Here is a 56,896-nt window from a genome sequence, read left to right as displayed (position 1 = left end):
CAAGATGCCGCCTTTTCCGCGATCATCAGAGTGGGGGAGTTGGTGTTGCCGCTGGTGATTTCGGGCATGACGCTGGCGTCCACGACGCGCAGACCTGCCACCCCTTTGACCCGCAGATGGGGGTCAAGGACGGCGGTGTCGTCATCAACGCGGCCCATTTTGACTGTGCCAACAGGGTGGAAAATCGTGCTGGCGATATCGCCGGCCAGTTTGGCAAGGTCGGCGTCGCTTTGGTATTGCGGGCCGGGTTTGTATTCCTGCGGCGCGTATTTTTCCATGGCGGGCTGGGCCATGATGTCGCGCACCTGGCGCAGGCTGTCCGCGGCGACTTTGCGGTCGTCGGCGGTGGACAGGTAATTCGGGGATATCAGCGGCGCATCGCGGAAGTTGTTCGACCGGATCTGCACTTGGCCCCGGCTGGTGGGGTTCAGGTTGCAGACGCTGACGGTGATCGCGGGGAAGTCATGCAGCGGATCGCCAAACGCCTCGAGGCTGAGGGGTTGGACGTGGTATTCAAGGTTGGCATGGGTGCGGCTGGGGTCGGACCGGGTGAAGGCGCCAAGCTGGCTGGGTGACATGCTCATGGGGCCAGAGCGTTTGAGCAAATATTCCGCGCCGATTTTGGCTTTGCCAAACAGGTTTGCAGCGAGTTTGTTCAAGGTCTTGGTGCCCGCGACCTTATAGACGGCGCGGATTTGCAGGTGGTCTTGCAGGTTCAGGCCAACGGGGGCGTCCTTGGCGACGTCGATGCCATGGGCCCGCAGGGTCGCGGCGGGGCCGATGCCGGACAGCTGCAGGATCTGGGGGGAGTTGATGGCCCCCGCGCTGAGGATCACCTCTTTGTTCGCGGCCGCTGTCACGGTCTGGCCATCGCGGTTTACGCGCGCGCCTGTGCAGCGCAGCGCGCCGTCGTCGCCCCGCGCAAGGGTCAGTTTTTCGACCTGCGCCTGCGTCCAGATCGTTAGGTTGGGGCGCGATTTGGCAGGGCGCAGAAAGGCTTTAGACGTGTTCCAGCGCCAGCCAGAGCGTTGGTTGACGTCGAAATAACCCACGCCCGCGTTATCGCCGCTGTTGAAATCGTCGGTTTTGGGGATGCCGTTTTGGACGGCGGCATCGGCAAAGCTGTCCAGAACATCCCAGCGCAGGCGTTGCTTTTCAATCCGCCATTCGCCGCCTGACCCATGTAGGTCGGAAAAGCGGCTGTTGTCGCCGGTGGCCGGGTCTGCGCCGCCGTCGAGTTTATAGTGATCCTCGTGCGCCATGAAATCGCGCAGGGATTGGTCCCAGTTCCACGCGTCGTCGCCCGTCAATTTGGCCCAATTGTCATAGTCGCGGGCCTGACCGCGCATATAGATCATACCGTTGATGGACGAACATCCGCCCAGCGTTTTGCCGCGCGGATAGCGTAGGGCGCGGCCGTTCAGGCCTGCATCCGGCTCTGTCTGATACATCCAGTCGGTGCGTGGATTGCCGATGCAATACAGATAGCCAACGGGGATGTGGATCCAGTGATAGGTGTCGGGTTTGCCCGCTTCCAGCAGCAGAACACGGTTCTTGGGGTCGGCGGACAGGCGGTTGGCCATCAGGCACCCGGCCGTGCCGCCGCCGATGACGATATAATCAAATGTCGTAGTCGGGGTGGTCATGAGGCAGGCTCCGATGCTTTTGAGAAGCGTATGAAGGCTGAGGGCAGAAATCCAATGACATTTGACGCGCAGTGATATTAGGGTTTGTAATATGGATAGACTTGCAAACATCACGACGCTGCGGGCTTTTGTCACCGTGGCGCATCTGGGCAGCGTGTCGCGCGCGGCAGAGGCGCTGCATCTGACGCAGCCTGCGATCAGCCATCAGATCAAGCGGCTGGCCGAGGATACGGGCGTGACACTGTTCCGCCGCACCCCGCGCGGGCTAGAGATTACGGCAGAGGGTGCGGCGATTGTCACCAAGGCCGAGGCCGTCTTGGGCGCCATGGCAGATTTCCAGCGCAGCGCGCGGCAGCAGGGCGGGCGGATCAGCGGGCGGCTGCGGATCGGCACGGTTGTCGACCCGGAGTTTATTCGTCTGGGCCGTCTGCTGGGCCAGCTGCGCACCAGCTATCCCGGTATCGCGACAGAGCTGGCGCATGGCGTCAGTGGCGATGTGATCGCACGGTTGCGGCGCGGCCAGATTGATGCGGGCTATCATTTGACGGTGTCAGAAGCCGGTGCCGAGGCAGGGCAAGAGGCGCTGCATACCGTGCGGCTGGCGGATGTGACGTACCGCATCATCGCGCCTGCGGGCTGGGATGCTTTGGTCGAAACGGACGACTGGGGCGTCTTGGCCGCGCTGCCTTGGATCGGCACGCCAGAGGCGTCGGTGCATTCGCGGCTGCTGGCGGGGATATTGGCGCAGGCGGGCTGCACGCAGAACGTCGTCGCGATGGTGGACCAAGAGGCGTCGATGCTGGAAATGGTGCGCGCGGGCGTAGGGCTCAGCCTGTGCCGCGAGTCGATTGCCTTGCACCAGCGGCAGACCGCGGGATTGGCGATGTGTTCGGGCATCAGCGTGCCTGCGTCGCTGAGCTTTTCAACGCTGGCACGGCGGGCGGATGATCCGCTGATCGCCGTGCTGTTCGATCTGCTAGGATCGCATTGGCGTTAACCTTTGGCGCTAGGCGACCAGCGCGACAAGACCATCTGGCGGCAGGCTGATCGTGACCTCTTCGCCGATATGCGGTGGCGGGGTGGCGGCGCGGTTGAAGGTGTCCAGCGTCAGGTCATGCCCGCCCAGATCGGCGGTGATGCGGATGATCGCGCCAAGGAATTGCACTTCGGTAATGCGGCCCATCAGCGTGACGTCGCCCGGGTTGCCCGCGCCAAGGGTTGCGGATTCGGGGCGCAGGGCAAGGGTGATGGCCGCGCCGCTTGCGGCCTCGACCGGGCGGTTTAGGACCACGGTGCTGTCGCCAAGGCGCACGGTGCCCGTTGCGGGGTCGGTAACGGTGGCGTCAAACGTGTTCAGCGTGCCGACAAAGCTGGCGACAAAGCGCGTGGCAGGGCGGTTATAGACCTGATGCGGCGTGCCGATCTGGTCGGCGCGACCGCCAGACATGACGACAACGCGGTCGGACATCGACAGCGCCTCTTCTTGGTCGTGGGTGACGAAGATGGTTGTAATACCAAGGCGTTGCTGGATGCTACGGATTTCGCGGCGCAGGCTGGCACGGATTTTGGCGTCAAGGGCAGACAGCGGCTCGTCCAGCAGCAGCACCTTGGGTCGCACGGCCAATGCGCGGGCCAAGGCGACGCGCTGTTGTTGTCCGCCGGACAGCTGAAACGGATAGCGGTTGCCCAGATCGGCAAGGCCGATCAGCGAGAGCATCTCGGTCACGCGCTCGGCGGTCTCTGCCTTGGATACGCCAGCGACCTTAAGGCCAAAGGCGACGTTCTGCGCGACGGTCAGGTTGGGGAACAGGGCGTAGGCCTGAAACACCATGCCGATGTTGCGCTGGTTGGATTTGAGCGATGTGACGTCCTGCCCGTCGATGTGGATGCTGCCAGCAGAGGGCACTTCGAACCCGCCGACCATGCGCAGCACGGTGGTTTTGCCGCAGCCGGATGGCCCGAGCAAGGATACGAATTCACCCTTTTCAATCGCAAGGTTGAAGTCTTTGACGACGTGGTTTGCGCCATAGGATTTGTCGAGGTGGGCTAGGTCCAGAAAGGCCATCAGTTACGCTCTTTTATGTTTGGACAGTCGGCTGACCATCTGGATCAGGCCCATGCAGGCCCATGTGATCGCGAAGGCAATCACGGCCAGTGCGGCAGGCTCGTAGGCTTTGTTCGCGCCAAGGATTTGCATGTAGGGGCCAAAGGCGGGCCGGTCGAGCAACGCCGCCATGGTGAATTCGCCGATCACGATGGCAAGGGTCAGGAAGGCACCAGACAGCACCGCGCCCAGCACGTTTGGCAGGATCAGCGTGGCCATGATGCGCAGCCAGCCTGCGCCAAGGGACTGCGCGGCCTCGGTCAATGTCGCCACGTCGATGGTACGCAGGCCCGTGTCAACGGCGCGGTACATATAGGGCAGGGCCAGGGTCGCGTAGCCGAACATCAGCAGGATGTTGGTGCCCATCACGGACCCGGTCATCGGCAGCCAGCCAGAGGTGTTATAAAGGCGGATATAGCCAAACACGACGACGATGGCGGGGATGACAAGGGGCAGCAGGGTGACGAATTCGACCACCGGGCGCAGCTTTGGCATTTTCAACTGCACCCAATAGGCGGTCGGCACGACCAGCAGCACGCCAAAGATGATCGTGAACAGCGCCATGACCAGCGAATAGGTGAAGGTCGCCTGAAACTGTGGATCGGCAAGGACCACGCGGTAGGCGTCGAGAGAGTAGACACCCCGGCGCATGGAGAGGGAAAACTCGGCCATGCCGATCATCGGCATGATGAAATAGAGGCACCCCAGAAGGATGGTGCCGTAGGCGGCGATGCGGGTCATTTCAGCCACCTTTCAGCGCGCAGGCGCAGGACGATATAGATCGTGTTGGCAGCCCCGGTGATGATGATCATGCCGAAGGCCAGCGCATAGCCAAGGTTGGGGTTGCCCAAAACGTCGCCCCTGATCTGCGCATAAAGCAGGATCGGCGCGATGTTCAGGGACGGCCCCGTCAGCGCGATGGCGGTGGCGACAGCACCAAAGGCATTGGCGAACAGCAGCGCCATGGTGCCAAGGATCGACGGAAACAGGATCGGCAGGGCGACCATGCGCCAGTATTGCAGACGGGTCGCGCCGAGGATGTCTGCGGCCTCCCTCCATTCTTTTTTCAGCCCCTCAAGCGCGGGGGTGATGATCAGGATCATCAGGGGGATCTGAAAGAACAGATAGGTGATGATCAGGCCCCATGTGGACAGCAGGTTCCAGCCATACATCCGCAGATTGATGCCGAATTCCGTGCGTAAATACATGGTGATCAGGCCCGCAGGGCCGATGGTCGCGATAAAGGCAAAGGCCAGCGGCACGCCGGCAAAGTTGGAGGCCACGCCGGAAAAGGTCATCAGCGGGCTTTTGACGCGGTTACTGATCCCGCCCAGCGTCATGGCGGCGGCCATGGCAAAGCCGATCAGGCAGCCCAGAAGGGCGGACAGAAAGCTGACTTTGATCGACACCCAATAGGCCGACAGGATCGTCGGCGTGTTCAGGTCGAGGATGTTTTGAAAGGTAAAGCCGCCTTGCGGCGTGCGGAAGGCGCCGATCACGATGAACAGCGTGGGGGCGATCAGGAACAGCCCGGTAAAGGCGATGAATGGGACCAATCCCACCCAGCGCTGCGCTTGCGCGACGATTGCCGATTGCTGCGCCATGAAACCCCGTGAGTTGGACGTGCGTCGAAACGAAAAGCGTTCCCCGGGTGGTCCGGGGAACGCGCTGTCTTGTCAAGATGTTACTGGACGTTTGCGCCGACAATGCTGTCCCATTCGGCAACAACAGCAGCAGAGTTCGCATTCACCTGATCAAGGGTCGGGAACACGGCAGCCTCGTAGCTGGCAGCTGGCGGCAGGGCGTCCAGCAGGTCCTGCGGGATCGATCCTGCTTTGGCCAGATCGTTAAAGCGGATCGGGTGGCAGTAGCCCGCCAGCCAGCCCAGCTGACCTTCGTCGGAATACAGGTATTCCATCCAAAGCTTGGCGGCGTTCGGCTGCGGCGCGTGGGCGCTGATCGCCTGCACGTAGACACCAGCAAGGACGGCGTCAGAAGGCACGACGACCTCGACCGGGGGGTTGCCCTGCAGGGTGTCGCGGGATGCCAGTGCGTTGTAATCCCACTCGATCACGATGGGCGTCGTGCCCTGTGCCAGTGTGCCAGCCTTGCCGATGACCGGGACGAAGTTGCCGACTTTGTTCATTTCGGCAAAGTATTCCATGCCAGCTTTTGCTGCGGCTTCGCCCGGCTCTGCGCCCTGCGCCATGCCAGCGGCCATAACGGCAAGGATCGCTTGGTTGGATGCGCGTGGATCACCGGCCAGCGCGACAGCGCCAGCGTATTCAGGCTTAAGCAGGTCCGCGAAGGATGTCGGCACGTTGTCGACCAGATCGGTGTTCACGAGGAACGACATGACGCCGTAGTAATCGCCATACCAGTTGCCGTCAGCGTCTTTTGCGCCGTCTGGGATGCTGTCCCAAGTGGCGACTTTGTAAGGCTGAACCAGACCTTCTTCGGTGGCGGCGGGGCCAAAGGACAGGCCGACGTCGATCACGTCAGGCGCCTGCGGGCCGGTGTTGCCGACGTTGGCGCGAATCGCTTCAATCTCGTCTGCGGAACCGGCGTCTGGGTTCAGCTCGTTCACTTCGATATCGGGGTATTTCGCCTTGAAGCCGGCAATCACGTCGCCGTAGCCACACCAGCTGTGGGGCAGGGCGATGGTGGTCAGACGGCCTTCGGCATTGGCGGCGGCGATCAGCTCGTCCGATTGGGCGTGGGCCAGCGGCGCGATCAGCATCGACAGGGTGCTGACGGTCGCCATCAGGGCAGTTTTCGAGATCATGGGATACTCCGATCATGATTGCGGGTGTCGTACCGGCTGCGGTTAGACCCGCCCGATGACATTCATGTGACAGAGGTTAACGGCGGATTTTTTGAAAGCAAGACGTTTGGAATGGCGCCTTGATTTCGCGGCGCTGGGGGCTTTTCGTTTCTGTTTGCGTGCGTAGGATGGCAGCGAACAGCCAAAGGATCAGGCAATGCAAAGCCGCTATCGCACGACCCTTGGGGGGCAGGTTTGGCGCTATGATACGCTGGCGCAGGTGATGGCGCGGGCGACGCCTGACCGGGCGGGGGACCGGCTGGCCGGTGTCGCGGCGACCAGCGCGCAAGACCGGGCCGCCGCGCAGGCGGTGCTGGCGGATGTGCCGTTGCAGCGGTTTCTGGATGAGGCGCTGATTCCCTACGAGGATGACGATGTCACTCGGCTGATCATTGATACACATGACGCGGTGGCCTTTGCGCCTGTGGCGCATCTGACGGTGGGCGATTTTCGTGACTGGCTGCTGTCGGATCTGGCGACGCCTGCGGTGTTGGCGGCCCTGCGCCCTGGTCTGACGCCAGAGATGGCAGCGGCGGTCTGCAAGATCATGCGCAATCAGGACCTGATCCTTGTCGCGCAAAAGTGCCGCGTGACGACGGCGTTTCGGGGTACCATCGGCCTGCCCGGGCGGCTGTCGACGCGGGTGCAGCCGAACCATCCGGTGGACGATGTGAACGGGATCGCGGCGTCGATTCTGGACGGATTGATGTATGCGGGCGGGGATGCGGTGATCGGGATCAACCCGGCGACGGACAATGTGGCACAGGCGGGGCGGTTGCTGCATCTGATGGCCGATATCATTGACGGCTACGCCATTCCGACCCAGTCCTGCGTGCTGACGCATGTGACCAATACGCTGGACTGCATCACCGCAGGCGCGCCGGTCGATTTGGTGTTTCAAAGCGTTGGCGGCACGCAGGGCACCAATGATGCCTTTGGTTTTACGCTGGATCATTTAACGCAGGCGCAGGATGCGGCCCGTGGGCTGGGGCGCGGGACGGTCGGAACGAACGTGATGTATTTCGAAACGGGGCAGGGATCGTCCCTGTCTGCAGGCGCGAATCACGGCCTTGATCAACAAACCTGCGAGGCGCGCGCCTATGCCGTGGCGCGGCATTATGATCCGCTGTTGGTGAACACTGTCGTCGGCTTTATCGGGCCGGAATACCTGTATGACGGGCGGGAAATCGCGCGGGCGGGGCTAGAGGACCATTTTTGCGGCAAGCTGCTGGGCCTGCCGATGGGCTGCGACATTTGCTATACCAACCACGCCGAAGCGGATCAGAACGATGTCGACAGTCTGATGACCTTGCTGGGCGTCGCGGGCGTCAGTTTTATCATGGGCGTGCCGGGGTCCGATGATATTATGCTTAATTATCAGTCAACATCGTTCCATGATGCCCTTTATTTGCGCCGCGCCTTGGGGCTGAAACCTGCGCCAGAGTTCGACGCCTGGCTGGCGCGCATGGGAATCATGGACAGCGCGGACGGGTTCCGGCTGGGCGATGGCATGCCGGATGGTTTTGCCAAGCGGCTTGCGGGGGCGGCGCATGGTTGATCGGGTCACAGATAATCCGTGGCGCAGCCTGCGCCGCTTTACCGATGCGCGAATCGGGATGGGGCGGGCGGGCGTCAGCCTGCCGACGGCAGAACTTCTGGCGTTCCAGATTGCCCATGCACAGGCCCGCGATGCGGTGCATCAGCCGCTGGATGTGGCGCGCTTGGTGGCGGATTTGGGCGCGATCGACGGGGTTTTGCCAGCGCTGACGGTTCAGTCGCAGGCAGTGGACCGCGCCGATTATCTGCGCCACCCGGACAAGGGGCGGCGGTTGGCGGCAGGGGCCGCATTGCCAAATGATGCGCCGGAATTGGCGATCGTTATTGCCGACGGGCTGTCGTCGCGGGCGGTGCAGGATCACGCGGCAGCGATGGTCGCGGCCTTGATGGCGCAGATGCCGGGGGTGCGGATGTCCGCCCCGGTCATTGCGGTGCAGGGGCGGGTGGCGATTGGTGATGACATTGCGGCCGCAATGGATGCGGCTGCGGTGCTGGTGCTGATCGGGGAGCGGCCTGGGCTGTCCTCGCCGGATTCGCTGGGGCTTTATTTTACGCAAAACCCCGGCCCGGGGCTAAGCGATGCGCGGCGCAACTGTATTTCTAACGTGCGCCCTGCGGGGCTATTGCCGGACCACGCCGCAGCGCGGTTTGCCTATCTGTATGCTCAGGCCCAAGTGCTCGGCACATCGGGGGTCGCGCTGAAGGATAACTCTGCCCCGCTATTGGCGGATGCTGCGGCGACCAGTTTCCTGTCGCCGCCGCGGACGGAATAAGCGCGCAAAGTCGACGCGCTTTTGCTGCCTTAGGCAGGCAGTTTGCGCCATGCATTCAGGCCGCCACCGATAAAGCGGGCGTTGGTGTAGCCCATATCGCGCAGGCTGGCTGCCGACAGCGCGCCGCGATTATTGGCGTTGCAATAGCACAGGATGACACGGTCCAGATCGGGCAGGGCCTCTTCGACGTTCATCTCTAGCTTGCCGCGGCTGATGTTCAGCGATCCGGGGATATGGTCTTTGGCGTGCTCGTCCGGGTCACGGATATCAAGAGCGATCGCGCCGTCTGCGATTAACGCGGCGACGTCTGCCGGGGCGACTTCATCGACCTTGGCACGGGCGGCATCGGCAAGGGATTGGAATTTTTCGGTATAGGCCATGGGGAATCCTGACTGATATATTCAGGATTTAATATATATCAGCCTGCGGCAAGGCGCACTTGTTATTATAACAGCGCGCTTCGTCACGGTGTCGCAGGGGCATGGGCCCCCGCGACAGGCATTTTTAGGCGGCCAAGTCTTCTGGTGTGATCGCCAGTAGGTCATCTGCACCTTCGCGCACATGGGCCAGCAGGCCTGATACCTCTGGCAGCAGGCGGCGGATGTAGAAGGTGGCCAGACGCGCGCGGGCCGCGTCGCCGTGGATCGCAGCGGCAAGGTGGGCATGGCCGCCCAGCACGCGGGCGAAGGCCGCCAGATACGGGACAGCCCCTGCAAAGCGCTGGTTCAGGTCGGTCTGCGCCACCAGCCAATCGGTGGTTTCGCGCAGGTCTTCGGCGGCCTGCCAGACAGCTTCGGCCAGTTCCTTGTGGCTGCTGCGGGCGGCTTCTGATCCGGCTTGGATTTCCTCGATCAGCAGCCGTGCCGCTTCACCGCCGTCCATCAGTTTGCGTGCGACAAGGTCCATCGCTTGGATGCCGTTGGTGCCTTCATAAATCGCGGTGACGCGCACGTCGCGCAGGAATTGGGCCGCGCCGGTTTCTTCGACAAAGCCCATGCCGCCGTGGACCTGCACGCCGGTCGATGCGACCTTGATGCCTGTATCGGTGCCAAAGGCTTTGGCAATCGGTGTCAGGAACGCGGCCCGGGCACGCCATGTGTCGTCGCCGGTGGCGGTGGTCATGTCGATGGCGCAGGCGCACATCATGGCGATGGCGCGGGCGGCAAAGATGTCGGACTTCATCTCGGCCAGCATGCGGCGCACGTCGGCATGTTCGATGATGCTGCCAGAGCCGCCGGCTTTGCCTTGCTTGCGGTCTTGGGCGTAGTAAAGCGCGTGCTGATATGCACCTTCAGCGACGCCGATCCCTTGGGTGCCGACACCAAGGCGGGCGTTGTTCATCATGGTGAACATCGCCGCCATGCCGCCGTTTTCCGGCCCTACCATCCAGCCGGTGGCACCGTCGTATTCCATCACAGCCGTCGGGCTGCCGTGCAGGCCAAGCTTATGCTCCAAGCTGACGACGCGCAGGCTGTTTTGTGTGCCGGGGTTGCCATCCGCATCGGGGATGAACTTTGGCACCAGAAACAGGCTGATGCCCTTGGTGCCCGGCACGCCGTCCGGCAAGCGGGCAAGAACAAGGTGGCAGACGTTTTCGGTGAAATCGTTATCGGCCCAAGAGATATAAATCTTCTGGCCGGAGATCGCATAAGTCCCATCGCCGTTATCCACGGCCTTGGACCGCAGCGCGCCAACGTCCGAACCTGCCTGCGGTTCGGTTAGGTTCATGGTGCCGCACCATTCGCCAGAAATCAGCTTGGGGATATACAGATCGCGCAGGTCCTGAGAGGCGTGATGTTCCAGCGCTTCGATCTGGCCTTGGGTCATCAGCGGGTTCAGTTGCAGCGACAAGCAGGCCGCGGACATCATGTCGTTCACAGCGGTGGTGAGCGCCATCGGCAGGCCCATGCCGCCGTTGTCCGGGTCAGCGGACATGCCAATCCAGCCGCCGTCGGCAATGGCCTTGTAGCCGTCCGCAAACCCCGGCGATGTGCGCACGACGCCGTTTTCCAGACGGGCGGGGTGCAAATCGCCCGCGCGGTTCAGCGGGGCAAGCACCGCTTCGCACATCTTGGCGGCCTCGGTTAGGATAGCGTCGGTCATATCCGGTGTCGCTTCGCTGAACTTATCAGTCGCGGTGACAGCGGCGAAATCGGTGACGTGGTCCAGCAAAAAGCGGAAATCGGAAACGGGGGCGCGGTAGGGCATGGGTCGGCTCCTCCTGAGGCGTGCTTGGCAAGGTCGTGGCGCGGCGGTATGCAGGCGCGATCCTGACCAAGGTAGCCGCACCATGCAATCACGCAATGACAACGCCACGTCAGAAACTGCCGTCTTCCTTGCGGATGATGCGGGGCTGACAAATGCGGCAAAGGTCTTATCCGATGGCGGTTTGGTCGCGTTTCCGACGGAAACCGTCTACGGGCTTGGGGCTGATGCGCGACGCTCTGACGCGGTGGCTGGGATTTATGCGGCCAAGGGACGGCCCAGTTTCAATCCGTTGATCGTACATGTGGCCGATTTGGCCGCGGCAGAGGCATTGGTGACGTTTACCCCGCAGGCTTACCGTTTGGCGCAGGCATTCTGGCCCGGCGCGCTGACGCTGGTGTTGCCGCTCCGGCCGGATGCGGGAATTTCGACACTGGTGACGGCAGGGCTGACGACGCTTGCGGTGCGGGTGCCGGATCATCCGGTGGCGCAGGGCCTGCTGCGGGCCTTTGGTGGACCGGTGGCGGCCCCTAGCGCGAACCCCTCTGGCCGGATCAGCCCGACGACGGCGGCGCATGTGATGGCGGGGCTCGCGGGGCGGATCGGCGGCGTTGTCGATGGCGGTGCCTGCGGTGTCGGCGTTGAATCGACGATTGTTGATGTGACAGGCGATCCGGTCTTGCTGCGCGCCGGCGGCGTCGCGGCAGAGGCGTTAGAGGCCGCTTTGGGCCAGCCTTTGAGCCGCCCAAGCGGCACTGCCGCGATCACCGCGCCGGGGATGTTGGCCAGCCATTATGCGCCGCAGGGCACGGTGCGACTGGATGCGACCCATGCGCGGCCCGGCGAAGTCATGCTGGGGTTCGGCCCCGTCGCGGGCGATTTGACCCTATCGGCGGCGGGCGATCTGGTTGAGGCGGCAACAAACCTATTTGACCGCCTGCACCAGCTGGATGCCATGGGGGCGCAGGCGATTGCAGTTGCGCCTGTGCCAGAGCATGGTCTTGGGGCGGCGATTAATGACCGCTTGCGGCGGGCCGCGGCACCGCGCAGCTGAACCGATGACCGCTTTGCGGCGTTGATGATCAAAGGGGACACATATGGCCGGACATCATCATCACGTCGACCCAAATGCGGGGGACCGCCGCATCGCCGCGGCGGTTGGCGTGAACCTTGCGCTGACCGTGGCGCAGATCATCGGCGGCATCCTGTCAGGCAGCCTCGCGCTGATTGCGGATGCGATCCACAACTTGTCGGACGCCTTGGCGCTGGTGATCGCATTTGGTGCCCGCAAGATTGCGCGCCGCCCTGCGGACGCCAACATGACGTTTGGCTATGCGCGGGCAGAGGTGGTGGCCGCCCTGATCAACTACACCACGCTGATCGTGATCGGACTTTGGCTGGTTTACGAAGGCATCGCCCGCCTGATCACGCCCGAAGGGGTGAACGGATGGCTGGTGATCTGGATTGCAGGCTTTGCCCTGATCATCGACTTGGTGACTGCCGCGCTGACCTATGCGATGAGCAAAGACAGTATGAACATCCGCGCCGCGTTTCTGCACAACGTCAGCGATGCGCTGGGGTCTGTCGGTGTTATTGTCGCTGGTGTGCTGATCCTGACCTTCGGCTGGACGTGGGTCGACCCTGTCGTGACGCTGGGCATTGCGGGCTACATCCTGTGGCAATCCTTTTCCGAAATCGGCCCCGTTATTCGTCTGTTGATGCTGGGCAGCCCGCCAGCGGCAAATGCTGACGCGATCATTGCAGATATGCGCGCGGTGGACGGCGTTGCCGACGTTCACCATGTCCACCTGTGGATGATCGACGAACACCGCAGCGCGGTGAACGCGCATATCGTGGTGGACCTTGGCGCGTGGGGCCGGGCGGATGCGATTAAAAGCGTGGTGCGCCAGTCTTTGACCGTTCATGGCATCGCGCACACGACGCTGGAAATCGAATGTAGCCGCCACGCTTGCCAAGGGGCGGGGCTGATCGGCGATGCCCCTGCCATCGTCCATGATTACGATCACACGCATGGGTTTTAGATCCCCCTTCTTCTGGTTGAAAATACCTTGGGGGTTTGGGGGCAAAGCCCCCAATGGATCGGCTCGGCGTAGCCGAGACGAAACATAACGGCAGGACACGAAAAAGGGGGCCGCAAATCTGCGACCCCCTCCATCTTGAGTAGCCAAACTTAGACGAGCGACATCAACTTCTTAGCCGCTTCTTCGGACGACGCAGGGTTCTGGCCCGTGACCAGCTTACCGTCGGTGACGACGAAAGAGCCCCAGTCGGCGCCTTTTTCGTAGTTGCCGCCGTTGGCTTTCAGCATGTCCTCGACCAGAAACGGTACGACGTCGGTCAGGCCGACGGCGTCTTCCTCGGTGTTCGTAAATCCGGTGACGGTCTTACCTGTGACCAGCGGCTTGCCGTCGATCATGGTGTTTTTAAAGATCGCAGGTGCGTGGCAGACGGCGGCAAGGGGCGTGCCTGCGGTGGTGACGGTTTCGATCAGCTTGATGCTGTCGGCGTCATTTGCCAGATCCCACAGCGGCCCGTGGCCACCGGGGTAAAACACGGCGTCATAGCCGGCGGCGTCGATGGTCGACAGCACATCGGTGTTGGCCAGCGCTTTTTGTGCATCGGCGTCGTCCTTGAATCGGTCAGTCGCAGGGGTCTGCGCGTCTTTGGTGTCGGACGATGGGTCAAGCGGTGGCTGACCGCCCTTGGGGGACGCGATGGTGATATCTGCGCCTGCGTCTTTGAAGACGTAGTAGGGTGCGGCGAATTCTTCGAGCCAGAAGCCAGTTTTCTTGCCAGTATCGCCCAGTTTGTCGTGCGATGTCAGAACCATAAGAATTTTCATGGGGTGTCCTTTCAAAATGCCACGCCCCGCGGCCGGTAAGGCGCAGGGCGTCTATGGGGACTAAACCATTTAAGTGTCTTGTGGTTCCATACTAGGGGACGTGTCGCCACGTCACCCCGCAGATTAGCGCTCTAGCTGGCTGCGGTACTCTTCCGCTTCTTGCCGGGCATCGCGCAAACCGTCCATGGCGGCGCGCAGCTCTGCCTCTGTTTGGGACAGCTGATTGGTGATCTCAGCCTCGCGTTGTTGCAGATAGGTGATGGCCTGGTCGCGGGTTTCTTCGGCCTCGTGCAGGGCCTGCGCCATGCGGTCAAGCTCTCCGATCTCGGCCTTGGTGACGCGCGTGGCGCGGTTGACCAACCAACTGGCAAACCAGCCAAGGACGAAAGCGACAAAAAGGATGATCGCCGTGGCGACGATGAATTCGGTGCGGTTCACGGGGCGGTCCTGACTGTCATTCGTTCGTCTCATTCGCTGTTTCAGAGGTGGCTTCAGACTCGGCGGCGACGTCGTCCAGCGTTGTCGTCTCTTCTTCGGTTTTGGTCAAAGAGAATGCGATGCGGCGGTTTGCTTCGCGCCCGTCGGCGGTGTCGTTATCGGCAATAGGATCGGCTTCACCATAGCCGATGGCGGTGAAGGTCGCGATGGGGATGCGGCGGACGCGCAGGGCGGTCAGCACGGCATCGGCGCGGGTTTGGGACAGCTCTTGGTTCATCTCTTCGCCGCCTTGGCTGTCGGTATAGCCCGCGATTTGCAGGCGAATATCGGGGCAGCGCTGCAAGATTTCGGCGATGTCATCGACGATGGGCTGCGAATCCGATGTCAGCGTGGCAGAGCCGGGATCAAAGCCGATTTTGCGTCCCTCGGTTACGTTTTCGATATTCGCGATGCATTCGTCTGGCGTCGGCAGGCCCGCGGACGGATCAAGTTCCTTGACGTAGGTGATGTCCAAATCCGCCTCTGCGGTTTGGCCCAGTTTGCTGATCAGCAGGTTGGTTACGATCGCAGGCGCGTTGGCGTTGCCGGTGTTACCTTTGACGGTCACAAGGTCAGGCGTCACAGAGACGCTGCCGTTTTTCAACTGGGCCAGCACTTCGATCCCGGCAAGGACACGCATGGACCAGTCCTGCGGCAGATCGCCCGTAACGCGGGTGCCCATGGTGACATTGGTCGCGCCAAATTTGGCCGCTGCGTAGTTTTCGGCGGTCATGTTGGACAGATCGTCCGTCATCCGGCCGCGCAGTTGCACAGCGCCTTCGGGGCTGCGCAGGGCGGTGAATGTGGGTGGTCCGTCGGCTGTCGCCTCTGGTGGGCGGGGCAGGTCGGTGGACAGGGCGTAAACGTCCGGCAGGGCATTTTCTAGCACGCCCGTGATGCGGTCAAAGGTGTCCTGATCGGTGGTCTCTAGGCCGACGAGCGTGATGTCGGTGTCAGCCAGCGTGACGGTGCCGCCGCCGATGTCCGTCACGGCCTTGATCGCCAGCGCGGCGGCACGGCCCCACGTGCGCGATGGCACGCCAAGCGCCTGCACGCAGGTAGATCGCCCGGTATAGCCAGCGGCGATGGCGGCTTCCATGATCTGCTGTTCGGTGGCGGGGCTGTCGGCAGCGCAGGCGGCAAAGCGTGCGCCGTCATCGTCCTGCGTAAAGCGGATGGTATAGGGAGAGATCACCGGGCGCGGCGCAGTGATGCGCACTTGGCGGCGGACGCCTTGCGGCACATTGCGGGCCAGCGCGGTTTCAAAGTCGGCTTTTTGCGTTGCGCTGTCGGCGATGGCGGTGATCGCGATGCGGCCATCCGACACCGAAATCTTGGACCGCGGCAGCAGGTCCAGCGCGCGCAAGGCATAGGTCATAGCGTCGCGCCATGAGTCCGGCACGGGGTAGTCCGCGGTTTCCAGCAGGTCGGTCACGGTCAGGCCGCGTGCGATCTGGGTGATGCGGGCGTCCAGCGCCTCGCGGTCGGTGGCTGTCGGGATCAGGCCGATGATTGATACACCGCTATCGCCGCGCAAAATTTCGACGGCAAAATCGGGGGCGGCGATGCCTGCGGTATCAACGACGGACATGTTGTCGATCACGCGGCTGGCGTCCACGACCCGCCCTGCGGTGGAGATGGCGCGAAAGCGGGCGGCCTCTGTCGGGGCTTCGCCTTCGATGATGACTTGCAGACCGTCGCCCAGCACGCTGGCCCAAGGCATCTGCGCGTCAACAAGGTCCTCTTGGACGGACATGACCGACACATCCTCTACGATGGCGACGGTCGCGCGGGCGGCAAGGGTGCAGGCGATGGCGGCGATGACAAAGACGCCGATGCGCAAAAACAGGTGTGACAGACGCATGGGTCGTGGAATCCTTGGACTTGGTCTGGACGTGATCTGAAAGTGGTCTAAGCGCAGGGGCGGCTGGACGCAATCACACCAGCAGCGCGACGGCGAAAAACGGCAAAGGCAAAAGGCCCGCGTTACGGTTGGACCGGAACAGCATCAGCAAGCTTGCCGTGTCATTCGGGCGGAACCGCGTCAGTTGCCATGTCAGGTGCCATGCCAGCGCCCAAGGGCCCAGCAAAGCGATCAGCAGGGACGGCAGGCTGCGGTCGATCGTGGCACCAATCACGGCGAGGCCTAGTAAAAACAGGGTGCCAACAAGGAAACCGCGCAGCCACATCGGGCTGTTGTCGCCGAATAGGCGGGCGGTGGATTTCACGCCGATCAGGGCGTCGTCCTCTGTGTCTTGGTGGGCGTAGATGGTGTCATAGAACAGCGTCCAGCTGATGCCAGCGACGTAAAGCGCGACAGCGGGCCAGCCCAGCGATCCGGTATGCGCCGTCCACAGCAGCAGCGCGCCCCAGTTGAACGCAAGGCCAAGGAACACCTGTGGCCACCACGTAAAGCGCTTGGCAAAGGGATAGATCGCAACAGGGATCAGCGCCGCGATACCTAGGGCGATGGCGGCCAGCGGCATGGTCAGCAGAATCGCGAATGCGACAGCGCATTGCGCGACCATCCATGCCAGCGCCTGTTTGACCGTGACCGCGCCAGACGGAATGGGCCGCGAGCGTGTGCGCGCAACAGAGCCGTCGATGTGGCGGTCGGTGATGTCGTTCCACGTGCAGCCCGCGCCGCGCATCAAGGCCGCCCCAATGGCAGAGCCTGCGATCAGCCAGACGTCGAAGGCGGTAAAGCTGTTCGTCGCCAGCGCCGCCAGCGCAATCGCCCACCAACAGGGCAGCAGCAGCAGCCATGTGCCGATGGGGCGATCAAGGCGCGACAGGCGCAAATAAGGTCGCCACGATTGCGGCGCACGGGTGTCGACCCAGTTTCCGGCGCTATCGGCGACACGGCCTGCGGCATTGGTGGTCGCTGCCTCTGGTGTCCGGGTGGTCTGGTGCATATGTTCTGCTCATGGCATCAAAAATTCGCCTTTTTGTAGAGCACCCCTTGGGGGAAGGGCAAACGGTTCCTCTGGATAAGGACCGTGCGCTGTATCTTTTTGCCGTGATGCGGCTGTCCGTGGGTGATGTGCTGACGTTGATTAACGGGCGTGACGGTGCGTGGGATGCACAGGTCGTCGAAGGGTCCAAGCGGGGCGGCGTCCTGCTGGTGCAGGCACAAACCGCGCCGCAGATTGCGCCGCCGGACCTGTGGCTGATCTTTGCCCCGATCAAAAAGGTGCGCACCGATTTCATCGTCGAAAAGGCGGTGGAACTGGGCGTGGCGCGTATTTTGCCCGTTGTGACAGATTTCACGAATGAAAAGGCGCGTCAGGACAAGTTGCAGGCCCATGCGGTCGAGGCGGCAGAGCAATGCGGCGGCACCTATGTGCCCGACGTGGCCGAGGTCACGAAATTGTCAGCTGTGCTGGATGGTTGGGGCGATCGGCGGATTTTGTTCTGCGACGAAGGCTTGGTTGGCACGGCCGCGAATCTGGCCAGCCTGACGCCCGGACCTTGGGCCGTGCTGATCGGACCAGAGGGCGGCTTTTCGGACAGTGAGCGCGCGCGGCTGCATGCGATGCCGCAGGCGCAGGCGATCAGTCTGGGGCCGCGGATTTTGCGCGCCGATACGGCGGCGGTCGCTGCATTGACGCTGTGGCAGACGACGCTGGGGGACTGGCAGTGAGGCTGCTGCAAAGCCGATCATTGGGCGAAAAATCAGAAGGCCGCAGACGCGGGCGGCACTGTGAAACAGAAGGGCAAGCGCATGGCTGAGTTTTTGAGGCCGCAGGCGCGGGCGACCCTGTGGCGCTGGCGAGAGGTCTTATTTGCAGGGGCTTTGGCAGCATTGGGCCTGTGGTGGGCGCTGGGCAGCTTTGGTCTGGTCAAGTGGATCGGCATCGTTCTGGTTCTGCTGGCGGTCGCGATCGCAGCGGCTGGCGTGCAGCGCGCGCGGTTCCGCCAAGATGGGCAGGGGCCGGGAATTGTCATGCTGGACGAGCGGCGTTTGGTCTACATGGGGCCGCTGACGGGCGGCGCGATGGATGTCGCGGATCTGACCCGGTTAGAGCTGGAACCCGCCGCCATGCCGCGCCCGCATTGGGTGCTGACGGGCGTGGGCGGGCAGGCGCTGGCTATTCCAGTGAACGCGGAAGGGGCTGAGACGTTGTTCGATGTCTTCGCCGCTTTGCCGGGGATTCGCAGCGGTTCGGTCCTAGATGTGCTGGAACGCACACCCGGTGCGCGGGTGACCGTGTGGGAAAAGGAACGAACGCTCTTGCATTGACGCAAGGGGTGGGTCACGCCAGATACTCTGTGAAACCCGCGCGATGAAAAGGCTGCCCTTATGTCCATTCCCCAAACCGGTGGCGGCCCCATCGAAAGCCATGATCAACTGGCAGAGATGCTGTCCAAGGGCTGTAAGCCCAAGGATCAATGGCGTATCGGCACAGAACACGAGAAATTCGGCTATATCAAAGCGACCAACATGCCGCTGCCCTATGAGGGCGACGTCGGCATCAAGGCGATGCTGGAAGGGCTGGAGCAGCGATTCGGCTGGGACCGCGTTGAAGAAGGCGGCAAGATCATTGGCCTGACCAAGGACGGTGCGAATGTGTCGCTAGAGCCGGGCGGTCAGCTAGAGCTGTCAGGTGCGCCGCTTGAGACGATCCACCAGACCTGCGATGAAGTGAACCACCATCTGGCGCAGGTCAAAGAGATCGCGGACGAGATGGGCGCAGGCTTTATCGGTCTGGGCGCAGCGCCTGAATGGACGCACGAGCAGATGCCGCTGATGCCCAAGGGGCGTTACAAACTGATGGACGCCTATATGGGCACCGTTGGCACGCATGGCACGCAGATGATGCGGCGGACCTGCACGGTTCAGGTGAACCTGGATTTCAGCTCTGAAGTCGACATGGTGCAAAAGCTGCGGGTGGCGATTGCCCTGCAGCCTGTCGCGACCGCGCTATTCGCGAATTCGCCTTTCTTTGAGGGCAAGCCGAACGGCCACAAGTCTTGGCGTTCGCGCGTCTGGCGGGGGCTTGACGACTCGCGCACCGGCATGCTGCCTTGGGTGTTCGAGGATGGCATGGGGTTCGAGCGTTGGGTGGACTGGGTCCTCGATGTGCCGATGTATTTTGTCTACCGCGACGGTAAGTATATCGACGCGCTGGGCCAGTCGTTCCGCGATTTCCTGAAGGGCGAGCTGCCTGCACTGCCGGGCGAGAAGCCATTGCTGAGCGATTGGGCTGACCATCTGACAACGGTCTTCCCCGAGGCGCGGATCAAGCAATTCATCGAGATGCGCGGTGCTGACGGTGGCCCATGGCGGCGTCTGTGTGCGCTGCCGGCGTTCTGGGTTGGTCTGACTTATGACCAAGGCGCGCTGGATGCGGCATGGGACCTGTGCAAGGACTGGACCGCAGAGCAGCGTCAGGCGCTGCTGGTGGCGTCGAGCGTGGACGGGTTGCAGGCCAAGGTGGACGGCATCGATATGCACCAGTTGGCGAAGGCCTGTGTGGATATCGCCCATGGCGGATTGAAGGCGCGGGCCAAGCCCGGTGCAGGCGGTTTGGTTGCGGATGAGACGCATTTCCTGAATGCGCTGCAGGAAAGCGTCGAGACGGGCCAGGTGCCTGCGGACGAGCTGCTGGCCAAGTACCACGGTGAGTGGGGCGGTGATCTGAGCAAAATCTATCCGGAATATTCTTATTGAGAGGTTGGCTGGGGGCTCTGCCCCCGGCTACGCCTCCCCCGAGGTATTTTAGACCAGAAGAAGAGGAGGCGTGCCAGTTTGGGCGCGCCTTTATTTTGCCGCAATTGCGGTGAAGGTGGCAGAATGATTGCAGCGTTTTTGTTTAAGCGGATTGCGCCGGTCGCGTTGATTGCGGGACCTTTGGCGCTGGGGCTGCCGGTCAAGGCGGGCGGCGCTTTTGTGCTGGGCGCGTTGGCGGGGCTGGCTGTGGTGCTGCCCTTTGCGCTGGCGCTGCGGCTTGTGAACCTACGCATGGTGCTGGGCTGGCCGCTGTGGCTGCTGGGGGCAGCGCTGCGCCTGCTTTGGCGCGGGCGCAGGATTATTTAGCTTTTCGCGCCGATCTTAGGCTCGGTCCCTTTGCGCAGGCGGGCGATATTGGCCCAGTGGCGCAGGTAGATCAGGATCGCGAGCACGGTGGCGAGTGCGAACAGGTCGCCGCGGCCGATCAGCACCAGCACGATGGGCGTCCAGCCTGAGGCGAGCAAGGCCGCGAGGGACGAGATTTTGCCGAATTTGGCGGTCAGTCCCCAGATGGCGCAGGCGATCAGGCCTGCCAGTGGCTCGAGCGCCAGCATGATGCCAAGGAAGGTTGCCACACCTTTGCCGCCGCGAAAGCCAAGCCAGACAGGGAAGCAGTGGCCGATCAGGGCGGCCAGCGCGGCCAGTTGCACGGCGTCATAGGAGGAGGCAAAGGCGCTGGCGAGCAGCACAGCGATGGCCCCTTTCAGCGCGTCACCCAGCAGGGTCAGGGCAGCGGCGCGTTTGTTGCCGGTGCGCAGCACATTCGTGGCCCCGATATTGCCAGAGCCGATTGTGCGCAGATCGCCGAGGCCCATGACGCGGGCGAGGATGACGCCCGTCGGGATAGAGCCGAGCAGGTAACCGATAGCGCCCCAAAGCAGCAGCATGGCGACGGGTGAGGAAATATCAGGCATCAAAGCCTCCTTGAACGTGGGTGCCAGCGACACAGGTGCCCCCGACCCATGTACCGATCACGCGCCCTTGCAGGCGGGCGCCGTCGAACGGGGTATTCTTGGATTTTGACAGAAGTGTGGCGCGGTCGAGCACGAAAGGTGCATCGGGGTCGAAGAGCACCAGATCGGCGGGGGTACCCGGCGTCAGGCGGCCTGCGGGCAGGTTCAGCAGGTGCGCCGGGTTCAGCGTGAGGGCGCGAAACAGGCGCGGCAGGGTGATCTGGCCCGCGTGCACCAAACGCAGCGCGGCGGGGAGCAATGTTTGCAGCCCAACAGCGCCAGCGGCGGCGTGTTCAAACGGTAGGCGTTTGGATTCCTCGTCCTGCGGCGTGTGCATAGAGCACACGATGTCGATCAGCCCCTCGGCTAGCGCGTTGATGACGGCTTGGCGGTCATCCTCTGACCGCAGCGGCGGGGTCAGTTTAAAGAAGGTGCGGTAGTCGGCGACATCCATGTCGTTCAGCGTCAGGTGGTGGATGCTGATGCCAGCGGTGATTTTCAGGCCGTTCCGCTTGGCCCGTTCTAGCGCGGGCAGGGCGCGGGCGGTGGTGATCTGGTCGGCATGATAGCGCGCGCCGGTCATTTCCAGCAGGGCGATATCCCGGTCAAGACCCATGCGTTCCGCCATGGGCGACACGGCAGGCAACCCGCGCAGCGATGCGAATTTGCCGCTGGTGACGCAGGCCCCGGCAGACAGGCCCGGGTCCTGGGGGTGGCCGATGACCAATGCGCCAAGGCTGCGGGCATAGGTCAGGGCGCGGGAGAGGACTTTGGTATCCGTGACGACGTGATCGCCATCGGTAAAGGCGACAGCGCCTGCGTCGAGCAGGAAACCGATCTCGGTCATCTCTCGGCCTTCGCGGCCCTTTGTCAGGGTCGCCATGGGCAGAACGTTGACGCAGGCCTCGACCTCGGCCCGGCGGCGGACGAACTCCAGCGCCTCTGGCGTGTCGATGGGGGGAGCGGTGTCGGGGCGGGTGACGATGGTGGTAACGCCGCCAGCGGCTGCGGCGCGGCCTGCAGAGCGGAAGGATTCCTTGTGCCGCTCGCCCGGTTCAGAGACTTTGACGCCGATGTCGATAATGCCAGGGGCGAGGCACGCGCCGTCGCAATCAATCACAGTGGCCCCCGCTGGGGCACCGGCGTTCAGGGCCGTGATCAGGCCGTCCTGCACGGTCAAGGTACCGACATCGTCGGTCAGTGCGACCGGGTCGATCAGGCGGGCGTTTATAAAATGTAGGGTTGTCATGCGGTCCTGCGTCTTGCGGCGGTCGGGCAAGGTGTAGGGAGCGCGGGCAGCAGGGTCAATCTTTGCCGCATGTTTCGGGGAATGTGGTTAGCTGGCCACCCAGATCATCAGGGCGACAAGCGCAAAGAGGACCAGCAGCGCGATGGTAGCAACGCGGCCTGACATCGCGGCGTTGCTGGGCGGCGCTTTGCTGCCGGTCACGGTACCAGTCGCGGCGTCTGATGTCAGCGGTGCGGCGGGTGCGGTCAGGCGGGCGGGCGCGCCCGTCGTGGTGACGTGTGTGACCTGCGGTGCAAGGGTTAGGGTCACGTCGCGGCCCGCGCTGGCGCGGGACATGATCAGGACGGCGATGCCATGCAAATCGCGCAGGGCCGGATCGACAGCAGCCTCTGGCGGGATGTCATAGCCTTGGTTCAGGTAGTCGAGCAGGGTCAGCCCCGACAGATCGCGGGTGTCAACGACGTCGATATAGGTCGGGTCAAGCGTATCGGTGCCGAAGAGCGCCAAGAGCGCCTCTGGCGTGCGATCAGAGAGGCCTTCGGGCAGGGGGTCCGTGACTTTGAAGACGCGGATCAGGCCGTGGTCGTTCGCGGGGATGGTCAAGGTCATGCGGCAAGCTCCGTTTAGCGTGTAAGAGGGCAACCGCGCAGGGGCGGGACTGGTTCCCGGATCAGGCGGCGGCTTCTGCGCGGGCGGCGCGCAGGTTGCGGGCCAGCAGGTCCATCGCGGCCATGCGGACAGCGACGCCCATTTCCACCTGCGTTTGAATGACAGAGCGGTTGATGTCGTCGGCGATGGTTCCGTCGATTTCAACGCCGCGGTTCATCGGGCCGGGGTGCATGACGATGGCGTCGGGCTTGGCGCGGGCCAGTTTGGCTGCGTCAAGGCCGTAGCGGTGGAAATATTCCCGCTCTGACGGGATAAACCCGCCGTCCATGCGTTCCTTTTGCAGGCGGAGCATCATCACGACGTCGACGTCCTGCAGACCCTTTTCCATATCATCGAACACCTCGACCCCGAATTCACCGATGCCGGCTGGCATCAGGGTCGGCGGGGCGATCAGGCGGACGCGGTTTTCCATTTTGCCGAGTAGCATGATGTTGGACCGGGCGACGCGGGAATGGGCGATGTCGCCGCAGATCGCGATGGACAGGCGGTGCAGGCGCCCTTTGGCGCGGCGGATGGTGAGGCCGTCAAGCAGGGCCTGCGTGGGGTGTTCGTGGCGGCCGTCGCCCGCATTCAGCACCGCGCCATTCACCTTTTGCGCCAGCAGATCGACCGCGCCAGAGGACGGATGCCGCACAACCAGCAGGTCGGGGTGCATGGCGTTCAGGGTCAGGGCCGTGTCGATCAGGGTTTCGCCCTTTTTGACGCTGCTGGACTGCATCGCCATGTTCATTACATCCGCGCCCAGCTTTTTGCCAGCAAGTTCAAAGCTGGCTTGGGTGCGGGTGGAGTTTTCAAAGAACATGTTGATCTGGGTCATGCCTGCCAGCACGTCGCGGTGGGTTTTGCCGGCGCGGTTGTCGGTGGCGTATGTGTCGGCCAGATCGATCAGGGTTGTGATCTCGTCCGGGGCCAGATGTTCGATGCCCAGCAGGTGGCGTGCGCGGAATGACATGATGGCTCTCCTTCTTGATGGCGGTGGTTATAGGCGGGCGCGGGATGGGGGGCCAGCCCCCCCGGCTGCGCCGTCCCCCCGAGATATTTTTGACCAGAAGAAGGGGACTGCGTTCCGCCTTTGGCTGGGGTAGAGTGAGGCCTATGGAATCAAGTGAGACATATTGGGCCGAGGTTGCCTTGCTCGACTGGCAAGTGGCCTTGGGCGCGGATGAGGCGATTGGCGATGTGCCCGTCGATCGCTATGCGCTGGAAGCCGTGGCGGCGAAGGCTGCGCCAGTGAAGCTTGCCCCCGGTACGCGGCCACCGCCGCCGCCGATCCCGGTGCCCGAAAAATTCGATGCCGTGGCGCTGGCGCGCGAGGCGGCTGAGGCAGCGGCAGATTTGGCGGCGCTGGCGGCGGCGCATGAGGGATTCGAGCTGTGCGCGCTGAAGCGCGGTGCGCGCAACTTTGTCGGGGCCGAGGGGCACATGGCCGCGCGGGTCATGGTGATTGGCGATGCGCCGGGCCGGGCCGAGGATCAGGCGGGACGTCCCTTTGTTGGGCCGCAGGGCGCGTTGCTGGACCGGATGCTGGGGGCGATTGGGCTGGACCGGACGTCCGAGGCCGCGGCGCAGGCGGCTTATGTCATGCATGTGATGCCTTGGCGCACGGCGGGGGCGGGCATGCCGCTGGCGGATGATCTGGCGATGATGCTGCCGTTTGTGCAGCGGCATATCGCGCTGGTGCAGCCGGATGTTGTCGTCTGTATGGGCAATGCGGCCTGTCAGGCCTTGCTGGGACGCGCCGGCATTACGCGGATGCGCGGGCAGTGGGCCGAGGTAATGGGCCGCCCCGCGCTGCCGATGTTTTCGCCAGACATGCTGCTGGGCCAGCCGGCGGCCAAGCGCGAGGCTTGGGCCGACCTGCTGGCGCTGAAGGCGCGGCTGCGGGGCTAAGGTTTAGTTGGCGGGCGCAGGTTCTGCCGGGGCGGTGTCAATATTGACGGGCGCGTCGCCGTTGACGGGTGCCTCTTCCGCGGTCGCGGGCTCTGGCGCGGGGGCCGGTGTTAGCAGGGCGCCGTCGGCCCAATCGCCTGTGGTTTCAGTGCCTGTAGCATAACGCATGGTGCCGGGGCCTTCGCGGCGGCCGCGCACAAATGCGCCCTCGTAGACGTCGCCGTTGGCGTAGGTCGCGACGCCCTTGCCGCTGATTTCGCCGTCTTGCCATTCGCCAGCATAGACGAAGCCATCGGGCAGGGTGATCGTGCCGGTGCCGTGGCGCTGGCCGTTCAGGAATTCACCCTCGTACACCGTGCCGTCAGCATAAGTCGCCGTGCCCATGCCGTTGCGCTGCCCGTCCGCCCAGCTACCCGCGTAGGTATAGCCGTCGGGGTAGGTCATGGTGCCGGTGCCTTCGTTCTTGGCATTCACAAAGTCGCCGTCATACACAAGGCCGTTGGCATAGGTCGCAACTCCGCGCCCGTCGATGACGCCATTGGTCCATGCCCCGTCATAGGTCGAGCCGTCGGCGTAGGTGATTTTGCCCGTGCCATTTGCCAGATCGGCGGTGAAGGCACCGACGTAAACCGCGCCGTCGGGATAGGTGACTTCGCCCATGCCGTCGATCTGGCCGTCTTTCCAGTCGCCGCTGTAGCGATAGCCGTCCGTGCCGGTAAAGGTGCCCGTGCCATTGCGGCGGTCATCGGTAAAGCTGCCGTCATAGATATCGCCGTTGGCATAAGTGACTTTGCCGGTGCCGTCGCGTTTGCCGGCAGCAAGGTCGCCTTCGTAAATGTCGCCATTGGGCTGGATCAGTTTGCCCGTGCCTTGGATTTGGCCATCGACCCAGGTGCCCTCGTAGATCAGGCCGTCTTTCATGGTCAGGGTACCGGTCCCGTCACGCTCTCCTGCTTTCAGCGCGCCTTCATAGATGGCGCCGTCGGGATAGGTGACGCGGCCGACGCCTTCTTTGACGCCATTGATCCAGGGGCCAGTGTATTCATAGCCGTCGGGGCTGCGCATGGTGCCGGTGCCGTGGTGCATCGCGTTGCGGAATTCGCCTTCGTACACGACGCCATTGGCATAGCGGGCGATGCCGCGGCCGGTGATGTTCCCCTCGAGCCAGTCGCCCTCGAATGTGCCGCCGTCAGCAAAGGTAATCTTGCCGGTGCCATCGGGTTTGCCTGCGGCAAATGTGCCCTCGTAGATTGAGCCATTGGGGAAGGTCGCAGATCCGGTGCCGCTGATTTCGCCCGCCACCCAGTTGCCGGTATAGCTGTAGCCATTGGGCAGGGTGTAGGTGCCCGTGCCATGCTGTTTGCCGTTCAGGAATGCGCCTTCATATACGCCGCCGTCGTCGTATTGCTTGGTTTCCACGGTCTGTGCCGTAGCTGCCCCCGCAAGGGTCATTGCCAAGAGTGCTGCCGTTGCAAAACGCGTCATGGGGAGTCCTGTGATTGCCTCAGAACCGGAGGGTAAAGAAACCCTGGGCCGCAGGCAACGGGGCAAGCGGGGCGGCGGCGGGTTTCCCTTGGGCGGATATCTGCTATTTGCAGTCCAAACCCGGAGATATCGCCCATGACTGACACCTATCGCATCACCTTGGCGCAGCTGAACCCAACCGTTGGGGACTTGGCAGGCAATGCCGCAAAGGCGCTGGACGCGTGGCGGCAGGGGCGTGATGCGGGGGCGCAGATGGTTGCGCTGCCAGAGATGTTCATCACGGGGTATCAGACGCAGGATTTGGTCCGGCGCAACGCCTTCATTCTGGATGCCGTCGCGGCGATTGAAAAACTGGCAGCGGCTTGCGCTGACGGTCCCATCTTGATGATTGGCGGACCGGCGGTCGAGGGCGTGAAGCTGCACAACTGCTATTACATGCTGCAAGGCGGCAAGATCGCAGGGCGTGCGGATAAGTTTTTCCTGCCCAACTATAATGTCTTTGACGAGGTGCGCCTGTTCAGCCGGGGCGCGATCCACGGTCCCTTTGCCACGCAAGGCCCGCGCATTGGCACGCCAATTTGCGAGGATGCCTGGTATCCTGACGTAGCAGAGGCGCAGGTCGAAAGCGGGGCAGAGGTGCTGCTTGTCCCCAACGGGAGTCCCTATTTCCGCGACAAGTTCAACATTCGCCTGAACAATATGGTTGCCCGCGTGATCGAAAATGACGTGCCGCTGATCTATGTGAATATGGTCGGCGGGCAAGACGATCAGATGTTCGATGGTGGATCGTTCGTGCTGAACCGGGGCGGCAAGCTGGCGTTGCAGATGCCAATCATGGAAGAGGCGATTGCCCACGTCGATCTGATCCGCGAGGGCGGTGCTTGGGTCGCGGCCGAGGGCGCGAAGGCGCATCACCCAGACAGCCATGAGCAGGACTATCGCGCGATGGTGGAAACCCTGCGCGATTATTGCGGCAAGACCGGTTTCAAAAAGGTGCTGCTGGGTCTGTCTGGCGGGATCGACAGTGCGATTGTCGCCGTGATTGCGGCTGACGCGCTGGGGCCGGACAATGTGCGCGGCGTGATGCTGCCCAGCAAATACACCTCTCAGGCTTCTTTGGATGATGCGCAGGGGGTCGTGGATGCGCTGGGCTGTGCCTTTGACACGGTGCCGATTTCCGGGCCTGTTGACGCGGTGGGCACGGCGTTGGCCCCGCTGTTTGACGGGCTCGCGCCCGATCTGACCGAAGAGAATATCCAAAGCCGGATGCGCGGGCTGCTGCTGATGGCGCAGTCGAACAAGTTTGGCGAGATGCTGCTAACCACTGGCAATAAGTCAGAGGTCGCAGTGGGTTATGCCACAATTTACGGTGATATGGCGGGCGGCTATAACCCGATCAAGGATCTGTATAAAACACGGGTGTTCGACATTTGCCGCTGGCGCAATGCCAACCACCGTCCGTGGATGAAGGCCCCTGCGGGGGAAATGATCCCTGTCAGCATTATCGACAAGCCGCCCAGTGCAGAGCTGCGGCCCGATCAGCGCGATGACGACAGCCTGCCGCCCTATGACATCCTTGACGGCATCCTGACGATGCTGGTCGATGACGAATCCAGCGTCGCGGATTGCGTCGCTGCGGGCTACGACAGGGCCACGGTCAAGAAGGTCGAGCATCTGGTTTATATCAGCGAATACAAACGCTTTCAGTCGGCCCCCGGCACGCGGTTGTCGCGCCGGGCGTTCTGGCTGGATCGCCGCTATCCCATCGTAAACCGCTGGCGCGACAACGGATAACGGACGACGACCTGATCGTTCACGCGGTATCGAACCCCGGTACGGCGCTGTGCGGGGTGGGCTGCCAAAAGCGCGGGTTTCGCCTTGGTTTCGAATGCTTCGGACAAAGAGCAGGCATGGCGCGTGGCGCGGCAACCCGCGGGCCGGTGATGTTTTGCGCGCGGGCTGTGGTCTGCTGGCGTGCAGCGACAAGCCTTTCTGCCAACGCCTTGCGATTGTTGCCGAAATCAAGGTCCGGTTTGGGCGGATAGCCGCCTGCACCCCGTTTGGCCACGGAACGATTGGCCACTGCCGCGCATTTCATTCCCAGAACGCCGTCTTGTTAAGTAGTATCGATCATCGGTGCAGCGGGACGGCCTAAAGGAAGACTCGCATGAAACTGACAACACTCACAATCGCCTCTGCCATCGCTTTGACCGCAGCTGTTCCTGCCTTTGCGCAGACCACCTCTGCCAAGGCTGGCGCAGAACTGACGGTGCGGACCGATCCGACCATCGCAGCACCAATCACGGGCGTGCTGGCCTTGAACGAAGAGGTCACAATCGAAGGCTGCCTGGAAGACGTCAGCTGGTGCAAGGTCACTGCTGCGGACGCAGAAGGCTGGGCATCGGGCCAGTACCTGTATGTTGAAGACAACGCCAACGCCGTGCCGCTGGTCGACATGGCCGGCAACCCAGAAGAGCTGGTGATCATCACGCAGACCGAAGAAGGTGTGTCGCAAGGCGACCAGAACGGCGCAGCCGTCGCGACCGCCACGGTCGGTGCATTGACCGCCTTCGCACTGGGCGGCCCCGTGGGTGCCATCGTGGCCAGCGGTATCGCTGGGACAGCCGTCGGCGCAGCAGCGGTTGAACCCACACCAGATACGCTGACCTATGTTGCGGCGAACCCGGTTGATACGGTCTATCTGGACGGCGAAGTCGTTGTGGGCGCGATCGTCCCCGCAGAGATCACGACCTTTGAGGTGCCACAGCCAGAGTACCGTTACCTGAACGTGAACAACCTGCCAGTTCTGGTCGACGCTGAAACCGGCACAATCGTTCAGATCATTCGCTAAAACGATCTGATATTGCACTAAATTTGGGCCCCGCATTATGATGCGGGGCCCTTTTTGATGGGGAAGGCGTTGGCGCTTGGACATTGTCTGGCGCAGGGCTAGATCGAACTTGTCACAGATCAGGAAGCCCAAGATGAACGCGACGAATGATGATACCCCGCTGGCCGGGCGATGGTTTGCCATGGCGGCATTGCTGGTTGCGGGTTTCATGAACCTGATCGACGTGACCATCGTCAACGTAGCGATCCCGTCGCTGCAGGACGCCTTTGGCGCGACGGACAGCCAGATCGAATGGGTCGTGGCGATTTATATCCTGACCTTTGCGCTGTTGCTGCTGCCGATGGGGCGACTGGGCGACCGGGTCGGGCGGCGGCGGATGTTCATCGCGGGTGTGTGCGTGTTCACCTTCGGCTCTGCGCTATGCGGGCTGGCCCCGTCGATTTATACGCTGGTCGCGGCGCGGGTGGTGCAGGGGATTGGCGGCGCGATGATGACGCCGCAGACGCTGGCGATTGTGCCCTCGCTCTTTGCGCCCAAGGAACGCGGGCTGGCCTTTGCGCTGTTCGGGCTGTCGGCAGGCCTTGCCAGCGTGACAGGGCCGGTGCTGGGCGGGTTCTTGATTGGTGCGGATATTCAAGGACTTGACTGGCGGCCGATCTTTTTGGTGAACGTTCCGGTCGGCATCATCGCCGTGATCGGCGCGCTAAAGTTTGTACCTAATCTGCCCGGCAATAAGGGGCTAGAGGTCGACTTTGTCGGGATCGGCCTTGCGGCCATTACCACGCTACTGGTGATGTTCCCCCTGATTGAGGGGCGTCAGGTCGGCTGGCCGCTGTGGATTTTCGCGATGATGGCGTCCGCGCTGCCGATGCTGTGGGTCTTTGTCTGGTGGCAACGCCGCCGGGCTGCAATGGGGCAGGCGCAACTGCTGCCGGTGGCCTTGTTCCGCAACCGCAATTTCATGGTCGGCACTGGGATCGTCATGTTACTGTTTGCGGGCATTCCGGGGTTTTTCCTTGTGCTTGCGATCCTGCTGCAAGTCGGAAACGGCTTCACACCGTTGCAATCTGGTCTGACAACAATCCCGTTTTCGATTGGTGTGCTGACAGCATCAATCGCGGCGGGGCGATTGGGCAACCGCTTTTTGCGGCCCCGGATCAGCATGGGAGGCGCGTTGCTGGCCAGCTGCATGATTTTGCTGCCCTTTGTGACCCCACAAGAGGCCGGAGAGATCAGCCGCAACGCATTCATGATCCCCTTGTTCATGGGCGGGCTGGGGCTTGGCACGGCAATATCGCCGCTGTTCAACACGGTGCTGGGGCAGGTGACGGACGCGGATACCGGCTCTGCCTCTGGTGCGCTGCAGTCGTTTCAGCAGCTCGGCGGTGCCTTGGGAATTGCGGTTATGGGGCAGCTGTTCTTTGCCCATGTCACCAGCGGTTTGCAGGCAGGAGAGGGGAAGGTCGCGGTCTATTCGGACGCGTTGCAACTGGCGCTGCTGTTTTCAACGGTGTCCTTCGTCGCTTTGGCGCTTTTGGTGTGGCGTTTGCCAGCCCCGGGGGCGTCAAAACTGGACAAACCGCAGGCGGCATGACACAGCAGGGGCAAAGATAAAGGACGTCGCCCCATGACTACGATCACCCGTTTCGCCCCGTCGCCCACCGGCTGGATGCACATCGGCAACCTGCGCGCTGCGATGTTTAACTACGCTATCGCGCGCCAGAACGGCGGCACGTTCATTCTACGGATCGACGATACCGATCAGGAACGGTCCAAGCCGGAATACGAACAGGGCATCCGCGATGTGCTGACGTGGCTAGGGATCACATGGGACGACGTGCAAAAACAGTCTGATCGCCTTGCCCGCTATGACGAGGCGCGTCAGCAATTGCTGGATGCGGGGCGTTTGTACGAATGCTTTGAAACGCCTGTCGAACTGGACCTGAAGCGCAAGAAGCAGCTGAACATGGGCAAGCCGCCGGTCTATGACCGCGCTGCGCTGTCGCTGACTGACGCGCAAAAGCAAGCCTACCGCGACGAGGGGCGCAAGTCCCACTGGCGCTTCAAGCTGGATCTGGAACGGGTCGAATGGGACGACGGGATCATGGGGCCGATCAGCATTGATTGCACGTCGGTCAGCGATCCCGTGCTGATCAAGGAAACCGGCCAGATCCTGTATACCTTCGCGTCCCCCGTCGATGACGTGGACATGAAGATCACGGATATCGTGCGCGGGTCCGACCACGTCACCAACACAGCGACGCAAATTCAGATCATGAAGGCGCTGGGCGGCACCGTGCCGCGCTTTGCCCACCATTCCCTGCTGACCGGCCCGCAGGGCGAGGCGCTGTCGAAGCGTCTTGGCACGCTGGCGCTGCGCGATCTGCGCGCGCAGGGCATCGCGGCAGAGGCGGTTTTGTCGCTGATGGCGCGGCTTGGATCGTCCCAGCCTGTCGTGCTGGTCAATGGCATTGATCAAGTGATCGAAGGCTTCGATATCGGCACCTTTGGGTCTGCCCCAACGAAGTTCGACTTTGAAGACCTGTGGCCGCTGACTGCGCGCCACTATGCGACGCTTGAGGCTGATGCGGTAAAGGACACGCTGGACGCCGCTGGCGTGCCTGCTGATCTGCAGCCCGCGTTCTGGGCTGTGGTGAAGGAAAACATCGCCAAGCTGGATGATGTGGCCCCGTGGTGGGCGCTGTTCCGCGATGGCGGGCAGGCTGTGGTCGCGGATGAAGACCGCGACATGGTCGCGCAGGCCTTCGATCTGCTGGGCGAGCCGCCCTATACGGATGCGACTTGGGGCGAGTGGACCAATGCGGTGAAAGAGGCCACGGGCCGCAAGGGCAAGGGGCTGTTCATGCCGCTGCGTCTGGCTGTCACCGGGCAGGCTCGCGGGCCAGAGATGGCGCAAGTGATGCCGCTGTTGCAGAAGAAGCCGTCGCTGTAAGAAGCTGACCTTTGATGAAAAAAAGGCGCAGGTGGTGATCCACCTGCGCCTTTTTTGTTGTTTGCTGGGCCTCGGTTAGTCGCGCGATCGCAGGACTTGCGCCGGGGCGGCTTGCAGCGGGCGGATCGCAAAGGCGAGGCCCGCGAGCAGCGACACCAGCACGCCGCCGCCAATGATCCACAGCGCGTTGGCCCAGATGATCTGATAGTCGCCTTCCATGATAAAGGTCTGCACCGCCCAGCCCCCAAGGATGCCAGCGGCCAAGGCAACCGCGCCTGCGGCAAAGCCCAGCAGCGCCGCGCGCAGGGCAAAGCTGGTGATGATCATACCGCGGGTCGCGCCAAGGGTTTTCAGTACAGCCGCCTCGAATGTGCGGGCACGCTCGCCTGCGGCGGCGGCCCCGATCAGGACAAGGAATCCGGTCACAAGGGTCGCCAGCGCGCCGTAACGGGTGGCGGCGGTGACGCCTTCGATCAAGGTGGCGACGCGGTCGATGGCATCGCGGATACGGATGGCGGTGATGTTGGGGTAGGCCGTGGCAAGATCGCGCAGGATCTGCGCCTCTGATTCCGGGGTGGCGTAGACGGTGGAAATCCAGCTGTGCGGTGCGCCCGCAAGGGCTGCGCTGTTGAAGGTCAGCACAAAGCCAAGGCCCGCGCTGTCCCAGTTCACTTCGCGAAAACTGGTGATCGTGCCGGTGATATCGCGGCCCAGCACGTTGACGGTCAGGGTGTCGCCAAGGCTCAAGCCAATCTCGGCGGCCTCTTCGGCGGCAAAGCTGATTTGCGGCGCGTCAGAGTAGCCTTCGGGCCACCATTCGCCTGCGCTGATGGTGCTCCCCTCTGGCAGGGCATCGGCATAGGTGATGCCGCGATCGCCGCGCACGACCCAATGGCCGCCAGCGACTTTTTCAGCGTCTTCATCGTTAATGCGCGTGATGATGCCGCGCAGCATGGGGGCAGTGTCGACGCGTGTGACGGCAGGGTTATCCGCAAGGATTTGGCGGTAGCCATCGATCTGGTCAGGCTGGATGTCGACGAAGAAGTAGCTTGGCGCGCGCTCTGGCAGTTCTGCCGTGAAGGCGCGGCGCAGGTTGCCGTCGATCTGGCCGATGGCCGCCAGCACAGCAAGGCCAAGGCCCAGCGACAGCACGACAGAGGTCGATTCGCCGCCCCGTGCGCCAATGCTGGCCAGCGCAAGGCGCAGGGCCGGCCTGCCGCGTGCAGCGCGGCGAGAGATACGGGCGATCCAGCGGATCAGCGCCGCAGCGAGCACAAGGATCAGCAGGGCCCCAGCGATGCCGCCAGCGGTCCAAAGCGTGAGCCACGCGGTACCAGAGAACCAGATCGCAAGGCCGAGCAGGAGCGCGATCAGCGCGGCGGTGATGGCCAGATAGGGCCAGCGGGGCAGGGCCGTGCCCCCGGCAAAGGCATCGCGGAACAAGGTCGCAGCGCGGATCTGCTCCGTCCTGGCAAGGGGCCAGAGGGTGAAAATCGCGGCGGCAAGGATGCCGTATATCGCCGCCTCAATCAGCGGTGCGGGGGCGAAGCCGAAGTCGGCGGGGATGGGCAATTGCGCCTCGATCACCGGGGCAAGCAGAACGGGAATGCCGCCGCCAAGGATCAGGCCGATGGCGACGCCAAGCAGGGTCAGAACGCCGATTTGCAGGGCGTAAGTCGTAAAGATGGTGCCGCGTGTGGCACCGAGCGTTTTCAGGATCGCGATGGTGCCGGTTTTGTTGCCCAGGTAGGCGCGCACAGCAGCGCTGACGCCAACGCCGCCGACCGCAAGGCCCGACAGGCCCACAAGGATCAGGAAGGCGCCAATGCGCTCTACGAAACGGGCGGTGCCGCCTGCGCCTTCTCGGCTATCGCGCCAGCGCATGCCAGTGTCGCGGAACTGGCTGTCGGCGCGGTCCTCTAGCGCTTGCAGGTCGGTGCCAGCGGGCAGCAGCATGCGGTAATCGGTGTCGAAGAGGGTGCCTTCGGAGAGCAAGCCCGCGTTCGCCAGATCCTTGGTCAGCACGATGCTGCGCGGTCCGAGCGAAAAGCCGCCAGCGCCGTTGTCAGGATAGCTGGCCAGCACGGCGGACATGACGAAATCCTGTGTGCCCATGCGGAATGTGTCGCCGGGGGTCAGGCCAAGGCGGTCAGCGAGGACGCGTTCCATCACGCCGCCCGGTAGGGTGCCGTTCCCCGCCAGCGCGTCCGGCAGGGGCATGGGCGGATCAAGCGTGACGTTGCCGACAAGGGGATAGGCACCGTCAACGGCGCGCACCTGCGTCAGGGCGCGGTCATCGCCCACGGTGATCATAGAGCGGAAATCGACGGTTTCGGACAGGGTGGTTGAGACCTCGCGCATAAAGGCGAGCTCTGGCTCTGCAGCAAAGCGGTAGGTTAGCGTGGCCTGTGCGTCGCCGCCCAGCAAGGCGCTGCCTTGTTCGGCAAGGCCGGCCTCTATCCCCGAACGGACGGTGCCAACGGCAGCAATGGCCGCGACGCCAAGGGCGAGGCAGGCGAGGAAGACGCGAAATCCGCGCAGGCCGCCGCGCAGTTCCCGGCGGGCGAAGGTCGCAGCAAGGCGCAGGCTCATGCGGCGTCCAACCGGCCGTCACGCAGGCCAATCACGCGCGAGCAGCGCGCCGCAAGGTCGCGGGCATGGGTGACCATGATCAGCGTCGCGCCGTGGCGATCGCGCAGGCCAAACAGCAGGTCGATGATCGCTGCGCCGTTGGTTTCATCAAGGTTTCCCGTCGGCTCGTCTGCCAGCAGGATGTGTGGGCGGGGGGCAGAGGCGCGTGCAAGGGCGACACGTTGCTGTTCGCCGCCCGACATCTGGTTGGGGTAGTGATCGACGCGGGCACCAAGGCCAACGGCCTCTAATTCCGCGCGGGCACGATCAAACGCATCGGGCGCGCCTGCCAGTTCCAGCGGGGTCGCGACATTTTCCAGTGCGGTCATTGTCGGGATCAGGTGGAAAGATTGGAACACCACCCCCATATGTGAACGGCGAAAGCGGGCCAGCTGGTCTTCGTTCATCGCGGTCAGGTCTTTGCCCATGGCGGTGATCGTGCCCGCGCTGGCCTGTTCCAGCCCGCCCATCAGCATCAGGAGAGACGATTTGCCAGACCCGCTTGGCCCGACCAGCCCCAAGGTTTCACCGCTTGCCACGTCGAGCGATATATCGTGCAGGATGTCGACCTTTCCCGCATTGCCGTCGAGGGACAGCGCCACGTTGCGCAGTGACAGGACGGAATCGGGCATGGGCAAGACCTTTGGTTTGTTCACCTTTGCATATGGTGCCGCACGGGCAGTTCGCAACGGGTTAACCGTCAGCCTTTTTGCAACTGCGGCATTTGCCGCACCCGTCACGGTCGCAGCCTTAGGCGACAGCCTGACGGCGGGCTATGGGTTGACGCAGGGCGAAGGCTTCGTGCCCCAGATGCAAGCTTGGTTGGACGAACAGGGCGCAGAGGTCACGCTGCTGAACGCTGGCGTGTCGGGTGATACAACGGCAGGCGGGCTAAGCCGCGTCGATTGGACGCTGACGCCGGACGTGGACGGCGTGCTGGTGGCGCTGGGGGGCAACGATTATTTGCGCGGGTTGGACCCGGCGGTGTCGCGGGGCAATCTGGATCAGATTTTGACCAAGCTAGACGCGGCGGATGTGCCTGCGATACTGGTGGGCCTGCAGGCTGGGACGAACTACGGCGTGGATTATGCGCTTGAATTCAACGGCATGTACGATGCGCTTGCGCAAAGCTACGACCTGCCGCTGTATCCTGATTGGTTCACAGGGCTGCGCAGCGTTGATTTGCAGGCGTACCTGCAGGATGATGGCATTCACCCCAACGCAGCCGGGGTGAAGCTGATTGTCGCGGATATGGGACCAGCGGTTCTGGATTTCGTGAACAGGCTGACCGCGGATTAGGCCAGCGACAGGTTCACGGCGCTTTCGCGGCCGTCACGACCGGCTTCGATATCAAAGGTGACTTTTTGATTGTCGGCGAGGCCGGTCAGGCCCGAACGCTCGACGGCTGAGATATGGACGAAGATGTCCTTGGACCCGCCGTCGGGTGCGATGAATCCGAAGCCTTTGGTGGTGTTGAACCATTTTACGGTGCCAGTTGCCATGGCATGTCTCCCTTACTTACCGCTCGCGGGATGCAGCGGATCGGCTCGTCAGTGCTAGATCGATGCACAGGGCCGATGGGGACCGTCGTCGATAGAGTTAACGTAGCAACGCCATTATCTGCGTCACGTTTGCAAAATCAACGAAATTTTTGGGAAGGTTTTGTGACGCATATCGCTGCGTCTGGCGGGGGTAAGGATGCGCGGTTCCGCGCACCCAAGTCTTGCAGAAGCGGCTTAAGCCAGCGACAGGTTCACAGCGGATTCACGACCGTCACGGCCGGATTCGATGTCGAAAGTCACTTTCTGGTTGTCGGCCAGGCCGGTCAGGCCGGAACGCTCAACAGCGGAGATGTGAACGAAAACGTCCTTGGAGCCGCCATCGGGAGCGATAAAGCCGAAGCCTTTAGTTGCGTTGAACCATTTCACGGTGCCAGTAGCCATCGTGTTATTCCTTTTAGTCATGCCACCCACGAGATTGCGGTAGCCCGGCGTAGTCAGTGCAATGTCGAGCGCTGTAGCCTAGAAAGGAACACAGTGGGTCGAGATGGATAACGTCTGCAACGGTTGGATACGCGAAGCCCGCGTCAAATGCAAGGCCGACGTGTTGCGCGGTATCAATGGGTGCGGGAATCTGCCTGCGGGTGAATAAGCGTGAGTACAACTGAAAGTGTCATGCTGGCGCAGACCATGATGGAGTAAATTATGCATGTTTCAACAATCGAAATGCCCGGCACCAGCGTAGAGCACAAAGCCGAAAACAAACCGATGATGCCGCTAAGTAAGCCGATCGCCATGACACGTGCCTTTCGATTGATCCGTCAGCTTTAAACGCAAATTTAGACGCGAATGTGGCGATATCTATCAAAAGTTGCAAAACAAAACGTTAATGTGATATTTTATTGCGCCGCAGTGCAGCGCTGTGGGCGCTGCACTGCAACATAATCGTATCTTATCGCACAAATTTCTTGTGCTTTAGGCGCTTAGGTTCCAGCGCGTCCGCACCAAGGCGACGCTTTTTGTCTTCTTCGTAGTCTTCGAAGTTGCCTTGGAACCATTCGACGTGGGCATCACCCTCGAATGCCAGGATATGCGTGCAAATCCGGTCAAGGAAAAAGCGGTCGTGGCTGATGACCACAGCGCAGCCGGCGAAAGAGGTCAGAGCATCCTCGAGCGCACGCAGGGTTTCCACGTCCAGATCGTTCGTCGGTTCGTCAAGCAGCAGAACGTTGCCGCCGGATTTCAACAGCTTAGCCATGTGGACGCGGTTGCGTTCACCGCCAGAGAGCAGGCCGACTTTTTTCTGCTGGTCGCCACCTTTGAAATTGAAGGCCGAGCAATAAGCGCGGCTGTTCATAGAGGCGTCGCCAAGTTCGATGATCTCTGCGCCGCCTGTGATCTCTTCCCAGACAGTGGCATCGGGGGACAGGGCGTCGCGGGACTGGTCGACGTAGGACAGTTTGACCGTGTCGCCGTATTCAACGGTGCCTTCGTCGGGCTGCGCTTGACCCGTAAGCATAGAGAAGAGCGTGGATTTACCCGCGCCGTTCGGGCCGATCACGCCGACAATGCCGCCGGGGGGCAGGTCAAAGGACAGGCCTTCGACCAGCAGTTTGTCGCCCATCGCCTTTTTCAGGTCGATGACCTCGATCACCTTGGATCCCAGACGCGGACCGTTGGGGATGATGATCTGGGCGCGGCCCATTTTTTCTTTTTCCGACTGGTTGGCCAGGTCGTTATAGGCGCTGATTCGCGCTTTGGATTTGGCCTGACGCGCCTTTGCACCTTGACGCATCCACTCCAATTCACGCTCTAGCGTGCGCTGCTTGGACTTGTCTTCTTTCGCTTCCTTCTCAAGGCGCTTGGCCTTGGCTTCCAGCCAGCTGGAATAGTTGCCCTCGTGCGGGATGCCCGACCCACGGTCGAGTTCGAGGATCCAGCCGGTGATGGCATCAAGGAAATAACGGTCGTGAGTAACGATCAGGATCGTGCCTTTGTAGTCGATCAGGTGCTGCTGCAGCCAAGCGATTGTTTCGGCGTCCAAGTGGTTGGTCGGTTCGTCAAGCAGCAGCATGTCGGGGGCTTCGAGCAGCAGTTTGCACAGAGCCACGCGGCGTTTTTCACCGCCAGACAATGTGCTGACGTCTGCGTCGTCGGGCGGGCAGCGCAACGCTTCCATGCTGACGTCGATTTGTGCATCCAGATCCCACAGGTTCTGCGCGTCGATCTCGTCCTGCAGCTTGGCCATCTCTTCAGCGGTCTCTTCGCTGTAGTTCATCGCCAGCTCGTTATAGCGGTCCAGCACAGCCTTTTTCTCGGCCACGCCCAGCATCACGTTTTCGCGCACGCTGAGCGTTTGGTCGAGTTCCGGCTCCTGCGGCAGATAGCCAACTTTGGCACCTTCGGCCGCCCAAGCTTCGCCAGCGAAATCCTTGTCCTGTCCGGCCATAATCCGCATCAGGGTTGATTTACCTGTGCCGTTCACACCGACAACACCGATTTTGACACCAGGCAAGAAGTTCAGCCGGATGTTTTCAAAAACCTTTTTGCCGCCGGGATAGGTCTTGGAGACGCCGTCCATAAAATAGACGTATTGATAGCTGGCCATGGGAATGCTCCGCTCGGACTGAAATTTCGCCTTCTTTATCGGGCTGGCGGCCAAGGGGCAATCGGCGACTAGCCAGCGTCGCGCAGTCGCGCATTGGCTTGGCGCTGGCGTAGCCAGTCAATGACGTCTTCGGCGGGCATAGCGCGTGCGAAAAAATTGCCTTGTCCGACCGAGCCGCCGAAGGATTTGACTTTCAGCGCTTGTGCCTCTGTCTCGATCCCGCAGGCGACGCAGTAGATGTTCTTTTCCTGTCCGAACTGCAGCAACATGGCCGTGATTTTTTCACAGGCTGGCGTGCAGTCTAAGTGTCTGATCAGTGATTTTTCGATTTTTATGCCGGCGACTTGCAGGCGTTCGATGTGAAGCAGGCCCGCGTAGCCCGAGCCGAAGCCATCAATCAGGACGTTAAAGCCGATATCAACAAGGCGGGATACTGACCGCATGTTTTGTTCGATCATGTCGGTGTTGCCGAAAATGTCCCTTTCGTTGAACTCGATTACAATATGGCGCGTCTTGACGCCAACACGGGCAAGTTCGGCGGGAAGCCGATCGGCGTGTTCGTCGTCGGACAGCAGGTTATGCGAGCCATTGATGCCAACGCGTATGTCCGCGAAATTGTTGTGTTCTAGGCGCTTGCGAAGATCGGCGGCAGCACACATTGCCGCGGTATCGACGTGGCGGAGCAGGTTCAGCTCTGTTGCGAGGGAGAGAAATTCGGACGGATGAAGCAGGCCCTGCGTAGGGTGCTGCCAGCGGGCCAAAGCCTCGAATCCGCGAATTGCACCAGTGTGAAGGTCGACAGTCGGTTGGAAGTAGAAAGTCAGCTTATTGCCTTCGATGGCATCGCGCAGCTGCAGGCCAAATCGGTCGCGGCGCTGCGCTTCCTCATGAAGGTTAGAATCGTAGACGGCGACATGTCCGCGCCCGGCGCGCTTTACCTCGTACAGGGCAAAATCGGACTTTTGTAACAAGCTGTCACCCGTATCGTCGTCGCTGCCCGCAATCGCGGCACCGATACTAATAGAGACGTCGATTTGCTTGCCATCAAAGTGAAACGGGGCGCGGACGGCCTGTCCAAGCGCCTGACCGATGCGCAAAAGTTCCGAATCGTGCGTTATACCTGCGCAGACGGCGACGAATTCGTCACCGCCAAGCCGCGCAAGCAGGTCGGTTTGACGCAGGCTCCGCCCAAGTGTTGTGGCGACGTGCTGCAAGGCCGCGTCGCCAGCCGCATGACCGTGTCGATCATTGATGGCCTTGAAGTGATCCAAATCGATTTGCAGCACACCAAAGCCGGGGCGAGTTGCAGGATCGCCATCAAGGGCCGATGCGATGAAGGCGTTGTATTTGTTGCGATTTGCGAGGCCGGTCAGGCTGTCGTGTTCCGCCATGAAAGCCAGCCTGCGGGTCGATTCGCGCAGCGCCTGCTCTTGATCGACCTGCTCGGTCACATCGCGGCACAGTAAAATAACAAGATCCGGCTGACCTTCTACCTCGTGAAAACTCGCGCTGATTTGGTTCCAAAATAGGCTGCCATCGCTGCGTTGATTGCGCACGATATAAAGCTTGCCCCAGATCGGATCGGCCCTGTCATAGCGGAACGCAGCGATCTGTTCGGGGGTTTGTAATTCATCTGGAGGAAGGCAAAAGCTAAGTGGGTTTCGACCTAAAACCTGATCTGCAGGCAGCCGAAAAATCCGCAAATAGGCTGGATTGGCCCAGATAATCTTGCCGTCAAGGGATTGAACGACGATGCCATCATTGGTGCTGGCGCAGGCGATGGCGTTGAAGTCAGGCCCCCGGTCGCGCATCAGCGCCTGCCTTTGCCGAATGCAAAAGGTAATCCCCGCGAAGAGTAGGGAGGTAATCAAGGCAGTCAGGGCGATATTCAACATCTCATGCTCGGCCAGTTCGTTTGATGCAACCTAGGCCGAAGGGTTTATCAAACGCCTAACGCGCATTTGGGTTTGCACCTGCGGGCCTGTTTCGGGTTTACAGTGCGCAAAGATAAAGGGACCGGACATGCAAGGATGGCCGCAGGCAGGACGGGGGCAGCGGGTTGGTCTGCTGGGCGGATCATTTGATCCGGCGCATGAGGGGCATGCGCATATTACCCGCGTGGCCATGCGGCGGTTCGGCCTGGACCGCGTCTGGTGGCTGGTCAGTCCGGGTAACCCGTTGAAAACGAACGGTCCTGCGCCGATGTCAGACCGCATGGCGCGGGCGCGTGATGTCATGCAGCATCCGCGCGTGCAGGTGACGGATGTAGAGACACGGTTGAAAACGCGCTATACGGCGCAGACGCTGCGGCGTTTGATGGCGCGTTATCCCGGCGTGCAGTTCGTCTGGTTAATGGGTGCGGATAATTTGAGCCAGTTTCATCTGTGGCAGGATTGGCGCTGGATCATGGATCATGTGGCTGTTGGTGTGCTGGCGCGGCCGGGGGATCGTTTGGCGGCTGGGTTTAGTCCAGCGGCGCGGATATATCGCGGCGCGCGGGTTCCGGCGCGGGCCTCTGGCGCTTTGGGTCTGATGACGCCGCCGGCGTGGTGTTTTGTGAATTTACCGCTCAGCGATCAGTCTTCGACGGCGTTGCGCAAGGCCGGAACATGGCGCAAGCGTGATGCGGGTGCGATTGATCCGGCTTCGCTGACATGATTACGGTGATGAGATGAGCCAAGAGACTTTGACCCGTTTGAGCCGCCGCAGCCTTTTGGCCGGCGGCATTGCCTTTTTCGCAAGCGCTGCGCTGGCAGGGCCGCAGCGCACGCTGCGCCCGGTGGCGCGGGGCGGGGCGGCGGCGGTGGACGTCGCGGCCGTGCCTACGAATGCCCGTCCTGTCGCCCGCAAAGGGGCGGTCGATCTGATCGCCGCCGCAGGTTTGGCGGGGCAGGTTGGGTTTGTCATTTCGGATGTGGCGACGGGCGAGGTGCTAGAGGTCGTCGATGGCGGGCTTGGCCGCCCGCCGGCAAGCGTGACGAAGGCGCTGACCTCTGTTTACGCGATGGAAATACTTGGCGGCGATTATCGATTCGAGACCCGAGTGCTGGCGACAGGGCCTGTCGTGGACGGGGTGCTCGACGGCGATCTGGTGCTGGCAGGTGGGGGCGACCCTAATCTGGTGACGGATGAGCTGGCGCAGTTGGTGACGCAGCTGAGTGATGCTGGCCTTAAGCAGGTAAAGGGGCGGTTTTTGGTCTGGGGCAACGCCTTGCCCGGGTTAAAAGAGATTGAACCGGGGCAGTTGGACCAGTTGGGGTATAACCCGTCGCTGGGCGGGCTGAACCTGAACTTTAACCGCGTCTTTTTCGAATGGGCGCAAAGCGGTGCTGACTATACCGTCAGCATGGACGCGCGAAGCGAGACGTTGCGACCTGTGGTCAAGATGGCGCGGATGCAGATCGTGGATCGGCAATTGCCTGTTTATGCCTACGCCGAGGGTGTTGGCACGGATGAATGGACTGTCGCGAAGGGCGCGCTGGGTAAAGCAGGATCACGCTGGCTGCCGGTGCGGTTTCCAGCGCTTTATGCGGGTGATGTATTCCGCACCCTGGCGCAGGATGCGGGCATTGTTTTGCCTGCTGCGACGCTGGTCGATGATCTGCCCGCAGGCACACAACTTGCCCGCTTTGAAAGCGTGCCGCTGACGCAGATGCTACGGGATATGCTGCTGTATTCAACGAACCTGACCGCAGAGGTGGTTGGGATGACGGCGACGGCCAAGCGGTTTGGCGCGGCGCAGGCGATGGGTCGCTCTGCCGCGACAATGGCGCAGTGGCTGACAGAGCGGACCGGGATGACGCTGCATCTGGCGGATCATTCGGGTCTAAGCGATGAAAATCGCGTCTCGGGGCGCGATATGGTGCGGCTTTTGAATGCTGCTGGCGTGCAGGCCGAATTGCAGCCCCTGATGAAGTCCATCGTGATGGTTGATGAAAATCGCCGTGCGATTAAGGATTTTCCGGCAAATGTGCGGGCAAAGACGGGGACGTTAAACTTTGTCAGTACGCTAGCGGGGTATTTGGATACGGATACCGGGCGCAAGTTAAGCTTTGCGATCTTTGCTTATGACCCAGAGGCGCGGACGCAGTCGCTATCGTCGCAAGACGAGCTGCCGCGCGGAGCATCAAGCTTTAATGGTAAGGCCAAGAAATTGCAGCAAGATTTACTGCAGCGCTGGGCTGTACTGGGGCGGATCACGGGATAAAAAATAGGGCGCAGCTATTGGCTGCGCCCTTTGTTCTGTCAGCTGCCGCTGGGTCAGACCCGGACGGAAGAGCCGCGCGGGCCAGCCACCAGCCAGACCAAGAAGCCAAGGATTGGCAGGATCAGGATGGCGAGGGTCCAGAGGATCTTGGACAGGGTTGTCGTGCCAGAGGTCAGCACTTGGTAGATCGCATAAAGGTCGGCGATCAGGACGATGAGACCGAAGAGGCCGTATTCCATGGGATATTCCTTTGAGGCAGTCATCAATTGTGATGACAACCGGGAGAGCGCCCCAAAAGTTCCCAATTGGTTAAAGCGTCATATGCCGTGCGCGCGATCCGCGTTCGATTGCGGCAGCGTGCAAACGGTCAAGTTCCAGCTCGTCGCGGATCTCTTCGAGCATGCGCCCTTCGGTCGCGCCGATCTTGCCATCGGCGGCAGCGACGTCGCAGGACAGCGCGTAAGCTGTCTCGAACAGGCGCTCTGGCAGGGTGTCGCGGATCAGGCCAAATAGCGCCTCTAGCCCGTCGTCTTGATCCAGCAGGTCCATGACCATGCTGGTCACGCGGGGGAGGCGGTCGGCGTCGTAATCGGAAAAGATCGGCAGGTTGTTGATCGTCGAGTTAATCTTAATCAGTTCCGACGTGCGCATCTCGCCGTCAGAGGCTGAAACGGTGATCATCAACGCCGCAAGCGCGTCCTGCGGTGTCATTGAATCGGTGACCATATGCCCTGTCCTTTTATGTCTTGAACGTCCCATTTATTGACGGGCCTGCGCTGTCGCAATAGGGATGCGCAAGATCCGGCCAATGGGGGCCGTATACCATGAAGTGAGTGAAAACATGAGCACATTGCGTGACGCAGCGATGACATCGAAGGCCTGGCCGTTCGAAGAGGCGCGCCGCGTGCTCAAACGGTACGAAAAACAGCCCCCAGAAAGCGGTTTTGTCTTGTTCGAAACCGGCTATGGTCCGTCCGGCCTGCCGCATATCGGCACCTTTGGCGAGGTTGGGCGGACGACGATGATCCGTCGTGCATTCGAGATTATCAGCGATATTCCAACCAAGCTTTTGTGCTTTTCCGACGATATGGACGGGATGCGCAAGATCCCCGGCAATGTGCCTGATCCGGCAGCGCTAGAGCCGTTTATGCAGCGCCCGCTGACGGCAGTGCCTGATCCGTTCGGCACGCATGCCAGCTTTGGCGCGCATATGAATGCGCGGCTGCAGAATTTCCTGAATACCTTTGGGTTTGAATACGAATTCGCCAGCGCGACCGAATATTACCAAAGCGGTAAAATGGACGCGATCCTGCTGCGCGCGGCAGAGCGCTATGACGACATCATGGCGATCATGTTGAAATCGTTGCGCGAAGAGCGGCGCGCGACCTATTCTTGCTTCTTGCCGATCAGCCCAACGACGGGGCGGGTGCTGTATGTGCCGATGAAGAACGTCACGAAGGATGGTATGATCACCTTTGATGACGAGGACGGGACCGAGCATACGGTCAGCGTCACAGGCGGTAATTGCAAACTGCAGTGGAAGCCGGATTTTGGCGCGCGCTGGGCTGCGCTGGGCGTCGATTTCGAGATGTATGGCAAAGACCACGCGACCAATACGGCGATCTATGACGGCATCTGCCGCGTGCTGGGCGGGCGTGCGCCAGAGCATTTCACCTATGAACTGTTTCTGGATGCGGATGGTCACAAGATCAGTAAGACCAGCGGCAATGGTCTGACGATTGATGAATGGCTGACCTATGCGGCGACGGAATCGCTGTCATATTTCATGTACCTGAAGCCAAAGACCGCAAAGCGGATGCACTTTGATGTCATTCCGAAGGCGGTGGACGAGTATCATCAGCAGCTGCGCGCCTATGAAACGCAGGACGATGCGGCGCGGTTGAATAACCCGGTGTTCCATATCCACGGCCATAATGTGCCAGCGTCGGATATGGTTGTGCCATTCGCGATGCTGCTGAACCTTGCGTCCGTGTCGAGCGCGGAGAGCAAGGACAAGCTGTGGGGCTTTATTCAGCGCTATGCGCCGGATGCATCGCCCGAGGCGAACCCGCAGATGGATCAGGCGGCAGGCTTTGCGGTCCGGTATTACAATGATTTTGTGAAGCCGACCAAGGTGTTCCGTGCCGCAACGGATGTGGAACGTGCCGCGCTAGAGGATCTGGTCGCGCGTCTGAAGGTGTGGGACGGCGGGCTGGATGCAGAGGCGCTGCAGTCCGAAGTCTTTGCTGTCGGCAAGGCGCATGGCTTCGAGCCGCTGCGCGACTGGTTCACGGCGCTTTACGAGGTGCTGCTGGGCGCAAGCCAAGGGCCGCGTTTTGGCGGTTTCATCGCGCTTTACGGTGTGGACGAGACGATTGCGCTGATCGAATCCGCGCTGCGCGGCGAATTGCAGCAGGGCTAAAGGCGAAACTTTTCACCCCTTCGCTGCGTGATTGTTCAAACTGGACATCATGCGGTGGAGGACGGCCATGCGATTTGTGCTGATTTTGATGATGGGCTGGGGGGCGCCTGCGTTGGCGCAGGATACGCCCCCTGCCGCGCAGGTCGAGCAGTTACCCCTGCAAGATATCATCCGCCAGCAACTGGATGCGTTCAATGCGCGCGACGTTGATCTGGCGTGGACCTTTGCCAGCCCGATGATCCAAGGCATGTTCGGCAATCCCGGAAATTTTGGCGTGATGGTTAGTGAAGGCTATCCGATGGTCTGGGATAACTCTGCCGCCAAGTTCATGGCGCAGCGCGAGGTAGACGGACGCATTTACCAACAGGTCATGGTGCAGGACACCAACGGCGCGCTGCATGTGCTGGAATATGCCATGATCCAAACCGCGCAGGGCTGGAAGATTGACGGCGTGTCCGTGCTGCCGCCCCCTGATGTCGGCGTGTGATGGGTGTTGCGCCGCGCGCAGGTGCTGCGTGACGCTGCTATCAGCGGCGGTTCATCCCTAGACCATATCCCGTTTCGCAGTGCCCGGCGCGTGCCGGACAGCGATGAACGGGGTGGTGCCGCAGGGCAGGGCGTTTTGCCTGCACATCATCCCACCGGCAAAGGGATGAATGATGAACAAGGCAATTACGGACGGAATCGTGTTTCAGCCACTGCCGTTTGCAGCAGGGCTTGGGGTGTGGTCCAGCGGCGATGGCACGCCGGGCAGTGATACCTATGCCACCAGCGGCACTGGCGTTTTTGTGGCGTCAGATCAGGACTTTGGCGGCTGCCTCGAGGTGCAAAAGACCAGCACCGTGCAAAAGGTCCGCTATATGGGCGAGACGCCTATTCTGCCGGGCTGTTATCTGCGGATCACCGCGCGCGTCAAAGCGGTGGCTGGACCGCTGCCGAACGTGCGCATTGCCGGATATGCGGCGCGCAACGGCGGCAGTGCGGCGTCTGTTCCGACCTCCGTCGGGCCGCAGATCACGCTGACGACCTATGGTGCGGTCGTCGAGGTCAGTGCGATTGTCGGGATTGGCGATCGCACTGGGGTGGATTTGGTCTGGCCGAACGCCAATTACGGTCATTTCGGACTTGATCTGACGGGCCCCAGCGGCGGGTTGGTGCGGATCGACGACATCACGATCGAGGATTACACGGTCGCGTTTTTGCCCGACATGCTGGGCAGCGTCGATGTGCGCGATTACGGCGCGATCGGTAATAACGTGGCGGACGATTCCGCAGCCTTTGAGGCGGCTGATACAGCTGCGCAGGGGCGGGAAATTATCGTGTCCGAAGGCGTTTATAAAATGGGGCAGGATGTATCGATTCAAAGCCGCATTCGCTTTGTCGGGCGGGTGACGCAGGCTGCTGACAAGCGGTTTATCTTGCAAAAAGATTTCAACTATCAGACCTATGTTGATGCCTTCGAGGATGAAGAACTTGCCTTTAAGAAGGCATATCAGGCGCTGCTAAATTTCTCGGACCACGAATCGCTGGATATGAACGGGCGGCGGGTCACATTGCGCGAACCTGTGGATATGCAGGCCTGCGATCCGTCGCGCACCAGCTTTGCCACGCGGCGCGTTATTCGCAATGGCCAGTTTCAGCCCGCTGCTGGCTCTGCTTGGAATACGGAAAACGTCACCTCGCAGGCGACGTATAGCCCGGGAAATGCCAATACGCTGACCAATGTGACGAATGTGGCGAATATTGCTGTTGGATCCTTGGTGCTGGGCAGCGGTGTCGGGCGCGAGGTTTATGTCACGTCCAAGAACGTCGGGGCGCGGACATTGCAGATCAGCAGCGGGCTATATGATGCGGCGGGCACGCAGACGTTTACCTTCCGCAGGTTCAAGTATCTGCTGGATTTTTCCGGCTATGCCAGCCTGTCGCAGTTCGTGATTGATGACGTGGAATTTCAGTGTGACGGGCAGGCCAGTGCGATTATTTTGGCTCCGCAGGGCCTGACGTTTCATGTGCGGGACTGTTTTTTCACCAAACCCAAGGATCGCGGCATTTCAAGCCCCGGCAATGGCTGTCAGGGCATGATGATTGACCGCTGTCAGTTCATTTCCAACGAACAATCGGCGCGGGTGCAAGATCGCACGACGATCAGTTTTAACGCCAATGCGAATGATGTGAAGGTGCGCGATAATCGCTCGTCTTTGTTCAAGCATTTTGGCGTTATTCAAGGCGGTGGCAGCACGATTACTGGCAACCATTGGTTTAATGGCGATTCGGAAAATAACGGCGTGCGGCGTGGTGGTCTGATCTTTACCCAGCCTAATTGTCGCGCTGCCATTACCGGCAACTATATCGACAACAATTTTATCGAATGGACAAATGAATCGCAGGCAGATCCGGCCTTTACGACGGGCTATTCCTTTGGCGGTTTGACGGTGACGGGCAACCACTTTGTTTGTATTAACGTCAATTCCGGCTTTAATTATATCGTGATCAAGCCCTATGGTCCGAACCATTTCCTGCATGGATTGTCGGTGGTCAGTAACGTCTTTCGCACGTTTAACGGCAATATCAACCGCATCGAATCAATTGATACGACCTTTGGGAATTTGGATTATGGTCGCACGCGGCAGGTCACGTTTGATGCGAACGTCTATCACGGTGTGAATGAACCGGTGTTCAACCCGGCGTATCTGAGCCATTCGCAAGGCACGCCATCAAGCCAGTGGGTTGCGGCAACGGCACCGTCGCTGCCGTTCCTAGGCCGCGCGCGGTACATCGAGGCGATCGCGGCAGATGGTCCTTTGCAAAACGGGGCCGGGCAGGTGGTGAACCAGATCCCCTATGCTGACAACAACTATGGCACGGATCAGCGGTCGGTGCGGTTTGTGTTCGATCAGGCACTGCGCGGGACGATCCGTTATACGGTGCGAATGGATAATCCGACCTAAGCCCAGCGTCTAAAAGGTCAGCCAAGTTTCCAGTTTCAAGGCGCTGCCACCGTCACCGGACAGCGCCTTGACGGCCCCTAGGTTGACCTTAATCTTGTCGGTGAAGGTGTAAATGATCGTCGGGCTAAGCTTGACGTATTCGTCGTCATAATACCCGATGCCAGTCTGCAACTGCATCGTTGTTGCCCAGCGATCCGACCAAATATGGCCATAGGTAAAGTCAGCCTTTGGCCGCCACGTCGTGTCCAGCATGCCGATTGTCGCGCTCATATCCGCGGACAGCCAACCGCGATCCATGCCCCTGCCCAGCGACAGGCCAAGACGCATCAGCGCCTCTGTCGTGGTGTCGGGATTTAGGCGATACCCATAGCCAAGCGACACCATCGCGCGGTTGGCGCCCGTGATGGACCCGACGGGGACAGCGGCAAAACCAAAGGCAGACGCAATCCGGCCCTTGTCAGCGGTATAGACATCAAGGCCAAGCGTGACGCGCTTTGTCAGGCCATATTCGGCATAGACCGTAGGGTCGTAGTGGACCGGCAGCTCTGCCCCGTCTGACAGCAGGAAATTACCACCTGCCGCGATGAAAAGCGTGCCTTCGTCGCGGGCCCAAGCACCGGCACCGGCCGCGATGGGGGACAGCGATAGCATCGCAATAAGCAAGATCTTGAGCATGGGATTCTCCGCAGCGTTCCTTGGAACATTGCGTTTACATGTCTTAATATCGCGTTAATCGGTGCGCTCTGATCCGCGTGTTTTAAGGCGGATCGCGTAAAGGGGATAGGCCCCCAACTCTCGGACCATTTGGCGCAGGATCGTGCGTTTGCGGCCGCCTTTCAGGGGCGGCGCGCTGACACGCGGGTGCAGGCCAAAGTGGCGCGCGACCAAAGCCGCGCGCGGGCCGTGGGTCATGTCGGTCACGATCAGCACGCGCCGCGCACCCGCCTGTCGCAGCAGCGGCAAGGCCATCTGGATATTCTCAAGTGTGGTGGTGGAGCGACCTTCTTGCAGTATCGCATCCGGCGGAACGCCCTGTTCAACCAGAAGGGTGGCCATCGCGGCAGCCTCGGTCGGGGCGTGCAGGCCCAACCCGCCGCAGACGACGATGATCGGTGCGGCACCACCATGCCACAGCTGCGCCCCGTGCAATACGCGGCGCCGCAACGTGGGCGAGGGGCCGCTCGGCCAAACAGCTGCGCCAAGGATGATGATTGCGTCCATGTCGCCCGGTTTAGGCTGGACCGTGGGCCGCGGAAACCCCAGCCCGGTCAAGCAAGAAAGTTGACAAACTTCGCCGTGGAATTTGTAAATGATTTACAGATGCGGCGCGTCCGACCTTTCGCCACCTTGGCATTTGGCTTCAAATCAAGCCCTATACACATCAGGAGGCGGCAACCGGGAGGGTTGCCGTGCGGCGGGCGTGCCTGTCGCAGGCTATGATGCACAGTGGAGGAGGCCCAACGTGACCGATAAAATGTACGCGCCAAGTGCGCAGATGGCCGAGCAGGCCCACGCGGATAAGGACACCTACGAGGCGATGTACGAGGCGTCGATCCACGATCCCGACGCCTTTTGGGGTGAGCATGGCAAGCGGCTGGACTGGATTAAGCCCTATACCAAGGTCAAAAATACCAGCTTCGCGCCCGGCAATATTGACATCAAATGGTTCGAAGACGGCACCTTGAACGTTGCCGCCAACTGCATCGATCGCCACCTGAAAGACCGCCCCGACCAGACCGCAATTATCTGGGAACCCGACAGCCCGACGGACGGATCGCAGCATATCACCTATACGCAGCTGCATGCGCATGTGTCGAAATTCGCCAACGTTCTAAAAGAGTTGGGCGTCGGAAAAGGCGACCGCGTCGTGATCTACCTGCCGATGATCCCACAAGCAGCCTATGCGATGCTCGCCTGCGCGCGGATCGGGGCGATCCACTCTGTCGTCTTCGCGGGCTTCTCTGCTGATGCTTTGGCGGCCCGCGTGAATGGGTCAGAGGCCAAGGTCGTCATCACGGCAGACGAGGCCCCGCGCGGCGGCCGCAATACCCCGCTGAAAGTGAACGCCGACAAGGCATTCGAGAAGATCATGACCGACACGTCGATGCTGGTCGTGCAGCGCACCGGCGGCGATATCACCATGAAGGACGGCCGCGACCACTGGTTGCACGAGCTGGAAGCGAAGGTCAGCCCCGACTGCCCGCCAGAGGAGATGAACGCCGAAGATCCGCTGTTCATCCTCTACACCTCCGGCTCGACCGGGCAGCCAAAGGGCGTTGTGCACACAACGGGCGGCTATCTGGTTTATGCGTCCATGACGCACCAATACACCTTTGATTACCACGATGGCGAAGTGTTCTGGTGCACGGCGGACGTCGGCTGGGTCACAGGCCACAGCTATATCATTTACGGCCCGCTTGCGAACGGGGCTACGACGCTGATGTTCGAAGGCGTGCCAACCTATCCCGACGCGGGCCGGTTCTGGCAGGTCTGCGAAGAGCATAAGGTGAACCAATTCTACACCGCCCCCACCGCCATTCGCGCGCTGATGGGCAAGGGGAATGAGTTCGTCGAAAAGTACGACCTTTCCGCGCTCAAGGTGCTGGGCACGGTCGGCGAGCCGATCAATCCAGAGGCGTGGAATTGGTACCACGACGTCGTCGGTAAGGGCAAAGTGCCGATCGTTGACACGTGGTGGCAGACGGAAACCGGCGGCCATTTGCTGACACCGCTGCCCGGCGCGACATCGACCAAGCCGGGGTCGGCCACGCATCCGTTCTTCGGGATCAGGCCGGTCGTGTTAGAACCTGAAACCGGGATCGAGATTGAAACGATTGAGGCGGAAGGCGTGCTTTGCATCGCCGATAGCTGGCCAAGCCAGATGCGCACCATCTGGGGCGATCACGAACGGTTCGAAATGACGTACTTTAGCCAGTACAAGAACATGTTCTTTTCCGGCGACGGCTGCCGGCGCGATAAGGATGGCTACTACTGGATCACCGGGCGTGTTGACGACGTGATCAACGTCTCTGGTCACCGCATGGGCACGGCAGAGGTCGAAAGCGCCTTGGTCGCCCACCCCGCCGTGTCAGAGGCTGCTGTGGTCGGGTATCCGCATGAAATCAAGGGGCAAGGCATCTACGCCTACGTGTCCTTGATGGCGGGGCAAGAGCCGACAGACGCACTGCGCAAAGAACTGTCTGACTTCGTGCGCACGGAAATCGGCCCGATTGCGAAACCGGACCTGATCCAGTTCGCGCCGGGTCTGCCGAAAACCCGGTCGGGCAAAATCATGCGCCGTATCCTGCGCAAGATCGCCGAAAATGACTTCGGCGCGCTGGGCGACACGTCAACCTTGGCCGAACCCGAAGTCGTGGACGACCTAATCGCAAACCGGATGAACCGCTAACAAAGAACCGGACGCGGCTGGCTTGCTCCTGCCGCGTCCAACTTCTTCTGGTTAAAAATACCTTGGGGGTTTGGGGGCAAAGCCCCCATGGCCTTAGACTCACCCCGCCTGTTCGCACACCATCACCCGCCTAAATCACTGCTGCCATAACGCAGGATCACCGGCACAATCAGATCTTCCTCATCGCTCAGGTGGCGGTTCAACAGCCGCTCCATATCATTCAGCGACGCCTTGAACACTGCGGCCCCGTCCTGCAGCGCGGCGCGATCATCCAGCCGCGTTAGCACCCCATTTGCGCTGTCCACGAAAGCGGCCAAATGCCCGTCGAGCGCATGATGGTCGGCGTCCAGAATATCAAACCCTCGCGCAACGCGGCTGTCTTTGGCTTGCAGCTTTGGGAAATAATGCGTGTCCTCAATCGTGTGATGCTCGTGCAGACCATTCACAAACATCCCCCCATAGCGCGACACCTGTTTGGCAAAGGCTTGCGGATCAACATTGCGGTCCAGCAGCCCTTCGGTGCCGGTCTGCATCTCTGCCAGCAGACGGCGGAACATCAGGTGACGGTCCAGCCAGAACCGGATCAACCCGTCAAAGCCGGGGTCTTGCGTCCAGCCTTGGCGCGGATAGGCCTCTAGAAGAACGCGCAGCGCGTCGGGCAGACCAGTACGGTGTTCTAGGGTCAGGTCTTCCATGTCAGCCGGGTCCTTTGCGCGGGCAATTGCCTTGCAAAGGATGGGCTGCGCGGGGGCTCGTGTCCACGTCTGCAGCCAGCATATGGCGCACAGCATATGTGCGATACTGGCCCCGCCGCGCAGGGCGGGGCCTTAATTGCGCTTAGTAATCGCGCTCAAAGAAGATACCGACGCTGGTCTCGCCGTCAGCACCGGCGGTGCCCTTGGCGGTAATCTCGTCGGTGATATCAAGGTTCAGGTTGATCTCTGTCGTGCCGTCGCTGCCGATCGTGACGTCGGTATAGATATTATCCGACAGGTATTTACCGGCCCGCACCGCCGCGTTGCCCTCGTCATCCGTCGTCACGTCGAAATCGTCCAGCCCGATGCCAGAGCGGAAGCCGTCAATTAGCCCGCCGCCTCCGCGCCCCGCCAGCTCTGCCACGGCGGCAGCCAGTTGGACCGCCTGCAAAGGCGAGATTTCAGAGATATCGCGGCCAAAGATCAGCTGCGCCAAGACTTCATCCTGCGGCAGGCTTGGCGTCGATTCAAAGGTGACCTCTGGATCGTTGGCCGGACCTTCGACGATGATGTTGATCGTCGTGCCTGTGTCTGCCTCTGTCGTGGCGACAAGGCGGATGTAGGGGATGAAATCACCTTGCAGGCTGGCAGAACCTTCGGACAAATCAAAGCGTTGCTGCAGGATGCTGATCCGGCCACGTTGCAGATCGAATTGACCGACGGGCACGATATTCGCCGTCGTGCCGCCCAGTGTCAGGCTGCCGCCCAGTTCGGCATCCAGCCCGCGACCACGAATGAATATCCGGTTCGGCGCATCGACCCGCACGTCCAGTGGAAAGGCCGGCCCGCTGGCGGTTTCTGTTTGCGCCGTGTTTGACGCATTCACCGCCACATCGGCCCGGTTCAGCGTCAGGCGCACGGCGGCGCTGGGGTTCAGGTGGGTAACGTCGGGCAATTCGCCCAAGGCGCTGGTGCCAGAGGATGGCACCTGAATGTTCGTCTCTCCAAGCGTCAGCAGACCGGCAATCCGCGCGCCGCCGGTCAGCGCACCGTTGACGGTGATCTGGCCGTTCACGACAGTCTCATAAAGCTCGGGGTCGATCAGTTCGACGGCGTTCACGTTCAGCGTCAGATCTGCGTTATAGGGTGCGGTCAGGGCTACCGGGCCACTGATCGCGATGCCGCCGCCGGATTGGACGTTGCCGGTCAGATTGACCTGCGCATTGGCCCCGTTCAAGGCGATGGTCGCGTTGATATCCTCCAGTGCCTGTCCCAGTGACGGGGCAGACAGGCGGGCACCGGTGGTGCTGATCTGGCCGGTCACCGATGACAGGGCAGGGGGGCCGTTCGCCGACAGATCAAAGGTGGTGATCCCGTCGATGTTGCGCGGCGCGATAAAGGGGTTCGCCAGCGCCAGCGGCGCGCTGCCGTTCACGTCGATATCTAGGTTGCCGTTACCCGCAACCTGTCCGCTGGCCGTGGCTGCAATGCCGCCCGGTCCGGTGGCGTCGATGTTCAGGGTATAGCCGCCAGCCGCCGTGCGGCCGATCTGGCCTTGGGCTGTGACCGGGCCGGACAAGGCGTCCGTGAACAGGCCCACATCCGCCAGACGGGCGTCAATCGTGCCATTGGCCGCGCCGCCGCCCGCGGCGCTCAAGTTGCCGCTGGCGGTCAGTTGCGGGAATTGTACATCAAAGCTGCGCAGCGTGATGTCGCTGCCCGATTTGGCCGCATCCAGCACGATCCGCCCTTGGCCGCGCAGCAGTTGGTCGACCTGTTCGTTGCCGATGGCAAGGTTGCCCGTTGTCGCGTTCAGTTGCGCGTCAAGCTGGCTTAGGTCTGGCAGCAGCGTGCCATTCGCCGTCAGGTTCACGCTGCCTGACACCGGCTGACCCGTCAATGCGGCAAAGCTGGCAAGGTTCGCGACAGAGGCATCAAGGTTGCCTGTGATGCGGTAGTCATCCTCTTGCGGGGCGACCTGCGCGTCCAGCGTCACATCCGCGCCAGAGCCGTTGGCCGTCAGGTTGACCTGCGCCGTGCCCGCCGCGTTGCGGTCTGCGGTCAGGTCAATCGCCAGCGGCCCGTTCAGCCCGCCCGCCAGCGCGCCCGCGTCGTTCAGCCGTGCGGTAATGTCAGCAGCGAGCGGTCCCGTCAGCCCGCCATTGGCGCTGCCCTGCACGGTCAGTTGCGGTGTGGCGATATCAAGGTTCGTCAGCGCAAAGGCGTCTGGCCCGCTGCGCGCCACGCCGCCGCTGATCGTGCCGGGGCCTGCCATCAGGGCATCAACCTGCGGGATATCGACCTTCAGGCTGCGGGTGCTGCCATCCAGCGTCACGTCAAACAGGCTTAGGTCCGGCAGCAAAGTGCCGTCTAGCGTCACATCGACACCGCCGCCCAGCGTGCGGCCCGCAAGGTTCGAATAGGGGGCGAGTTCGGCCACGGCCGCCTTGATCGTGCCGGTCAGGCGGTAATCATCGACAGGGGCCGCGATCTGAACGTCGGCGTTAATATTGGTGCCGGGGCCATTTGCCGTCAGCACCGCATCCGTGACGCCTGCGTCATCGCGGTCTGCATTCAGTGCCACGGTCAGCGGTCCGGTCAGGCCGGGGGCGATCAGGCCCATGTTTGCGATGCGCGCATTGGCATTCGCGGTCAGTGGCCCGGTCATGCCGCCGTCGGCGTCGGCCGTCAGGGACAGCTGCGGGGTGCGCAGGTCTAGGCCTTTGATAATATAGCGATCTTCGCCGATATATCCGACTTCGCCCGCAATCGTGCCTGCGCCGGTCAGCAGAGGGTCAAGTTGCGGCGTGCCCGTCTGCAAATCTTGGGTCGTGCCGCTGATTTCTGCCGTATAGCGGGTCATATCCGACAGCATCACGGCATTCACGGTCAGGTTCACGCTGCCCGCCAGATCGCGCCCCGCGATCTGCGAAAACTGCGACAGATCGCCGGCCTGCGCGTTCAGCACGGCGTTGATCGTCTGACCTTCGTCCGACGGATCAACGGTGCCCGTGGCCTCAAATGTCGTCTGCGGTCCGGTGCCGTTCACGGCAAAGGTCACATTGCCCGCGTCTGTGCGGTCTGCTGTGCCAGTGATGCGGGCGGGACCGCTTAGGCCATCGGCAATCAGTCCGACATCTTGCACGGATACGTCGAAATCGCCGGTGCTGACGCCGCTGCTGATGTTGGCATTGGCGCTGACTGTCGCCTCTGGCGTCTCAATCAGCAGATCGTTGATGCGCGTGCCTTCCGTGTCGCGCACGGCCTGCACCGATACGGTGCCGGTGCCTGCAAGCACGGGATCAAGTTGCGACACATCGACGGCCAGATCCTGCGTCGTCGCGTTCAGGAGGATGTCGAATAGGCCGTCGAGCGGTGTGATGTCCGCGATGATATTCGCCTGCGCGCCGCCGCCCAAATTGCGCCCGGCAAGGGTGGAAAAGCGTCCCAGTGCCTCTGCGTCTAGCACCACATTCGCGCGCGTGCGAAAACCGTCCTTCGCGCCTTGCACGGTGGCATCGGCACCGACCTCAATCCCGGGCCCAGTGAGGGTCAAGGTCGTGATCTGCGTTGGTTGATCCTCGTCGCGGTTCAGCATGATACGCCCGGTCAGGCTGTCGCCAAAGGCCTGCGCCGCGCCCGCGTCGTCCAGCTGCACGCCGCTCGCCGCGTAGGTCAGGTCAGCGGTCAGGGCACCTTTTGCGTCGCCATTGCCGTTCACGATAATACCGCCGCCGTTCAGGGCGATGGTGTCGATCCCGAGACCGGGGCGGTCAAACCCTTCGATGTCGAACAGGGCGGTCCAGTCGTTGCTGATGCTTTGGTCATAGTTCAGCGCCAGATCGATGCTGTCGACGTATGTCTTGGGGCCGCTGATTGGCAGCAACACAGGTTCGCCCGCAGCATCGGCAATCTTGCCCGTCAGGGCGATCGTTTCGGGCCAACCGGATGATCCAATCGTCGCCTGTCCCGTCAGGGTCAGTCTTTGCGCTTTCAGGTCAAGCTTGGACAGCGAAAAGATGCCCCCGTCGCTTAGCGATCCGGCGGCGATCAAGGACACGTCGGGGCCAAAGAAACCCTGGTAATCGGCGGCCAGCAGCGGCGTCAGATCGCCGCCGATGTTCAGGGCAAAGCCGGTCTGACCTTCGGTCGAATTCAACGCAAAATCACCAGTGATCCGGTCTTGGCCATCGGTGGCCAACGACATATCGGCGGCAAAGTCACTGATCGGGGCCTCGCCTGTA

50 protein-coding genes (2 of these 50 only partly in view) are annotated in these 56,896 nt (G+C 61.7%); 21 read left to right on the top strand and 29 right to left on the bottom strand.

The features are described from left to right. A protein-coding gene (locus KBW81_RS12255; protein ID WP_254247359.1) for a GMC family oxidoreductase crosses the window boundary here: on the bottom strand, positions 1–1,646 show its 5' portion. 19 nt of this gene lie to the left of the window's left edge; 1,646 of the gene's 1,665 nt are visible here — the first part of the coding sequence; its start codon is at positions 1,644–1,646; the stop codon falls past the left edge of the window. Positions 1,647–1,737: 91 nt separating this feature from the next. Between KBW81_RS12255 and KBW81_RS12250 the strand changes: the two genes are divergently transcribed. Further along, positions 1,738–2,643: a LysR family transcriptional regulator gene (locus KBW81_RS12250; protein ID WP_254247358.1), complete on the top strand. Its 906-nt coding sequence runs from the start codon at positions 1,738–1,740 to the stop codon at positions 2,641–2,643. Positions 2,644–2,652: 9 nt separating this feature from the next. Here KBW81_RS12250 and KBW81_RS12245 read toward each other — a convergent pair whose 3' ends face one another. The 4 genes from KBW81_RS12245 to KBW81_RS12230 form a co-directional block, all read right to left on the bottom strand. After that, complete coding sequence (locus tag KBW81_RS12245) at positions 2,653–3,711, bottom strand: ABC transporter ATP-binding protein (protein ID WP_254247357.1); 1,059 nt, start codon at positions 3,709–3,711, stop codon at positions 2,653–2,655. Between the two features lie 3 nt (positions 3,712–3,714). Beyond that, positions 3,715–4,491 (bottom strand): ABC transporter permease, encoded by a 777-nt coding sequence (locus tag KBW81_RS12240; RefSeq protein WP_090186882.1) that lies wholly within the window; start codon positions 4,489–4,491, stop codon positions 3,715–3,717. Further along, the gene (locus KBW81_RS12235) at positions 4,488–5,354 is read right to left on the bottom strand and encodes an ABC transporter permease (protein ID WP_090186878.1); all 867 of its coding nucleotides are present in this window, start codon (positions 5,352–5,354) and stop codon (positions 4,488–4,490) included. The genes KBW81_RS12240 and KBW81_RS12235 overlap by 4 nt, the downstream gene beginning before the upstream one ends. 80 nt (positions 5,355–5,434) lie before the next feature. After that, positions 5,435–6,535, bottom strand: a complete 1,101-nt coding sequence (locus KBW81_RS12230; RefSeq protein ID WP_254247356.1) for an ABC transporter substrate-binding protein — start codon at positions 6,533–6,535, stop codon at positions 5,435–5,437. Between the two features lie 196 nt (positions 6,536–6,731). Here KBW81_RS12230 and KBW81_RS12225 point away from each other — a divergent pair, with 196 nt between their 5' ends. Together KBW81_RS12225 and eutC are read left to right on the top strand one after the other, a co-directional pair. Continuing rightward, a complete protein-coding gene (locus KBW81_RS12225; protein WP_254247355.1) occupies positions 6,732–8,132 on the top strand; it encodes an ethanolamine ammonia-lyase subunit EutB in 1,401 nt (466 codons plus the stop codon). Then, positions 8,125–8,904 (top strand): ethanolamine ammonia-lyase subunit EutC, encoded by a 780-nt coding sequence (gene eutC, locus KBW81_RS12220; RefSeq protein WP_254247354.1) that lies wholly within the window; start codon positions 8,125–8,127, stop codon positions 8,902–8,904. Before KBW81_RS12225 ends, eutC begins: the two co-directional genes overlap by 8 nt. Before the next feature lie 29 nt (positions 8,905–8,933). On the opposite strand, the gene KBW81_RS12215 is transcribed toward eutC, so the two are convergent. Continuing rightward, positions 8,934–9,284 (bottom strand): rhodanese-like domain-containing protein, encoded by a 351-nt coding sequence (locus KBW81_RS12215; protein ID WP_090186868.1) that lies wholly within the window; start codon positions 9,282–9,284, stop codon positions 8,934–8,936. 124 nt (positions 9,285–9,408) lie between these two features. Continuing rightward, on the bottom strand, positions 9,409–11,112 hold the full coding sequence (locus KBW81_RS12210) for an acyl-CoA dehydrogenase (protein ID WP_254247353.1): 1,704 nt from the start codon (positions 11,110–11,112) through the stop codon (positions 9,409–9,411). An 82-nt stretch (positions 11,113–11,194) separates the two neighbouring features. On the opposite strand from KBW81_RS12210, the gene KBW81_RS12205 reads away from it, so the two are divergent. Together KBW81_RS12205 and KBW81_RS12200 are read left to right on the top strand one after the other, a co-directional pair. Beyond that, positions 11,195–12,163: an L-threonylcarbamoyladenylate synthase gene (locus KBW81_RS12205; RefSeq protein WP_090186863.1), complete on the top strand. Its 969-nt coding sequence runs from the start codon at positions 11,195–11,197 to the stop codon at positions 12,161–12,163. Between the two features lie 43 nt (positions 12,164–12,206). Then, a complete protein-coding gene (locus tag KBW81_RS12200; protein ID WP_254247352.1) occupies positions 12,207–13,151 on the top strand; it encodes a cation diffusion facilitator family transporter in 945 nt (314 codons plus the stop codon). Positions 13,152–13,300: 149 nt separating this feature from the next. Here KBW81_RS12200 and KBW81_RS12195 read toward each other — a convergent pair whose 3' ends face one another. The 4 genes from KBW81_RS12195 to ubiA form a co-directional block, all read right to left on the bottom strand. Continuing rightward, positions 13,301–13,972, bottom strand: a complete 672-nt coding sequence (locus KBW81_RS12195) for a type 1 glutamine amidotransferase domain-containing protein (protein WP_090186857.1) — start codon at positions 13,970–13,972, stop codon at positions 13,301–13,303. Between the two features lie 123 nt (positions 13,973–14,095). Next, positions 14,096–14,410 (bottom strand): hypothetical protein, encoded by a 315-nt coding sequence (locus tag KBW81_RS12190; protein ID WP_090186854.1) that lies wholly within the window; start codon positions 14,408–14,410, stop codon positions 14,096–14,098. A 16-nt stretch (positions 14,411–14,426) separates the two neighbouring features. Further along, a complete protein-coding gene (locus tag KBW81_RS12185; RefSeq protein WP_254247351.1) occupies positions 14,427–16,313 on the bottom strand; it encodes an OmpA family protein in 1,887 nt (628 codons plus the stop codon). 73 nt (positions 16,314–16,386) lie between these two features. Next, entirely contained in the window at positions 16,387–17,364 is a 978-nt protein-coding gene (gene ubiA, locus KBW81_RS12180; RefSeq protein ID WP_254247350.1) for a 4-hydroxybenzoate octaprenyltransferase, read from the bottom strand. A gap of 11 nt (positions 17,365–17,375) precedes the next feature. On the opposite strand from ubiA, the gene KBW81_RS12175 reads away from it, so the two are divergent. From KBW81_RS12175 to KBW81_RS12160, 4 genes are all read left to right on the top strand, one after another. Continuing rightward, the gene (locus KBW81_RS12175; protein ID WP_254247349.1) at positions 17,376–18,092 is read left to right on the top strand and encodes a 16S rRNA (uracil(1498)-N(3))-methyltransferase; all 717 of its coding nucleotides are present in this window, start codon (positions 17,376–17,378) and stop codon (positions 18,090–18,092) included. An 81-nt stretch (positions 18,093–18,173) separates the two neighbouring features. Further along, complete coding sequence (locus KBW81_RS12170; protein ID WP_254247348.1) at positions 18,174–18,692, top strand: hypothetical protein; 519 nt, start codon at positions 18,174–18,176, stop codon at positions 18,690–18,692. Between the two features lie 60 nt (positions 18,693–18,752). Then, positions 18,753–20,123: a glutamate--cysteine ligase gene (locus tag KBW81_RS12165; protein ID WP_090186841.1), complete on the top strand. Its 1,371-nt coding sequence runs from the start codon at positions 18,753–18,755 to the stop codon at positions 20,121–20,123. Positions 20,124–20,246: 123 nt separating this feature from the next. After that, complete coding sequence (locus KBW81_RS12160) at positions 20,247–20,489, top strand: hypothetical protein (RefSeq protein WP_254247347.1); 243 nt, start codon at positions 20,247–20,249, stop codon at positions 20,487–20,489. On the opposite strand, the gene plsY is transcribed toward KBW81_RS12160, so the two are convergent. From plsY to KBW81_RS12140, 4 genes are all read right to left on the bottom strand, one after another. Continuing rightward, positions 20,486–21,097, bottom strand: a complete 612-nt coding sequence (plsY, locus tag KBW81_RS12155; protein ID WP_254247346.1) for a glycerol-3-phosphate 1-O-acyltransferase PlsY — start codon at positions 21,095–21,097, stop codon at positions 20,486–20,488. The two genes, KBW81_RS12160 and plsY, sit on opposite strands and share 4 nt — an antisense overlap. Beyond that, a complete protein-coding gene (pyrC, locus tag KBW81_RS12150) occupies positions 21,090–22,385 on the bottom strand; it encodes a dihydroorotase (RefSeq protein ID WP_254247345.1) in 1,296 nt (431 codons plus the stop codon). Before pyrC ends, plsY begins: the two co-directional genes overlap by 8 nt. 87 nt (positions 22,386–22,472) lie before the next feature. Continuing rightward, complete coding sequence (locus KBW81_RS12145; protein ID WP_090186833.1) at positions 22,473–22,994, bottom strand: hypothetical protein; 522 nt, start codon at positions 22,992–22,994, stop codon at positions 22,473–22,475. Positions 22,995–23,055: 61 nt separating this feature from the next. Further along, positions 23,056–24,006: an aspartate carbamoyltransferase catalytic subunit gene (locus KBW81_RS12140; protein WP_254247344.1), complete on the bottom strand. Its 951-nt coding sequence runs from the start codon at positions 24,004–24,006 to the stop codon at positions 23,056–23,058. Positions 24,007–24,149: 143 nt separating this feature from the next. Here KBW81_RS12140 and KBW81_RS12135 point away from each other — a divergent pair, with 143 nt between their 5' ends. Next, entirely contained in the window at positions 24,150–24,944 is a 795-nt protein-coding gene (locus KBW81_RS12135; protein ID WP_254247343.1) for a uracil-DNA glycosylase, read from the top strand. Between the two features lie 3 nt (positions 24,945–24,947). Here the strand turns inward: KBW81_RS12135 and KBW81_RS12130 are convergent, their stop codons facing one another. After that, a complete protein-coding gene (locus KBW81_RS12130) occupies positions 24,948–26,429 on the bottom strand; it encodes an MORN repeat-containing protein (protein ID WP_411914367.1) in 1,482 nt (493 codons plus the stop codon). Positions 26,430–26,564: 135 nt separating this feature from the next. Here KBW81_RS12130 and KBW81_RS12125 point away from each other — a divergent pair, with 135 nt between their 5' ends. The 4 genes from KBW81_RS12125 (at position 26,565) to gltX (ending at position 32,233) form a co-directional block, all read left to right on the top strand. Next, the gene (locus tag KBW81_RS12125; protein WP_254247342.1) at positions 26,565–28,223 is read left to right on the top strand and encodes an NAD+ synthase; all 1,659 of its coding nucleotides are present in this window, start codon (positions 26,565–26,567) and stop codon (positions 28,221–28,223) included. Between the two features lie 373 nt (positions 28,224–28,596). Continuing rightward, on the top strand, positions 28,597–29,280 hold the full coding sequence (locus KBW81_RS12120; protein WP_090186820.1) for a DUF1236 domain-containing protein: 684 nt from the start codon (positions 28,597–28,599) through the stop codon (positions 29,278–29,280). A gap of 133 nt (positions 29,281–29,413) precedes the next feature. Next, complete coding sequence (locus KBW81_RS12115) at positions 29,414–30,874, top strand: MFS transporter (RefSeq protein WP_254247341.1); 1,461 nt, start codon at positions 29,414–29,416, stop codon at positions 30,872–30,874. A 33-nt stretch (positions 30,875–30,907) separates the two neighbouring features. After that, positions 30,908–32,233: a glutamate--tRNA ligase gene (gene gltX, locus KBW81_RS12110; RefSeq protein ID WP_090186813.1), complete on the top strand. Its 1,326-nt coding sequence runs from the start codon at positions 30,908–30,910 to the stop codon at positions 32,231–32,233. Positions 32,234–32,308: 75 nt separating this feature from the next. Here gltX and KBW81_RS12105 read toward each other — a convergent pair whose 3' ends face one another. Together KBW81_RS12105 and KBW81_RS12100 are read right to left on the bottom strand one after the other, a co-directional pair. After that, the gene (locus KBW81_RS12105; RefSeq protein ID WP_254247340.1) at positions 32,309–34,825 is read right to left on the bottom strand and encodes an ABC transporter permease; all 2,517 of its coding nucleotides are present in this window, start codon (positions 34,823–34,825) and stop codon (positions 32,309–32,311) included. After that, positions 34,822–35,496, bottom strand: coding sequence for an ABC transporter ATP-binding protein (locus KBW81_RS12100; RefSeq protein WP_254247339.1), 675 nt, complete (start codon positions 35,494–35,496; stop codon positions 34,822–34,824). The genes KBW81_RS12105 and KBW81_RS12100 overlap by 4 nt, the downstream gene beginning before the upstream one ends. Here KBW81_RS12100 and KBW81_RS12095 point away from each other — a divergent pair. After that, positions 35,495–36,163 carry an arylesterase gene (locus KBW81_RS12095; RefSeq protein WP_254247338.1) on the top strand — a complete coding sequence of 223 codons (669 nt, stop codon included), beginning with the start codon at positions 35,495–35,497 and terminating at the stop codon, positions 36,161–36,163. The two genes, KBW81_RS12100 and KBW81_RS12095, sit on opposite strands and share 2 nt — an antisense overlap. Here the strand turns inward: KBW81_RS12095 and KBW81_RS12090 are convergent. The 5 genes from KBW81_RS12090 to KBW81_RS12070 all read right to left on the bottom strand — a co-directional run bounded on the left by KBW81_RS12090 (position 36,160) and on the right by KBW81_RS12070 (position 40,782). Then, complete coding sequence (locus KBW81_RS12090; protein WP_254247337.1) at positions 36,160–36,366, bottom strand: cold-shock protein; 207 nt, start codon at positions 36,364–36,366, stop codon at positions 36,160–36,162. The two genes, KBW81_RS12095 and KBW81_RS12090, sit on opposite strands and share 4 nt — an antisense overlap. Before the next feature lie 234 nt (positions 36,367–36,600). Further along, entirely contained in the window at positions 36,601–36,807 is a 207-nt protein-coding gene (locus KBW81_RS12085) for a cold-shock protein (protein WP_072856590.1), read from the bottom strand. Between the two features lie 173 nt (positions 36,808–36,980). Further along, positions 36,981–37,160 (bottom strand): hypothetical protein, encoded by a 180-nt coding sequence (locus KBW81_RS12080; RefSeq protein ID WP_254247336.1) that lies wholly within the window; start codon positions 37,158–37,160, stop codon positions 36,981–36,983. Between the two features lie 155 nt (positions 37,161–37,315). Continuing rightward, positions 37,316–38,971 (bottom strand): energy-dependent translational throttle protein EttA, encoded by a 1,656-nt coding sequence (gene ettA / locus KBW81_RS12075; protein ID WP_090186799.1) that lies wholly within the window; start codon positions 38,969–38,971, stop codon positions 37,316–37,318. A 68-nt stretch (positions 38,972–39,039) separates the two neighbouring features. Next, complete coding sequence (locus KBW81_RS12070; RefSeq protein ID WP_254247335.1) at positions 39,040–40,782, bottom strand: putative bifunctional diguanylate cyclase/phosphodiesterase; 1,743 nt, start codon at positions 40,780–40,782, stop codon at positions 39,040–39,042. Between the two features lie 211 nt (positions 40,783–40,993). Here KBW81_RS12070 and KBW81_RS12065 point away from each other — a divergent pair, with 211 nt between their 5' ends. Then, positions 40,994–41,629: a nicotinate-nucleotide adenylyltransferase gene (locus KBW81_RS12065; protein ID WP_090186793.1), complete on the top strand. Its 636-nt coding sequence runs from the start codon at positions 40,994–40,996 to the stop codon at positions 41,627–41,629. A 13-nt stretch (positions 41,630–41,642) separates the two neighbouring features. Then, a complete protein-coding gene (gene dacB, locus KBW81_RS12060; RefSeq protein WP_254247334.1) occupies positions 41,643–43,178 on the top strand; it encodes a D-alanyl-D-alanine carboxypeptidase/D-alanyl-D-alanine endopeptidase in 1,536 nt (511 codons plus the stop codon). Between the two features lie 53 nt (positions 43,179–43,231). Here dacB and KBW81_RS12055 read toward each other — a convergent pair whose 3' ends face one another. Both KBW81_RS12055 and KBW81_RS12050 read right to left on the bottom strand, forming a co-directional pair. Further along, the gene (locus tag KBW81_RS12055) at positions 43,232–43,417 is read right to left on the bottom strand and encodes a PLD nuclease N-terminal domain-containing protein (protein WP_090186787.1); all 186 of its coding nucleotides are present in this window, start codon (positions 43,415–43,417) and stop codon (positions 43,232–43,234) included. A gap of 70 nt (positions 43,418–43,487) precedes the next feature. After that, positions 43,488–43,904 (bottom strand): tellurite resistance TerB family protein, encoded by a 417-nt coding sequence (locus KBW81_RS12050; protein ID WP_090186784.1) that lies wholly within the window; start codon positions 43,902–43,904, stop codon positions 43,488–43,490. A gap of 115 nt (positions 43,905–44,019) precedes the next feature. Here KBW81_RS12050 and KBW81_RS12045 point away from each other — a divergent pair, with 115 nt between their 5' ends. From KBW81_RS12045 to KBW81_RS12035, 3 genes are all read left to right on the top strand, one after another. Then, entirely contained in the window at positions 44,020–45,600 is a 1,581-nt protein-coding gene (locus tag KBW81_RS12045; RefSeq protein WP_254247333.1) for a lysine--tRNA ligase, read from the top strand. A gap of 67 nt (positions 45,601–45,667) precedes the next feature. Next, the gene (locus KBW81_RS12040) at positions 45,668–46,087 is read left to right on the top strand and encodes a DUF4864 domain-containing protein (protein ID WP_254247332.1); all 420 of its coding nucleotides are present in this window, start codon (positions 45,668–45,670) and stop codon (positions 46,085–46,087) included. 172 nt (positions 46,088–46,259) lie between these two features. Beyond that, entirely contained in the window at positions 46,260–48,548 is a 2,289-nt protein-coding gene (locus KBW81_RS12035; RefSeq protein WP_254249061.1) for a right-handed parallel beta-helix repeat-containing protein, read from the top strand. 9 nt (positions 48,549–48,557) lie between these two features. On the opposite strand, the gene KBW81_RS12030 is transcribed toward KBW81_RS12035, so the two are convergent. Beyond that, positions 48,558–49,223: a hypothetical protein gene (locus tag KBW81_RS12030; RefSeq protein ID WP_254247331.1), complete on the bottom strand. Its 666-nt coding sequence runs from the start codon at positions 49,221–49,223 to the stop codon at positions 48,558–48,560. Positions 49,224–49,277: 54 nt separating this feature from the next. Continuing rightward, a complete protein-coding gene (locus KBW81_RS12025) occupies positions 49,278–49,769 on the bottom strand; it encodes a YdcF family protein (RefSeq protein WP_254247330.1) in 492 nt (163 codons plus the stop codon). 274 nt (positions 49,770–50,043) lie between these two features. Between KBW81_RS12025 and acs the strand changes: the two genes are divergently transcribed. Beyond that, complete coding sequence (gene acs, locus KBW81_RS12020) at positions 50,044–51,957, top strand: acetate--CoA ligase (RefSeq protein WP_254249060.1); 1,914 nt, start codon at positions 50,044–50,046, stop codon at positions 51,955–51,957. A 122-nt stretch (positions 51,958–52,079) separates the two neighbouring features. Here the strand turns inward: acs and KBW81_RS12015 are convergent, their stop codons facing one another. Both KBW81_RS12015 and KBW81_RS12010 read right to left on the bottom strand, forming a co-directional pair. Next, complete coding sequence (locus KBW81_RS12015) at positions 52,080–52,652, bottom strand: hemerythrin domain-containing protein (RefSeq protein ID WP_254247329.1); 573 nt, start codon at positions 52,650–52,652, stop codon at positions 52,080–52,082. Positions 52,653–52,794: 142 nt separating this feature from the next. Beyond that, positions 52,795–56,896, bottom strand: partial view of a translocation/assembly module TamB domain-containing protein gene (locus KBW81_RS12010; RefSeq protein ID WP_254247328.1) — the 3' portion only. It continues 674 nt past the right edge of the window; the window shows 4,102 of its 4,776 coding nt (coding positions 675–4,776); its start codon lies beyond the right edge, outside the window; it ends in the stop codon at positions 52,795–52,797.

The organism is Loktanella salsilacus, assembly GCF_024206795.1.
GTDB lineage: Bacteria > Pseudomonadota > Alphaproteobacteria > Rhodobacterales > Rhodobacteraceae > Loktanella > Loktanella salsilacus.
The sequence above is the reverse complement of the archived record's forward strand: the minus strand, read 5'-3'. Positions and strand labels throughout refer to the sequence as shown.

Bases quoted from the DNA above. Each gene is read 5' to 3' on its own strand.
- KBW81_RS12140 (WP_254247344.1), bottom strand. From the start codon at position 24,006: ATGTCATTCCGCGCACGCCACCTGCTGGGCATCGAACATCTGGCCCCG.
- KBW81_RS12095 (WP_254247338.1), top strand. From the start codon at position 35,495: ATGGGCAAGACCTTTGGTTTGTTCACCTTTGCATATGGTGCCGCACGG.
- KBW81_RS12120 (WP_090186820.1), top strand. From the start codon at position 28,597: ATGAAACTGACAACACTCACAATCGCCTCTGCCATCGCTTTGACCGCA.
- ettA (WP_090186799.1), bottom strand. From the start codon at position 38,971: ATGGCCAGCTATCAATACGTCTATTTTATGGACGGCGTCTCCAAGACC.
- KBW81_RS12125 (WP_254247342.1), top strand. From the start codon at position 26,565: ATGACTGACACCTATCGCATCACCTTGGCGCAGCTGAACCCAACCGTT.
- KBW81_RS12080 (WP_254247336.1), bottom strand. From the start codon at position 37,160: ATGGCGATCGGCTTACTTAGCGGCATCATCGGTTTGTTTTCGGCTTTG.
- KBW81_RS12035 (WP_254249061.1), top strand. From the start codon at position 46,260: ATGAACAAGGCAATTACGGACGGAATCGTGTTTCAGCCACTGCCGTTT.
- gltX (WP_090186813.1), top strand. From the start codon at position 30,908: ATGACTACGATCACCCGTTTCGCCCCGTCGCCCACCGGCTGGATGCAC.
- KBW81_RS12225 (WP_254247355.1), top strand. From the start codon at position 6,732: ATGCAAAGCCGCTATCGCACGACCCTTGGGGGGCAGGTTTGGCGCTAT.
- acs (WP_254249060.1), top strand. From the start codon at position 50,044: ATGGCCGAGCAGGCCCACGCGGATAAGGACACCTACGAGGCGATGTAC.
- eutC (WP_254247354.1), top strand. From the start codon at position 8,125: ATGGTTGATCGGGTCACAGATAATCCGTGGCGCAGCCTGCGCCGCTTT.
- KBW81_RS12145 (WP_090186833.1), bottom strand. From the start codon at position 22,994: ATGACCTTGACCATCCCCGCGAACGACCACGGCCTGATCCGCGTCTTC.
- KBW81_RS12235 (WP_090186878.1), bottom strand. From the start codon at position 5,354: ATGGCGCAGCAATCGGCAATCGTCGCGCAAGCGCAGCGCTGGGTGGGA.
- KBW81_RS12135 (WP_254247343.1), top strand. From the start codon at position 24,150: ATGGAATCAAGTGAGACATATTGGGCCGAGGTTGCCTTGCTCGACTGG.
- KBW81_RS12045 (WP_254247333.1), top strand. From the start codon at position 44,020: ATGAGCACATTGCGTGACGCAGCGATGACATCGAAGGCCTGGCCGTTC.
- KBW81_RS12230 (WP_254247356.1), bottom strand. From the start codon at position 6,535: ATGATCTCGAAAACTGCCCTGATGGCGACCGTCAGCACCCTGTCGATG.
- KBW81_RS12170 (WP_254247348.1), top strand. From the start codon at position 18,174: ATGGCTGAGTTTTTGAGGCCGCAGGCGCGGGCGACCCTGTGGCGCTGG.
- KBW81_RS12050 (WP_090186784.1), bottom strand. From the start codon at position 43,904: ATGGTCACCGATTCAATGACACCGCAGGACGCGCTTGCGGCGTTGATG.
- KBW81_RS12210 (WP_254247353.1), bottom strand. From the start codon at position 11,112: ATGCCCTACCGCGCCCCCGTTTCCGATTTCCGCTTTTTGCTGGACCAC.
- KBW81_RS12185 (WP_254247351.1), bottom strand. From the start codon at position 16,313: ATGCGTCTGTCACACCTGTTTTTGCGCATCGGCGTCTTTGTCATCGCC.
- KBW81_RS12200 (WP_254247352.1), top strand. From the start codon at position 12,207: ATGGCCGGACATCATCATCACGTCGACCCAAATGCGGGGGACCGCCGC.
- KBW81_RS12215 (WP_090186868.1), bottom strand. From the start codon at position 9,284: ATGGCCTATACCGAAAAATTCCAATCCCTTGCCGATGCCGCCCGTGCC.
- KBW81_RS12130 (WP_411914367.1), bottom strand. From the start codon at position 26,429: ATGACGCGTTTTGCAACGGCAGCACTCTTGGCAATGACCCTTGCGGGG.
- KBW81_RS12160 (WP_254247347.1), top strand. From the start codon at position 20,247: ATGATTGCAGCGTTTTTGTTTAAGCGGATTGCGCCGGTCGCGTTGATT.
- KBW81_RS12240 (WP_090186882.1), bottom strand. From the start codon at position 4,491: ATGACCCGCATCGCCGCCTACGGCACCATCCTTCTGGGGTGCCTCTAT.
- KBW81_RS12040 (WP_254247332.1), top strand. From the start codon at position 45,668: ATGCGATTTGTGCTGATTTTGATGATGGGCTGGGGGGCGCCTGCGTTG.
- KBW81_RS12165 (WP_090186841.1), top strand. From the start codon at position 18,753: ATGTCCATTCCCCAAACCGGTGGCGGCCCCATCGAAAGCCATGATCAA.
- KBW81_RS12070 (WP_254247335.1), bottom strand. From the start codon at position 40,782: ATGCGCGACCGGGGGCCTGACTTCAACGCCATCGCCTGCGCCAGCACC.
- KBW81_RS12025 (WP_254247330.1), bottom strand. From the start codon at position 49,769: ATGGACGCAATCATCATCCTTGGCGCAGCTGTTTGGCCGAGCGGCCCC.
- KBW81_RS12065 (WP_090186793.1), top strand. From the start codon at position 40,994: ATGCAAGGATGGCCGCAGGCAGGACGGGGGCAGCGGGTTGGTCTGCTG.
- KBW81_RS12015 (WP_254247329.1), bottom strand. From the start codon at position 52,652: ATGGAAGACCTGACCCTAGAACACCGTACTGGTCTGCCCGACGCGCTG.
- KBW81_RS12205 (WP_090186863.1), top strand. From the start codon at position 11,195: ATGCAATCACGCAATGACAACGCCACGTCAGAAACTGCCGTCTTCCTT.
- pyrC (WP_254247345.1), bottom strand. From the start codon at position 22,385: ATGACAACCCTACATTTTATAAACGCCCGCCTGATCGACCCGGTCGCA.
- KBW81_RS12245 (WP_254247357.1), bottom strand. From the start codon at position 3,711: ATGGCCTTTCTGGACCTAGCCCACCTCGACAAATCCTATGGCGCAAAC.
- dacB (WP_254247334.1), top strand. From the start codon at position 41,643: ATGAGCCAAGAGACTTTGACCCGTTTGAGCCGCCGCAGCCTTTTGGCC.
- ubiA (WP_254247350.1), bottom strand. From the start codon at position 17,364: ATGCACCAGACCACCCGGACACCAGAGGCAGCGACCACCAATGCCGCA.
- KBW81_RS12175 (WP_254247349.1), top strand. From the start codon at position 17,376: ATGGCATCAAAAATTCGCCTTTTTGTAGAGCACCCCTTGGGGGAAGGG.
- KBW81_RS12250 (WP_254247358.1), top strand. From the start codon at position 1,738: ATGGATAGACTTGCAAACATCACGACGCTGCGGGCTTTTGTCACCGTG.
- KBW81_RS12105 (WP_254247340.1), bottom strand. From the start codon at position 34,825: ATGAGCCTGCGCCTTGCTGCGACCTTCGCCCGCCGGGAACTGCGCGGC.
- plsY (WP_254247346.1), bottom strand. From the start codon at position 21,097: ATGCCTGATATTTCCTCACCCGTCGCCATGCTGCTGCTTTGGGGCGCT.
- KBW81_RS12100 (WP_254247339.1), bottom strand. From the start codon at position 35,496: ATGCCCGATTCCGTCCTGTCACTGCGCAACGTGGCGCTGTCCCTCGAC.
- KBW81_RS12115 (WP_254247341.1), top strand. From the start codon at position 29,414: ATGAACGCGACGAATGATGATACCCCGCTGGCCGGGCGATGGTTTGCC.
- KBW81_RS12090 (WP_254247337.1), bottom strand. From the start codon at position 36,366: ATGGCAACTGGCACCGTAAAATGGTTCAACACCACCAAAGGCTTCGGA.
- KBW81_RS12055 (WP_090186787.1), bottom strand. From the start codon at position 43,417: ATGGAATACGGCCTCTTCGGTCTCATCGTCCTGATCGCCGACCTTTAT.
- KBW81_RS12085 (WP_072856590.1), bottom strand. From the start codon at position 36,807: ATGGCTACTGGCACCGTGAAATGGTTCAACGCAACTAAAGGCTTCGGC.
- KBW81_RS12195 (WP_090186857.1), bottom strand. From the start codon at position 13,972: ATGAAAATTCTTATGGTTCTGACATCGCACGACAAACTGGGCGATACT.
- KBW81_RS12030 (WP_254247331.1), bottom strand. From the start codon at position 49,223: ATGCTCAAGATCTTGCTTATTGCGATGCTATCGCTGTCCCCCATCGCG.